The organism is Helicobacter turcicus (assembly GCF_019711685.1).
In the GTDB taxonomy this organism is placed as follows: Bacteria; Campylobacterota; Campylobacteria; order Campylobacterales; family Helicobacteraceae; genus Helicobacter_D; species Helicobacter_D turcicus.
Genome location: NZ_JAIGYQ010000004.1, coordinates 1 through 55,666 on the forward strand (window position 1 = coordinate 1; position 55,666 = coordinate 55,666).

The 55,666-nt window shown below is 36.4% G+C and carries 62 protein-coding genes, 2 tRNA genes and 1 pseudogene (1 of these 65 cut by a window edge); 37 read left to right on the forward strand and 28 right to left on the reverse strand.

Annotation, left to right across the window (positions count from 1 at the left end; genetic code table 11):
• A pseudogene (locus K4G57_RS03520) lies at positions 1-883 on the reverse strand (hypothetical protein); the annotation flags it as partial.
• 159 nt (positions 884-1,042) lie between these two features.
• Positions 1,043-1,837 (reverse strand): pyridoxine 5'-phosphate synthase, encoded by a 795-nt coding sequence (locus K4G57_RS03525; protein WP_221531948.1) that lies wholly within the window; start codon positions 1,835-1,837, stop codon positions 1,043-1,045.
• 86 nt (positions 1,838-1,923) lie between these two features.
• On the opposite strand from K4G57_RS03525, the gene K4G57_RS03530 reads away from it, so the two are divergent.
• From K4G57_RS03530 to K4G57_RS03615, 18 genes are all read left to right on the forward strand, one after another.
• Positions 1,924-2,751, forward strand: a complete 828-nt coding sequence (locus tag K4G57_RS03530; protein ID WP_221531947.1) for a 3'-5' exonuclease — start codon at positions 1,924-1,926, stop codon at positions 2,749-2,751.
• An 8-nt stretch (positions 2,752-2,759) separates the two neighbouring features.
• Complete coding sequence (locus tag K4G57_RS03535; RefSeq protein ID WP_221531946.1) at positions 2,760-3,665, forward strand: PDC sensor domain-containing protein; 906 nt, start codon at positions 2,760-2,762, stop codon at positions 3,663-3,665.
• On the forward strand, positions 3,666-4,268 hold the full coding sequence (gene hisH / locus K4G57_RS03540) for an imidazole glycerol phosphate synthase subunit HisH (protein ID WP_221531945.1): 603 nt from the start codon (positions 3,666-3,668) through the stop codon (positions 4,266-4,268). It abuts the gene before it with no gap.
• An 8-nt stretch (positions 4,269-4,276) separates the two neighbouring features.
• A complete protein-coding gene (hisA, locus tag K4G57_RS03545) occupies positions 4,277-4,996 on the forward strand; it encodes a 1-(5-phosphoribosyl)-5-[(5-phosphoribosylamino)methylideneamino]imidazole-4-carboxamide isomerase (protein WP_221531944.1) in 720 nt (239 codons plus the stop codon).
• 104 nt (positions 4,997-5,100) lie between these two features.
• Positions 5,101-5,475 carry a chemotaxis response regulator CheY gene (locus K4G57_RS03550; protein ID WP_006802114.1) on the forward strand — a complete coding sequence of 125 codons (375 nt, stop codon included), beginning with the start codon at positions 5,101-5,103 and terminating at the stop codon, positions 5,473-5,475.
• A 2-nt stretch (positions 5,476-5,477) separates the two neighbouring features.
• Complete coding sequence (gene prmA / locus K4G57_RS03555; protein WP_221531943.1) at positions 5,478-6,314, forward strand: 50S ribosomal protein L11 methyltransferase; 837 nt, start codon at positions 5,478-5,480, stop codon at positions 6,312-6,314.
• Positions 6,315-6,325: 11 nt separating this feature from the next.
• Positions 6,326-8,254, forward strand: coding sequence for an ATP-dependent zinc metalloprotease FtsH (gene ftsH / locus K4G57_RS03560; RefSeq protein ID WP_221531942.1), 1,929 nt, complete (start codon positions 6,326-6,328; stop codon positions 8,252-8,254).
• A gap of 9 nt (positions 8,255-8,263) precedes the next feature.
• On the forward strand, positions 8,264-8,890 hold the full coding sequence (locus tag K4G57_RS03565; protein WP_221531941.1) for a phosphatidylserine decarboxylase: 627 nt from the start codon (positions 8,264-8,266) through the stop codon (positions 8,888-8,890).
• A 2-nt stretch (positions 8,891-8,892) separates the two neighbouring features.
• On the forward strand, positions 8,893-9,621 hold the full coding sequence (pssA, locus tag K4G57_RS03570) for a CDP-diacylglycerol--serine O-phosphatidyltransferase (protein WP_221531940.1): 729 nt from the start codon (positions 8,893-8,895) through the stop codon (positions 9,619-9,621).
• 118 nt (positions 9,622-9,739) lie between these two features.
• Positions 9,740-11,269 carry a 2-isopropylmalate synthase gene (locus tag K4G57_RS03575; RefSeq protein ID WP_221531939.1) on the forward strand — a complete coding sequence of 510 codons (1,530 nt, stop codon included), beginning with the start codon at positions 9,740-9,742 and terminating at the stop codon, positions 11,267-11,269.
• 27 nt (positions 11,270-11,296) lie between these two features.
• Positions 11,297-12,241, forward strand: coding sequence for a protein-methionine-sulfoxide reductase catalytic subunit MsrP (msrP, locus tag K4G57_RS03580; RefSeq protein WP_221531938.1), 945 nt, complete (start codon positions 11,297-11,299; stop codon positions 12,239-12,241).
• On the forward strand, positions 12,241-12,768 hold the full coding sequence (locus tag K4G57_RS03585; RefSeq protein WP_221531937.1) for a hypothetical protein: 528 nt from the start codon (positions 12,241-12,243) through the stop codon (positions 12,766-12,768). Before msrP ends, K4G57_RS03585 begins: the two co-directional genes overlap by 1 nt.
• A 289-nt stretch (positions 12,769-13,057) precedes the next feature.
• Positions 13,058-13,417 (forward strand): preprotein translocase subunit SecG, encoded by a 360-nt coding sequence (gene secG, locus K4G57_RS03590; RefSeq protein ID WP_221531936.1) that lies wholly within the window; start codon positions 13,058-13,060, stop codon positions 13,415-13,417.
• Between the two features lie 9 nt (positions 13,418-13,426).
• Positions 13,427-13,987, forward strand: a complete 561-nt coding sequence (frr, locus tag K4G57_RS03595; RefSeq protein ID WP_221531935.1) for a ribosome recycling factor — start codon at positions 13,427-13,429, stop codon at positions 13,985-13,987.
• Between the two features lie 27 nt (positions 13,988-14,014).
• Positions 14,015-14,626 (forward strand): orotate phosphoribosyltransferase, encoded by a 612-nt coding sequence (gene pyrE / locus K4G57_RS03600; protein WP_221531934.1) that lies wholly within the window; start codon positions 14,015-14,017, stop codon positions 14,624-14,626.
• An 8-nt stretch (positions 14,627-14,634) separates the two neighbouring features.
• Positions 14,635-15,180, forward strand: coding sequence for an RDD family protein (locus K4G57_RS03605; protein WP_346727932.1), 546 nt, complete (start codon positions 14,635-14,637; stop codon positions 15,178-15,180).
• 66 nt (positions 15,181-15,246) lie between these two features.
• A complete protein-coding gene (locus K4G57_RS03610; protein WP_221531933.1) occupies positions 15,247-15,930 on the forward strand; it encodes a F0F1 ATP synthase subunit A in 684 nt (227 codons plus the stop codon).
• Positions 15,914-16,480 (forward strand): thiamine phosphate synthase, encoded by a 567-nt coding sequence (locus K4G57_RS03615; protein ID WP_221531932.1) that lies wholly within the window; start codon positions 15,914-15,916, stop codon positions 16,478-16,480. Before K4G57_RS03610 ends, K4G57_RS03615 begins: the two co-directional genes overlap by 17 nt.
• A 294-nt stretch (positions 16,481-16,774) precedes the next feature.
• Here K4G57_RS03615 and K4G57_RS03620 read toward each other — a convergent pair whose 3' ends face one another.
• The 4 genes from K4G57_RS03620 to K4G57_RS03635 all read right to left on the reverse strand — a co-directional run bounded on the left by K4G57_RS03620 (position 16,775) and on the right by K4G57_RS03635 (position 20,621).
• Positions 16,775-16,981, reverse strand: coding sequence for a hypothetical protein (locus K4G57_RS03620; protein WP_221531931.1), 207 nt, complete (start codon positions 16,979-16,981; stop codon positions 16,775-16,777).
• 4 nt (positions 16,982-16,985) lie between these two features.
• Entirely contained in the window at positions 16,986-18,218 is a 1,233-nt protein-coding gene (locus K4G57_RS03625; protein WP_221531930.1) for a malic enzyme-like NAD(P)-binding protein, read from the reverse strand.
• 99 nt (positions 18,219-18,317) lie between these two features.
• On the reverse strand, positions 18,318-20,231 hold the full coding sequence (locus K4G57_RS03630) for a translocation/assembly module TamB domain-containing protein (protein WP_221531929.1): 1,914 nt from the start codon (positions 20,229-20,231) through the stop codon (positions 18,318-18,320).
• 90 nt (positions 20,232-20,321) lie between these two features.
• A complete protein-coding gene (locus K4G57_RS03635) occupies positions 20,322-20,621 on the reverse strand; it encodes a hypothetical protein (protein ID WP_221531928.1) in 300 nt (99 codons plus the stop codon).
• 110 nt (positions 20,622-20,731) lie between these two features.
• Between K4G57_RS03635 and ileS the strand changes: the two genes are divergently transcribed.
• From ileS to K4G57_RS03650, 4 genes are all read left to right on the forward strand, one after another.
• Positions 20,732-23,521 (forward strand): isoleucine--tRNA ligase, encoded by a 2,790-nt coding sequence (ileS, locus tag K4G57_RS03640; RefSeq protein WP_221531927.1) that lies wholly within the window; start codon positions 20,732-20,734, stop codon positions 23,519-23,521.
• Complete coding sequence (locus K4G57_RS09225) at positions 23,522-23,650, forward strand: hypothetical protein (RefSeq protein ID WP_283249672.1); 129 nt, start codon at positions 23,522-23,524, stop codon at positions 23,648-23,650.
• A 1-nt stretch (position 23,651) separates the two neighbouring features.
• A complete protein-coding gene (locus tag K4G57_RS03645; protein ID WP_221561801.1) occupies positions 23,652-24,104 on the forward strand; it encodes an FkbM family methyltransferase in 453 nt (150 codons plus the stop codon).
• A gap of 128 nt (positions 24,105-24,232) precedes the next feature.
• Positions 24,233-24,517, forward strand: a complete 285-nt coding sequence (locus tag K4G57_RS03650) for a hypothetical protein (RefSeq protein WP_221531925.1) — start codon at positions 24,233-24,235, stop codon at positions 24,515-24,517.
• Between the two features lie 92 nt (positions 24,518-24,609).
• Here K4G57_RS03650 and metK read toward each other — a convergent pair whose 3' ends face one another.
• Positions 24,610-25,770, reverse strand: a complete 1,161-nt coding sequence (gene metK / locus K4G57_RS03655) for a methionine adenosyltransferase (protein ID WP_221531924.1) — start codon at positions 25,768-25,770, stop codon at positions 24,610-24,612.
• Positions 25,771-25,911: 141 nt separating this feature from the next.
• Between metK and K4G57_RS03660 the strand changes: the two genes are divergently transcribed.
• Positions 25,912-26,508, forward strand: a complete 597-nt coding sequence (locus K4G57_RS03660) for a peroxiredoxin (protein ID WP_221531923.1) — start codon at positions 25,912-25,914, stop codon at positions 26,506-26,508.
• A gap of 128 nt (positions 26,509-26,636) precedes the next feature.
• The gene (locus K4G57_RS03665; protein ID WP_221531922.1) at positions 26,637-27,770 is read left to right on the forward strand and encodes a sugar transporter; all 1,134 of its coding nucleotides are present in this window, start codon (positions 26,637-26,639) and stop codon (positions 27,768-27,770) included.
• A gap of 4 nt (positions 27,771-27,774) precedes the next feature.
• Here K4G57_RS03665 and cheP read toward each other — a convergent pair whose 3' ends face one another.
• Positions 27,775-28,626, reverse strand: coding sequence for a cheVAW transcriptional regulator CheP (cheP, locus tag K4G57_RS03670; RefSeq protein WP_221531921.1), 852 nt, complete (start codon positions 28,624-28,626; stop codon positions 27,775-27,777).
• A gap of 145 nt (positions 28,627-28,771) precedes the next feature.
• Here cheP and K4G57_RS03675 point away from each other — a divergent pair, with 145 nt between their 5' ends.
• The 6 genes from K4G57_RS03675 to K4G57_RS03700 all read left to right on the forward strand — a co-directional run bounded on the left by K4G57_RS03675 (position 28,772) and on the right by K4G57_RS03700 (position 32,577).
• Positions 28,772-29,488 carry an MqnA/MqnD/SBP family protein gene (locus K4G57_RS03675; RefSeq protein ID WP_221531920.1) on the forward strand — a complete coding sequence of 239 codons (717 nt, stop codon included), beginning with the start codon at positions 28,772-28,774 and terminating at the stop codon, positions 29,486-29,488.
• A 106-nt stretch (positions 29,489-29,594) separates the two neighbouring features.
• Positions 29,595-30,008: a nucleoside-diphosphate kinase gene (gene ndk / locus K4G57_RS03680; protein ID WP_221531919.1), complete on the forward strand. Its 414-nt coding sequence runs from the start codon at positions 29,595-29,597 to the stop codon at positions 30,006-30,008.
• 3 nt (positions 30,009-30,011) lie between these two features.
• On the forward strand, positions 30,012-30,383 hold the full coding sequence (locus K4G57_RS03685; RefSeq protein WP_221531918.1) for a DUF177 domain-containing protein: 372 nt from the start codon (positions 30,012-30,014) through the stop codon (positions 30,381-30,383).
• An 18-nt stretch (positions 30,384-30,401) separates the two neighbouring features.
• Positions 30,402-30,557 carry a 50S ribosomal protein L32 gene (rpmF, locus tag K4G57_RS03690; protein ID WP_221531917.1) on the forward strand — a complete coding sequence of 52 codons (156 nt, stop codon included), beginning with the start codon at positions 30,402-30,404 and terminating at the stop codon, positions 30,555-30,557.
• 12 nt (positions 30,558-30,569) lie between these two features.
• Positions 30,570-31,559, forward strand: a complete 990-nt coding sequence (gene plsX, locus K4G57_RS03695; protein ID WP_236033211.1) for a phosphate acyltransferase PlsX — start codon at positions 30,570-30,572, stop codon at positions 31,557-31,559.
• Between the two features lie 13 nt (positions 31,560-31,572).
• Positions 31,573-32,577, forward strand: coding sequence for a beta-ketoacyl-ACP synthase III (locus tag K4G57_RS03700; RefSeq protein ID WP_221531915.1), 1,005 nt, complete (start codon positions 31,573-31,575; stop codon positions 32,575-32,577).
• Between the two features lies 1 nt (position 32,578).
• Here K4G57_RS03700 and K4G57_RS03705 read toward each other — a convergent pair whose 3' ends face one another.
• The 16 genes from K4G57_RS03705 to K4G57_RS03780 form a co-directional block, all read right to left on the reverse strand.
• Entirely contained in the window at positions 32,579-34,270 is a 1,692-nt protein-coding gene (locus K4G57_RS03705) for a lytic transglycosylase domain-containing protein (RefSeq protein ID WP_221531914.1), read from the reverse strand.
• Between the two features lie 10 nt (positions 34,271-34,280).
• Positions 34,281-34,574: a YggT family protein gene (locus K4G57_RS03710; protein WP_221531913.1), complete on the reverse strand. Its 294-nt coding sequence runs from the start codon at positions 34,572-34,574 to the stop codon at positions 34,281-34,283.
• Between the two features lie 2 nt (positions 34,575-34,576).
• Entirely contained in the window at positions 34,577-35,938 is a 1,362-nt protein-coding gene (gltX, locus tag K4G57_RS03715; RefSeq protein ID WP_221531912.1) for a glutamate--tRNA ligase, read from the reverse strand.
• A gap of 65 nt (positions 35,939-36,003) precedes the next feature.
• Positions 36,004-36,681, reverse strand: a complete 678-nt coding sequence (locus tag K4G57_RS03720) for a di-trans,poly-cis-decaprenylcistransferase (protein WP_221531911.1) — start codon at positions 36,679-36,681, stop codon at positions 36,004-36,006.
• Positions 36,682-37,440 carry a hypothetical protein gene (locus tag K4G57_RS03725; protein WP_221531910.1) on the reverse strand — a complete coding sequence of 253 codons (759 nt, stop codon included), beginning with the start codon at positions 37,438-37,440 and terminating at the stop codon, positions 36,682-36,684.
• Positions 37,437-38,696, reverse strand: a complete 1,260-nt coding sequence (gene coaBC, locus K4G57_RS03730) for a bifunctional phosphopantothenoylcysteine decarboxylase/phosphopantothenate--cysteine ligase CoaBC (RefSeq protein WP_221531909.1) — start codon at positions 38,694-38,696, stop codon at positions 37,437-37,439. Before coaBC ends, K4G57_RS03725 begins: the two co-directional genes overlap by 4 nt.
• A 24-nt stretch (positions 38,697-38,720) precedes the next feature.
• Entirely contained in the window at positions 38,721-40,580 is a 1,860-nt protein-coding gene (gene mrdA / locus K4G57_RS03735) for a penicillin-binding protein 2 (RefSeq protein ID WP_221531908.1), read from the reverse strand.
• A gap of 1 nt (position 40,581) precedes the next feature.
• Positions 40,582-41,046, reverse strand: coding sequence for a hypothetical protein (locus tag K4G57_RS03740; RefSeq protein ID WP_236033210.1), 465 nt, complete (start codon positions 41,044-41,046; stop codon positions 40,582-40,584).
• A complete protein-coding gene (locus K4G57_RS03745; protein ID WP_221531906.1) occupies positions 41,013-41,537 on the reverse strand; it encodes a GNAT family N-acetyltransferase in 525 nt (174 codons plus the stop codon). The genes K4G57_RS03740 and K4G57_RS03745 overlap by 34 nt, the downstream gene beginning before the upstream one ends.
• Positions 41,534-42,202 carry a GTP-binding protein gene (locus K4G57_RS03750; RefSeq protein ID WP_221531905.1) on the reverse strand — a complete coding sequence of 223 codons (669 nt, stop codon included), beginning with the start codon at positions 42,200-42,202 and terminating at the stop codon, positions 41,534-41,536. Before K4G57_RS03750 ends, K4G57_RS03745 begins: the two co-directional genes overlap by 4 nt.
• Positions 42,202-42,663 (reverse strand): LptA/OstA family protein, encoded by a 462-nt coding sequence (locus K4G57_RS03755; protein ID WP_221531904.1) that lies wholly within the window; start codon positions 42,661-42,663, stop codon positions 42,202-42,204. The genes K4G57_RS03750 and K4G57_RS03755 overlap by 1 nt, the downstream gene beginning before the upstream one ends.
• Positions 42,660-43,208 (reverse strand): hypothetical protein, encoded by a 549-nt coding sequence (locus K4G57_RS03760; protein ID WP_221531903.1) that lies wholly within the window; start codon positions 43,206-43,208, stop codon positions 42,660-42,662. Before K4G57_RS03760 ends, K4G57_RS03755 begins: the two co-directional genes overlap by 4 nt.
• Positions 43,192-43,686, reverse strand: a complete 495-nt coding sequence (locus K4G57_RS03765) for a KdsC family phosphatase (protein ID WP_221531902.1) — start codon at positions 43,684-43,686, stop codon at positions 43,192-43,194. Before K4G57_RS03765 ends, K4G57_RS03760 begins: the two co-directional genes overlap by 17 nt.
• Positions 43,683-44,255, reverse strand: coding sequence for an imidazoleglycerol-phosphate dehydratase HisB (hisB, locus tag K4G57_RS03770; protein WP_221531901.1), 573 nt, complete (start codon positions 44,253-44,255; stop codon positions 43,683-43,685). The genes K4G57_RS03765 and hisB overlap by 4 nt, the downstream gene beginning before the upstream one ends.
• Before the next feature lie 9 nt (positions 44,256-44,264).
• Positions 44,265-45,086 (reverse strand): septal ring lytic transglycosylase RlpA family protein, encoded by an 822-nt coding sequence (locus K4G57_RS03775; RefSeq protein WP_221531900.1) that lies wholly within the window; start codon positions 45,084-45,086, stop codon positions 44,265-44,267.
• 1 nt (position 45,087) lies between these two features.
• The gene (locus K4G57_RS03780) at positions 45,088-46,161 is read right to left on the reverse strand and encodes a lytic transglycosylase domain-containing protein (RefSeq protein ID WP_221531899.1); all 1,074 of its coding nucleotides are present in this window, start codon (positions 46,159-46,161) and stop codon (positions 45,088-45,090) included.
• A gap of 168 nt (positions 46,162-46,329) precedes the next feature.
• Here K4G57_RS03780 and K4G57_RS03785 point away from each other — a divergent pair, with 168 nt between their 5' ends.
• The 4 genes from K4G57_RS03785 to K4G57_RS03800 all read left to right on the forward strand — a co-directional run bounded on the left by K4G57_RS03785 (position 46,330) and on the right by K4G57_RS03800 (position 51,105).
• The gene (locus K4G57_RS03785) at positions 46,330-47,409 is read left to right on the forward strand and encodes a glycosyltransferase family 4 protein (protein WP_221561802.1); all 1,080 of its coding nucleotides are present in this window, start codon (positions 46,330-46,332) and stop codon (positions 47,407-47,409) included.
• A gap of 393 nt (positions 47,410-47,802) precedes the next feature.
• Positions 47,803-48,978, forward strand: a complete 1,176-nt coding sequence (locus K4G57_RS03790; protein WP_221531897.1) for a ferritin-like domain-containing protein — start codon at positions 47,803-47,805, stop codon at positions 48,976-48,978.
• A 90-nt stretch (positions 48,979-49,068) separates the two neighbouring features.
• Positions 49,069-50,193, forward strand: a complete 1,125-nt coding sequence (locus tag K4G57_RS03795; protein ID WP_221531896.1) for an acyl-CoA dehydrogenase family protein — start codon at positions 49,069-49,071, stop codon at positions 50,191-50,193.
• Between the two features lie 9 nt (positions 50,194-50,202).
• Positions 50,203-51,105, forward strand: a complete 903-nt coding sequence (locus K4G57_RS03800; RefSeq protein WP_221531895.1) for a phosphate/phosphite/phosphonate ABC transporter substrate-binding protein — start codon at positions 50,203-50,205, stop codon at positions 51,103-51,105.
• A gap of 548 nt (positions 51,106-51,653) precedes the next feature.
• Here K4G57_RS03800 and K4G57_RS03805 read toward each other — a convergent pair.
• The 3 genes from K4G57_RS03805 to rpsT all read right to left on the reverse strand — a co-directional run bounded on the left by K4G57_RS03805 (position 51,654) and on the right by rpsT (position 53,181).
• Positions 51,654-51,744 (reverse strand) — tRNA-Ser (locus K4G57_RS03805).
• Positions 51,745-51,803: 59 nt separating this feature from the next.
• Complete coding sequence (gene prfA / locus K4G57_RS03810; protein WP_221531894.1) at positions 51,804-52,874, reverse strand: peptide chain release factor 1; 1,071 nt, start codon at positions 52,872-52,874, stop codon at positions 51,804-51,806.
• 31 nt (positions 52,875-52,905) lie between these two features.
• Positions 52,906-53,181 (reverse strand): 30S ribosomal protein S20, encoded by a 276-nt coding sequence (gene rpsT / locus K4G57_RS03815; RefSeq protein ID WP_221531893.1) that lies wholly within the window; start codon positions 53,179-53,181, stop codon positions 52,906-52,908.
• Positions 53,182-53,261: 80 nt separating this feature from the next.
• Here rpsT and glmM point away from each other — a divergent pair, with 80 nt between their 5' ends.
• The 3 genes from glmM to K4G57_RS03830 all read left to right on the forward strand — a co-directional run bounded on the left by glmM (position 53,262) and on the right by K4G57_RS03830 (position 55,191).
• Positions 53,262-54,599, forward strand: a complete 1,338-nt coding sequence (glmM, locus tag K4G57_RS03820) for a phosphoglucosamine mutase (RefSeq protein ID WP_221531892.1) — start codon at positions 53,262-53,264, stop codon at positions 54,597-54,599.
• On the forward strand, positions 54,593-55,081 hold the full coding sequence (gene lspA / locus K4G57_RS03825) for a signal peptidase II (protein WP_236033209.1): 489 nt from the start codon (positions 54,593-54,595) through the stop codon (positions 55,079-55,081). Before glmM ends, lspA begins: the two co-directional genes overlap by 7 nt.
• A 34-nt stretch (positions 55,082-55,115) precedes the next feature.
• A tRNA-Val gene (locus tag K4G57_RS03830) sits at positions 55,116-55,191 on the forward strand.
• 15 nt (positions 55,192-55,206) lie between these two features.
• Here K4G57_RS03830 and K4G57_RS09080 read toward each other — a convergent pair.
• Positions 55,207-55,666 carry the 3' portion of a hypothetical protein gene (locus K4G57_RS09080; protein WP_236035815.1) on the reverse strand. 119 nt of this gene lie beyond the right edge of the window, so only the last 460 of its 579 coding nucleotides appear in the window; its start codon lies off the right edge, out of view — the gene reads right to left on this strand; the stop codon is at positions 55,207-55,209.

A 55,666-nucleotide genomic window follows, 5' to 3' on the forward strand; every position in this document is an offset into this window, starting at 1 on the left:
GTTGTGCATAAGCTTTTTGTTCTTTTTTATGTAGCTCTGTAATATAACTTAAAACAAAAGGCATTCTAATATAACCTTTAAGACTTTTAGAGTTTTCTATCAAAGCAACTCCTAGTTTGTAGGAGAGTTGGGATTTAAGGCGGGTTTTAGCAGTAGGTTCTTCCTTATTGATTTTGGATTCTAACTCTTCAAGCTTACACCAAACACAATTTGTTTTCCAAGGACCTAATTCTCTTTGTAAAGAAAAATCTCTATACAATACATAATCAACCAACACTTGATGATTGTCCTTAACTTGATGAGGAGAAACTTCTTTAAATAAAAAATTTGCAAAATGTAACAAATCCCCTTCGCAGATATAACGCATATCAATGATTTTAGAACGGACAAAAGAATTATGCGCCACGAAAGTTACATTTTTAGGCTCTTTATTACTATATTTATTCATCCAATTAAATTCACCAAAATAAGCATCAAGCACAAAAGGATTTTTGAAAAATAAATCCACTCTTGTTGTTAAGTAATAATCATATTTAAAGCCTTTTTCTTGCTCATAAGCATTTATAAGTTCGCATGCTTTAGCCTTGCTTACTGCCTGTCCGTGAGAATCTCCAAGTGTCTCTATCATAAATTTCTTAGGGGAGTAAATTTTGAGGATTTTGTCAATATCTTCTTGAGTTACCTTTTTATTATTTAAGCTAGGAAAAGAATTGCGATGCCAAGCATAGCCACTTTTTTCAAACACATCCCAAGTATGGATAAAAATATCCACTTCATAGCCTTGTTTTTCATTAGCTTTGACTATGTTTTTAAAAAAAGATTTATAAGTCATCGTATAAGTTCTCATACAACCATAAAGCATAATAGCGAGTTTTTTAGACATTTTTCTCCTTTATATTGTAGCTTGTGATTATACAAAAAAAAAAAAAACGATTTAACATAAATTTTTTTAATTTTTTTATACTTTTGTGAGAGTTAAGTTATCCCAATAGCTTTGATTGCTATGTTTATGAGAGATGTAAAACTATGCTGTAAATGCGACCTAAGCCTTAATTTTTGGTTTTATTAAGGCAACCATTTCTTTAATCGCGGATTCTAATCCTGTGAAAATAGAGCGGGCAATAATACTTTGTCCAATGTTTAATTCTGTAATTTCGGGGATTGCTAAAATGGGTGTTAGATTATTGTAGTTTAGTCCATGCCCTGCTGCGACTTCAAGTCCTAGCCATTTTGCTTCCTTTGCCCCATCATGTAAGCTAACAATAGAATCTTGCAGACGAGTTTTTAGTTCAGAGGCTGGAATCTTAAGTTCTTCTATGACGTTGTGTGTGTAGGGGAGATTAGAATTTAGCATTAAATGTAAGTTTGCATAGGTGCCTGTGTGGAGTTCAACCCTTTGCGCTCCAACCTCCTTAGAAGCACAAATCTGGTCAATTTGCGTATCAATAAAAAGGGAAACTTCTATGTAACGTTGTTGAAATGTACGTGTGATTTCAGCGATTTTGTCAAAGTTTTGCACGACATCAAGTCCGCCTTCTGTTGTAATTTCTTGGCGATTTTCTGGCACGAGCGTAATGCGGTGGGGAGAGGCTTTTAGGATAAAGTCAATCACACTAGGATTAATAGAGCATTCAATATTTAAAGGTAGAGCAGAGGAATCACGTATTCTTAATACATCTTTATCGTGGATGTGGCGACGGTCTTCGCGCAAATGGAGAGTGATTTGGTCTGCACCTGCTCTTTTAGCGATAAATACGGCTTCTAGGGGGTCAGGGTCGTTGATTTTTCTTGCTTCGCGCAAAGTTGCGATATGGTCAATATTTACTCCAAGTAGCATTACTTAAACCTTATATTTTAATGCATTTGGATTCTAGCTAAAATTACTTTAAAATATGCAGATGAAATCAAATTTAGGAGTGCGTTTTGGTTATGGTGTTTGATTGTGAGACAATTTTAGATGTGGAGTTGCTTAAAAAAGGCTTTAAAGAGGCATTTTTGGAACGTGGAGTTAGCATAGAGCAGTGTAGTTCGCTAGAACTTAGTCAAACAGCAATGGAGATTCAAAAAGAGCAGAGTGGGAGCGCGTTTTTGCCCATTTGCTACCATCAAGTGGTGAGTATCGCAGCAGTGTTTTGCGATGAGTTTGGGAATTTTATTAAAGTTGGAAATTTTAAAGGCGTTGGTGATTCTGTTTTTGATAGAGAAAAGAGCCTTATTCAAACGTTTTTGGAATATCTAAATAAACACCAACCAAAGCTTGTAAGCTATAATGGGAGGGGGTTTGATATGCCAATGTTGCTTTTGCGTGCAATGAAATACCATTTAAGCGCAAACGCGTATTTTGAAGAGAATAATCCGCAATTTAATAAAAATAAATGGGAGAATTATCGTCAGCGTTATTGTGAGCGATTTCATGTAGATTTGTTGGAGGTTTTAGGGAATTATGGAGCAGTGCGGAATCTAAAATTAGATGTGCTTGCAAATTTAGTAGGATTTCCGGGTAAATACGATACAAGTGGTGATATGGTGTTAGAGATGTATTATGCTAGAAAACTAGAGCAGATTGATACCTATTGTCAAAGTGATGTGCTAAATACCTATGGGTTGTATCTAAATTATGAACTTTTAAAAGGGAATTTGAGTAAAGAGGATTATCTAACAATTTTAGAAGGTTGGCGCGAGAAATTACCGCAGGATAGGGAATATTATCGCGTGTTTTTTGATACAATTAGCGCACAATTAAAGACTTAAGGATAACAATGCTTTCAAAAGAGATTCTACAATTTAGTGATATGCGCTATGAAATCCGTGCATATTTATGTTTTTTGCTTCAACGCAATATCAAAAATAATCTCCCTCATATTGAGCTTAATAAAATTATTGATGGATTACATAAGATTGAACATGAAGTTGGAATCTTTGAGCTTTTATATGTATTAGATACAAGCGGAAGCTTAGCTATTGATGGGATTTCAAGGGATTCTACTTTAGAGTGTAAAAAGGGTGAAAATCACAATGAGCGTGCGTATTTTTATCGTGCAGTCAAAGAAAAAAAATGTATTTTAACGGACCCTTATCCTTCACTTGCTAGTGGGAATCTTGTCGTTACTGTGTCTTATCCTCTTTATAATAATAAGGGCAAGCTTATTTACATTGTGTGTATGGATATCCCTTTGGAGAAAACTTCTCTCCTTGTGCGCTCTGCTCCACTTTTTGGATTCTTTTCTAGTTTTGGCAAGGTTGTATATTTTACAATCTCTTTGGCGCTATTTTTGGTTAGCACTCTGCTTTTTGTAAAGGGTGGCATTAGTATGTGGGATGGGCTTTCACGTTTTGATAGTTTAGATATTAAAGATGTGTTTGAGGCTACCATTCTTATTACGTTATCTTTGGCGATTTTTGATTTAGTACGTGCGATTTTTGAAGAAGAAGTGCTTGGACGACAAAAGTCGCAGGACTCTAAAATGGTGCATAAGACAATGACACGTTTTTTAGGTTCTATTGTGATAGCACTTGCTATTGAAGCACTAATGCTTGTCTTTAAATTTACAATTATTGAGCCAGAAAAGCTTATTTATGCAGTGTATTTAATTGGAGCTGTAACTTGTTTGCTTATTGGGCTTGCTGTGTATATGCGCTTTACGGTAAAGTTTAAGAGAGATTAAATGTTAGGCATTGTGAATTATAATATTGGTAATCTTGCAAGTGTGCAAAATGCAATTTTGAAGCTTGGGAGTAAGGTTGCTATTGAAAAAAATCCACAGAATCTTAAAAATTATGACCGCTTGATTTTGCCAGGTGTAGGTGCATTTGGTGATGCGATGGAACATTTGCGCATTTCTGGAATGCAAGAGGCTGTGCTAGAGTTTGCAAAAAGCGGAAAGCCATTACTTGGAATTTGTCTTGGGATGCAGCTTCTCTTTGGTAAAAGTTACGAATTTGGCGAACATTTGGGGCTTGGATTGCTTAAGGGTGAGGTAGTGAAGTTTGATTCTAGTAAGGGTGTAAGGAAGATTCCGCATATGGGTTGGAATTGTGTGTATAAAAAGACAGAATCGCTTTTGACTAGGGGTTTAGAGGATAGCTTTTATCTTTATTTTGTGCATAGTTTTTATGTGAAAAATTTAGAAAATGCAGTCGGGGTTAGCAATTATGGAGCGGATTTTGCTTCTATTGTGCAAAAGGATAATGTCTTTGGAATCCAACCTCACCCAGAAAAGTCGCATAATGTTGGGCTTAGGATTCTTAAAAATTTCATTGAGTGTTAAGGGGAGATATGCAGATTATTCCAGCAATTGATTTGAAAGAGGGTTGCGCAGTGCGACTTAGTCAGGGTTTAATGGAGAGCGCAAAGGTTTATGCAAAAAATCCTTTGGAGCTTGCAAAACATTTTGAAGAGCTTGGAGCGGAGTATTTACACATTGTAGATTTAGATGGTGCATTTGCAGGAGAGCCAAAAAATCGCAAAGTGATTGAGGGAATCTGTAAGGATTCTAAGTTAAAAATTGAAGTAGGCGGTGGAATCCGAAATGAAGAGACTATTAAATGTTACCACGACTTGGGTGTTAAGCGTGTGATTTTAGGTTCTGCGGCACTTAAAAATCCTGAATTTGCGTTAAAAATGGCAGAAAAATATGCTGTGGTTATTGGTATTGACGCAAAAGAAGGCAAAGTTGCTACAGAGGGTTGGGCAGAAAGTGGAAGCACTTTAGCATGGGAGTTTGCAGAGCTTTTTAAAGGGAGCAAAGTGGAGGCAATTATTTGCACAGATATTGCCCGTGATGGAATGCTAAATGGCTTGAATATTGATTTTACAAAAACAATTCAAGAAAAAAGTAGTCTTTTTACAATTGCAAGTGGTGGATTATCAAACATAGGGGACTTTGATAAATTAGAGGTTGCTGGTATTGATGGCGTAATTGTGGGTAAGGCATTTTATGAAGGTAGGATTGATTTGGTTGAAGTTTTTGGGAAATTTGGAGATAGACAAACATAAATCTACAAGAATTTTATTTTTTCTTATAAGAATTTATGCTAGAATGCTCTGTTATTTTCTCTATAAAAGAATTTAGAAGTTTTTAATCTTTAAAGGAGTTAGCTTTGAAAATGGTTGTTGTTGATGATAGTTCTACAATGCGTAGAATTATCAAAAATACCTTGGCAAGACTTGGTTATAATGATATTTTAGAAGGTGAGAATGGTGTCGAGGGTTGGGAGAAAATGAATGCTAACCCTGATGTCAAAGTTTTAATTACAGATTGGAATATGCCCGAAATGAATGGTTTAGATTTGGTTAAAAAAGTGCGTGCAGATGAGCGTTTTAAAGATATTCCTATCATTATGGTTACAACAGAGGGCGGAAAAGCTGAAGTTATCACAGCACTAAAAGCCGGAGTGAATAATTATATTGTTAAGCCTTTTACTCCCCAAGTTTTAAAAGAAAAATTAGAAGTTGTTTTAGGCGTAAATGACTAGAAATGAAGTCTTATTATCATTGCCTAAGCATCAAAGCAAACAATTATATATGGTTATTACAAGATAAAGCTCTTGAAATAACTGGTGAGGCAATTGAAGAGATTGAAAATGGATTCCTTATCCGCACAGAAAAATCCGAAAAATATGTAGAGTCTTTAAAGGCACAATTGAATGCCTATGCAAAAGAGATAGAGGCAATCGTTGAGGAAGAAATCAAGTTAGAGTTAAATGTGAGTGTTTGTGCAAATGAAGATTGGATTGCTAAATATCGTAATTCTATAACCCCTATTGAGTGTGGAGATTATTATATTCACCCCTCTTGGCACACAGAAAAAGTTGATAAAATTAATATTATTATAGATCCAGCACTTGCTTTTGGTAGTGGGCATCACGCAAGCACTCTTGGTTGTTTAAAAGCTCTAAGTGCATTAGAGCTTAAGGGTAAAAAAGTTTTAGATGTGGGTTGTGGAAGTGGAATCTTAAGTATCTGCGCTAAAAAAAGTGGTGCTAATGTGTGGGCATGTGATACTGATGAGGTGGCAGTGGATTCTACAAAAGAGAATATGCGAAAAAATGGCGTTGTGTTGGATAAAGTATTTTTAGGTTCTTTAAATAGGATTCCACAAGAAAGAGAATCTTTTGATATTGTGGTGGCAAATATTTTAGCCGATATTATTGTAGTTCTTCCCTTACATGATTTTGTAAAAGTGCAAGGTTATTTGATTTTATCAGGGATTTTAGATAAATATGTCTCAAAAGTTCTTGCTAAGTTCAAAGATTTTAAAGTTATTTCACAAAAAATTAATACAGAGTGGGCGACTTTAGTGTTACAAAAATAAAAAGGATATGTATGCAAAAACCAAATAATAATCCAAATTCGCAAGATAGAAAACCTAATGGGTTTTTTAATCAAAATCCCCTTATAGTCTTTGTAATTTTTGCAATTATCGCCATTATAGCATTTAAGATAATGTCTCCAAATGGTGAAGTAAGTAAGCTAAGCGGAGCAAGCACAACAAGGACGATTAATTATTATGAACTGAAAAAACTCATTGAAAATAAACAAGTGGATTTTGTCGCAATCGGACAGACAAATATTAAGGCGACATCAGAGAGTAGTGGAAGCAAGATTGTCTATAATGCACAACGTGTAAATCCGGATAATACATTAATCCCCCTGCTTGATGAAAAAGGTGTGGAGTACACAGGTTATAGTGAGAATAATTGGCTTAGCGATATGCTTTTTGGTTGGGTGTTGCCCGTGTTTATCTTCTTTGCAATTTGGATGTTTCTAGCAAACAGAATGCAAAAAAATATGGGAAATGGAATTTTAGGAATTGGAAGCTCTAAAAAGCTTGTAAATGCCGAGAAACCAAATGTGAAATTTGAGGATATGGCAGGGAATGCTGAGGCTAAAGATGAGGTGGTGGAAGTGGTGGATTTTCTTAAAAATCCTGAACGCTATGCGACTTTGGGGGCAAAGATTCCAAAAGGTGTGCTTCTAGTTGGACCTCCAGGGACTGGAAAAACACTTTTAGCAAAGGCAGTTGCGGGTGAAGCAAATGTTCCGTTTTTTTCAGTGAGCGGAAGTAGTTTTATTGAAATGTTTGTGGGTGTGGGTGCTAGTCGTGTGCGTGATTTGTTTGAGAATGCAAAAAAGGAAGCTCCTAGTATTATTTTTATTGATGAAATTGATGCAATTGGAAAAAGTCGTGCTGCTGGCGGAATGATAAGCGGAAATGATGAGAGAGAGCAAACGCTTAATCAGCTTTTAGCAGAAATGGATGGATTTAGCTCTGATGCCTCACCTGTTATCGTGCTTGCAGCGACAAATCGCCCAGAAGTGCTTGATCCCGCACTTTTGAGACCGGGTAGATTTGATAGGCAAGTGCTTGTGGATAAGCCAGATTTTGAAGGGCGTGTGGAGATTTTAAAAGTGCATATTAAAAATATTAAATTAGCACGCAATGTGGATTTATTTGAAGTGGCAAAGCTAACAGCTGGACTTGCAGGGGCAGATTTAGCAAATATCGTTAATGAGGCGGCACTCCTTGCAGGACGCAATAACAAAAAAGAAGTGGAGCAAGGAGACTTCTTGGAGGCTGTGGAGAGAGGAATTGCGGGATTGGAGAAAAAATCACGTAGAATCTCGCCAAAAGAGAAAAAAATCGTTGCATACCATGAGAGCGGACACGCACTGATTGCAGAGATTACAAAGGGTGCGAAAAAAGTTACTAAAGTCTCCATTATCCCGCGTGGTCTTGCAGCTTTAGGTTATACGTTAAATACACCTGAAGAGAATAAGTATTTAATGCAAAAGCATGAACTTTTAGCAGAGGTAGATGTATTGCTTGGTGGTAGAGCTGCTGAAGCAGTGTTTATAGGAGAGATTTCGACGGGTGCTAGCAACGATTTAGAGCGTGCAACAGATATTATTAAGGCAATGGTGAGTTATTATGGAATGACGGAAGTTGCGGGGTTGATGGTGCTTGAGAAGCAACGCAATGCGTTTTTAAATGGTGGCTTAAGTAGCACGCGAGAATATAGTGAAGAGATGGCACAAAAAATGGATGCGCACATTAAGGCAGCATTAAACGAACGCTTTGAAGCAGTAAAAGAGTCTTTGGAAACCTATAGAGACGCGATTGAAAGCATTGTTAAAGAATTGTTTGAAAGAGAAAATATTGATGGTGAGAAAGTGCGTGATATTATTAGAGAATATGAAAAGTCGCATAATATGGAATCGCGCCTTGTAGTTGAGGAAAAAGAAGAAGTGTAAGGGGGGAGTATGAGAACGACTACAGAACTCATTGCAAGAGAGGGTTGGAAACCGCTAATTATTGTTTTATTTGGGTTTTTGTTTGCTGTATTATTGAATTGGAATTTTCTAGCTTTTGTGCTTTTAGTATTTGCCTTGTGTATTGCGTATTTTTATCGCAATTTAGAACGTGTTCCAGAAGATGTTGCTGATGATTGTGTGTTAGCACCTTTAGATGGTGTGATTAAAAATATCCAAAACAAAGAAGATGGAATTTATTTAAATATTAAAAAACCCATTTGTTTTTGTGGAATGCTTAGAATGCCTCTAGCAAGGTTTGGTAAAGTTGGGGAAGCTGTGGAGTTAGAGCGTATTTGTGGTTTGAAAAATGGTAAGAGTGCCAATGGGGAACGTGTGAAAATCGCTTTTAAACGTGATAGGAATAGTGAAGCAATTTTATATTTAACCTTGTATCCGAGAAATTTTTCTCAACTTGTCTTGTATTTTTGGGATTTAGATTTTAAATTAGGTGAGCGTTTAGGATTCTTTTTGGTTGGAAATGCAGTGCTTAAAATGCCTTTGGAATCGGAGTTGAAAGTAAATATTGGTGATAGTATTTATGCTGGACAAACGTTGCTTGCAAGCCTTAAAGGGTAGCAATGCGTATTGACCCCTTATACATTCTCCCAAATCTTTTTACAGGTGCTAGCATTTACCTTGGAATCTTGGCAATTTCCTATGCGTTTATGGGGCGTTTTAGTATTGCGTGTTGGCTTGTGATGATTAGTTTAATCTTTGATGGCTTAGATGGACGTGTTGCAAGGCTAACAGGAACAACAAGTAAGTTTGGTGTAGAATTTGATTCTTTAGCAGATGTGGTGGCTTTTGGGGTTGCTCCTGCAATGATTTTATTTTTTTACACAGGATTTTATTATGGAAAATTTGGTGTTGTTGTTGCTGGATTATATGTGGTGTTTGGGGCAATTCGTCTAGCACGTTTTAATGTTACGACAAGCAGCAATGAGCCTAATGTCTTTATAGGGCTTCCAATTCCCGCTGCTGCAGTATTTATTATCGGTTGGTTGCTTTTTGAGATGTATTTAAGTGGAATCTATACAGAATATTCCTCAGGGATTTTATTGTTTTTGATGATTGCAAGTCTTGTTGTGTCGCTCTTAATGGTGAGCAATATCCGTTACCCTAGCTTTAAAAAGATGAATTTGGAGAAGTTTAGTTTTGGCAAAATTATCGTGCTTTTGATGTTGGTTTTGGCGATTTTGTTTATCTATCCGATTTTCACGATTGTAACACTAATCACACTTTATGTGTGCTTTGGTCCGATTCGTGCGACATACTATTTGTTTATAAGACGTTTTAGTAGGGATTAAAATGCGGATGCGATTTAATTTTTCTTGCCTTGCATTTAAAAATCTTCTAACATGTTCTTTGCTTTCGCCACTGGGTTTGTAAGATTTTCAATAAAATACAAACTTTTAAGGATTTAACATGGAAATAATTAAGATTTTTGATACAACTTTAAGGGATGGTGAGCAAAGTCCGGGAGCCTCTATGAATACTGAGGAAAAGATTAAGCTTGCCTTGCAGTTGGAGCGTTTAGGTGTTGATGTAATGGAGGCTGGTTTTGCAGCGGCAAGTCCGGGTGATTTTGAGGCAATAAGTAGAATTTCAGAAGTTGTGCAAAATAGTGCAATTTGTTCCTTAGCACGCGCAATTCCAAAGGATATTGAGCGTGCTGCAAAGGCACTAGAGAAGGCAAAGCAAAAGCGTATTCATACATTTATTGCCACAAGCCCTATTCATATGGAATTTAAGTTAAAAATGCAACCTAGTGAGGTGATTAAACGCGCAGTAGAGGCAGTGAGTCTTGCTAGAAGTTTGTGTGAGGATGTAGAATTTAGCTGTGAAGATGCTTGTAGAAGTGATATAGGGTTTTTAAAAGAAGTTGCGCTTGCTGTTATTGAGGCAGGTGCTAAGACGCTGAATTTGCCTGATACAGTTGGCTATCGTTTGCCACAAGAGTTAGGGAATATTATTAAGGAGCTTAAATCCTGTGTTGGGGATTTAGCAGTTTTATCTGTGCATTGCCATAATGATTTAGGGTTAGCAGTGGCAAACTCACTTGCTGGAATCCAAAATGGAGCAAGACAGCTTGAATGTACGATTAATGGGCTTGGTGAGCGTGCAGGAAACACAGCGTTAGAAGAAGTGGTGATGATTTTAAAAACACGCAAGGACATTTTTGGAAATTTAGATACACGCATTAACACCAAAGAAATTTATGCTTCTAGTAAGCTAGTTGCTGATATTACTGGGATTCGTCCGCAGCCTAATAAGGCAATTGTGGGTAAAAATGCCTTTGCGCATGAGAGTGGGATTCATCAAGATGGAATGCTTAAAAACCGCGAAACTTATGAAATTATGTCTGCAAGTGATGTTGGGATTCCGCAAGATAATGGCTTGGTGCTTGGAAAACATAGTGGGAGGGCAGCATTTAAGGATAAGCTCGCAAGTTTGGGATTTATTGAATTAACACAAGATGCACTAGATAGTGCCTTTGAAAAATTTAAAGTGTTGTGTGATAAGAAAAAGGAAGTCTATGATGAGGATATTCGTGCGCTTCTAACAGAAGAAGTGACAAAGATTCCGCAAGTCTTTGAGTTGCTTGCTTTGCAGATTAGTAGTGATTCTAATGGAGTGCCTTATGCAGCAATTTCAATCCAAAAAGATGGTATCAGTCGCATTGATGCAGCAATTGGCAATGGAAGTGTGGATGCAATTTTAAAAACCATTGATAGAATTAGTGGTTATAATGGAGTCTTAAAGGATTATAAGGTTGAAGCGGTGAGTGAAGGCAAAGATGCATTAGCTAAAGTTGTAGTAAAAGCAGAATTTGAGCAAAATAAGCCCGCTTTTATTGGTCATGGTTTGCATTTAGATACTTTGCAAGCAACGGCTAAAGCATACATTGGTGCGCTAAATAGCTATCTATCAATGCGCTCTTTAATCATAAAATAAGATTAACATTTAAGAAAAGGAAACATTTTGAAGCAAGATTTAGAGATTACTCCAGAAAAGTTTTTTAAAGTTAGAAGAAGATTTTTAAAGCTAGGAGCAGGCACGTTAGTAAGTGCTTTAATGGCAGATAATCTTTTAGCAGCAGTCTTAAAGGAGCAAGAATTAGAGTTTAAGGAGATGAATGCGCAAGAAGCATTTGCATTAAATGGTGAGCTTTTAGAGGCGACTAAAGAAGAGATTGCAACAAGTTATAATAATTTTTATGAATTTGGCTTTTTTAAAACAGATCCTAAGAATAAAGCACATTCGCTAAAGACTTCACCTTGGGATATTCGCATAGAAGGAGAGATTGAAGAGCCATTTAGTATTTCTTATACAGATTTACTTTCTAAAGTGCACTTAGTGGAGAGAGTGTATAGATTTCGTTGCGTAGAGGCTTGGAGTATGGTGATTCCTTGGGTTGGATTTGAACTTAGGGAGTTAATAGAGCTTGCTAGACCTAATGCAAATGCAAAATATGTGCGTTTCACAACACTTTATGATCCCAAGCAGTTTCCTATGCAAGGAATTATGCAGTTGCTTGATTTTCCTTATAAGGAAGTCTTGCGATTAGATGAAGCAATGCATCCTTTAACGCTTTTAGCGGTTGGAATGTATAAAAAGCCTCTACCTCCGCAAAATGGAGCTCCTTTGCGTTTAGTTGTGCCTTGGAAATATGGCTATAAGTCTATAAAAAGTATTAATAAAATTGAGTTTTTGAAAGATAAACCAATATCTACTTGGGAAGCTGAAAATCCTAAGGAATACGGATTTTATGGAAATGTTGATCCTGAAGTGTCTCACCCAAGATGGTCGCAAAAAAGTGAACGTGTCATCGGCAAGAGAGGGCAGATTGCAACTTTGTATTTAAATGGCTACGCGAGTGAAGTAGAACATTTTTATCAAGGGTTAGATAGGACGAAACTCTATTGATGCAAGGTATCATTGAAGCTTGTATGCTTTTGATTTTATTAGGGTTTGGATATTATGGAATCTTAAATGTGGAAAATCAGATTCTTTATGGAATCTATTTTTCCTTTGAGGCTTTATATTTCTACACGGGTTATCTTGCATTTGCGCTACTTTTTGTAGGGCTATGGTTACCAAAGCCTTATGGCAGGATCATTGGAATATTAGCATTAGGTGCGACATGTTTGCATTTTTTAATTTTTATGCATTTAGATTTTGGGCTAGATTTGAAATTAATGACACAAAAGATTCTTTCTGAAAAGCCCTTGGTGGCAGGAAGCCTTAGTTTCTTAGTAATGGTATTAGTGTTTTTTGTATCTTTATTACAAGCTTTTAGACGTTTTAAAATGTTTCTTTTAGTGTATTTATCGCTATTTCTTGCACTCTTGCATATTCTTATGCTACAAAAGATTTTAGATGCATTTTACTATCTACTACTTGGGATAACTCTATGCGCATTGGCTTTTAAAGTTTGGCGCATTGTGAAGTAGTTTTTGTGCAAAGATACAAAAGTTTTAGAGGTTGTGCTGGGATATAAAACACAAAATTAACAATAAATCACTTTGCTTGATTCTTTAAAATTGAAAAGATAGAATCACATATAGCTTTTGCTTTAAGATATTTGCAAAATTTTGAAGTGTTAAACTTACATTAATATACCCTTATATTGCTTGGCTATTTTAATGGGATTTCGCAAGATTTAGAGCATAAGTTTATGTTTTCATTTAAGTATGTTTTGGATAAAATAGGCACAATTTTTTTATAATCAAAAGGTAAAGTATGAGTGGAATTTTGTTAGTTTTGCAGTTTGTGTTTGCGATCTTGATTACAATTGTTGTGATGATGCAAAAAAGCTCAAGTATGGGGCTTGGGGCTTATAGTGGTAGCAATGAGAGCTTATTTGGCGCAAAAGGACCAGCTGGGTTTTTAGCAAAGCTTACCTTTGGACTTGGCTTACTCTTTGTGTTAAATACAATTGCTCTAGGCTATTTTTATATGCAAGATACAAAGCGTTCAATTGTAGATAATGTGAATATTCCAGTAACTTCTGTCCCTGCTGTGCCTACTGCACCAGCGACAACTCCTACGGCTCCAGTTGTTCCAACTCCAATTGCACCGACAAATACAGAATCTAAATAAAGGAATCCTATGGAATTACAAGCAGTCTATGCTCATACAAAAGAGATGATGGATAAAAGTATTGAAGCAATGAAGAAGGAATTTGGAACTTTACGTAGTGGTAAGGTTTCTATCTCTATTCTTGACTCCATTCGCGTTGATTATTACGATACACCAACGCCACTTAATCAAGTAGGTTCCGTTATTGCTCAAGATGCAAGCACAATCGTGATAACACCTTGGGAGAAAAATTTACTAAAAGACATTGAAAGGGCAATTCAAGAGGCAAATATCGGCGTCAATCCAAATAATGATGGAGAGACAATTAAGCTATTTTTTCCTCCAATGACGAGTGAGCAAAGAAAAGAGACTGCAAAAGAAGCTAAAAATATTGGCGAGAAGGCAAAAATAGCAATTCGCAACATTAGAAAAGATGCTAATGATAAGATTAAAAAGCTAGAAAAAGATAAAACAATTAGTGAAGATGCGTCTAAAAAAGGACAAGATGAAATCCAAAAATTTACTGACAATGCCACAAAAAAGATTGACGATTTAGTCAAGCATAAAGAAGAGGATTTATTAAAAATCTAGTTGGAATCTAAATTTTAAGGAATCACAATGGATATTGCACAAATTTACAAGGACTCGGGCGCACTTTTAAAAGGGCACTTTTTGCTAAGTAGTGGTAAGCACTCTCCTTTTTATCTACAATCAGCAAAGGTGCTAGAAAATCCAAAAGTTGCTAATGCCTTAGCGTATGAGCTTGCTCTACAAATTCATAATGCAGGGGTTGCAGTGGATTGTGTCTGCTCACCAGCACTTGGTGGAATCTTGGCGGGCTATGAGTTAGCGCGTTCGCTTAGTGTGCGCTTTATTTTTACAGAGCGCGTAGAAGGTGTGATGACACTAAGAAGAGGCTTTGAAGTTAAACCTAAAGAGAAGATTCTAATTTGCGAGGACATTATCACTACGGGTGGTTCTGCAATGGAGTCTGCGAAAATTATGAAAGCTTTAGGTGCAGAAATTGTGGGCTTTGCAGCATTAGCAAATCGTGGAATCTGTAACCGCTTCAATGTGTTAAGAAATGTAGAAACTCCAGATTGTAGGCTAGATGAGAGTCTGCCTTTATTCGCGTTGGAGGATTTTGTTTTTGAAACATATGAGGCAAGAAACTGTCCATTATGTAAGCAAGGTTCAAAAGCTATCAAGCCCGGAAGTCGTGGAAATTAGGAAAGGTAGTGCGCTGGAGAAAAGTCAAACAAGGTAGAGAATCAACTTCTAAAAATAGTGGTTTTAAAAAGGATTTTAAAGCCACACAATTAGAATCTAAAAACCAAAATCTCCCTTTAAAATTGTGTGAAGAGTTAGAGAAAAATAACTCTAGGTTATTTTATGCTGGGTTTTTAGAGCGCGGAAAAGCACAAGTGATTGATACTTTTATGATTTATATGCCTCTTTTATTTATTTTAACCTATGGTGTAATTGGTAGTGCGCAAGGATTCCGTGATTCTAGCTGGGCGCCTTCTGCTGGAGTTTTGATTTATGGAAGTATTGTGGCATTGCTTTTGGTATTCAAAGGGCAAACTCCCGGAAAAAAGGCATATGATTTATGGGTTGTGCGTGAAAATGGAAAAAAAGTAACATTCTTTTTTGCCTTTCTACGCTTTTTTGGTTTCTTGCTTTCTGGAACAACAATTATAGGAATTTTACTGCCTTTGTGGCGTAAAGATAAAAAAGCATTGCATGATATTTTGTTTAAAACTGCCGTGCTAAGAAAAGGTTAATTTTTTATTAAATTTAGTTTTGGCATAATTAACAACATTTTAAATTATTAAAAGGGGGTCTTTGAGATGGACGGAAGATTATTTACCTTTTTTGGAATGATTAGCCATGATCATGACTTTATTATTGCAATTCACACTGTTTTGGTTGCAATCATTGCAGTTGTTTTGGCAAAACTTGCAACTTCTAAGCTTAAAGTGGTTCCGGGGACTATGCAAAACATTTTTGAAGCATTTTTAGGTGGTGTGATTTTTATGGCAAAAGATGTCATCGGAGAAGAGAAAGCGCGCAAATACCTACCCTTAACCGCGACAATTGCCATTTTTGTATTCTTGGCAAATGTGATTGGAATTATTCCCGGATTTGAAGCACCCTCTTCAAGCTTAAGTTTTACATTGACACTCGCACTAGTTGTATTTGTATTCTATAACTTTGAGGGGATTCGCACTTTTGGTTTTGCAAAATATTTTGCTCATTTTGCAGGTCCAATTAAACCCCTAGCACCTTTGATGTTCCCAATTGAGATTATTTCGCATTGCTCAAGACTTGTTTCGCTTTCTTTTCGTCTTTTTGGAAATATTAAGGGCGATGATATGTTTTTGCTTGTAATGCTAATGCTTGCTCCTTGGGTAGCGCCACTTCCGGCATTCTTATTATTAACATTTATGGCATTTTTACAAGCGTTCATTTTTATGATTCTCACTTATGTATTCTTAGCTGGAGCAGTTTTAGAGAGTGAGGAAGCCCATTAAGGCTTACCTCATAACCGACCCCCTTCTTTATCCAAAATCCCCTTTAGAATTTCGCAAGTTTTACCAAAATATTTTAGAAAAGCACCATCCCCAATTCGCCTCTTATCGTGATAAAACAATGTGTTTTAACCTTGAATTGCTAGAGGTTTTTTTAGAGCTAAACTATGCATTTAATGTGGTGAGTTTGTTAAATTCTAATGTAAATTTAGCTCTAAAATTAGGCTTTGATGGTGTGCATTGCAATAGCACACAGCTAGATGGAATCCAAAATAGTAAAAAATCATTTAAGTATGTTTTTTATAGTGCGCATAATATAAATGGCATTCAAGAAGCAGATAAACAAGGTGCAGATGGAATCACAATTAGCCCAATTTTTAAAACTCCCAATAAAGGAACACCGCTAGGAATTCAGTTTTTAAAACATATTAGTCCAAAAGCCTATAAAGCAGAGATTTTCGCATTAGGAGGGATTGTTACAGGGGTAGAGATTAACGCATTAAAACAAACACAAATTCAAAATTTTGCTTCAATCCGCTATTTTTTAAATTAGATTCCATAGCGTATGTTCTTGTCCTTTATTTTGAGCATTAATAAATCTAATTAAAGAATCCGCAATCAAACCTTCAATTTGGTAGTCCATTAGATAGGCTTACTAGTTTTTCTCTGTAATTTTCAATCGCATTAACATCGCGCTCTTTAAATTGACTTTTATCAAGTCTTTTAAATTCGCTAATGTGGTAAAGTGATTTGGTTTGCGGTTTTGGCTCTTGTAAATCTACTCTTTTTTAATGGCATAGGTTCGCTATGTTTTCACAAAAAAGATTGTTTAAGTTAGAATCGTCTTTTAAATCCCATCAATAACAAAGCGATTATCTTTTAAAATAATGGGATAAATTTCACGCGTATTGAGATCTACTAAAAAGCATTCATCGCCATTTTCAAGATTGTAACGCCCAGTAGGGTAAATACTTAAGCGACGTTTGACTTCCTCTAAATCCTCGCAAAGCGCACTAAAGCCAAACATTATAAGTTTATAGGCAAAATTTTCCATAGCTTTATAGGCTCTCAATACGTGCTACACCGCTATCAATAGCAGCTTGTGCTACGGCATTTGAGACAAATTCCTTTAAACGTGTGTCAAATGGGCTTGGAATGATATATTCTTTACCAAATGTAAAAGTTCTGCCATGGATTTTCTCTAGCTCTTGCTTTAAATCCTTTGGAATTTCAGCTTGTGCAATGTCTGCTAAAGCTTTAGCGGCTGCGAGTTTCATTGCTTCATTGATGCATCTTGCGCGTGCTTTTAGTGCGCCTTTAAAGATATAAGGAAAACCTAAAACATTATTGATTTGGTTGGGGTAATCACTACGTCCTGTGGCGATAATCGCGTCTGGACGCACTTGGCGCACAGTTTTTGGATCAATTTCAGGCAGTGGGTTGCTCATCACAAAAATCATAGGATTGGGATTCATTCCTTCAATATCTTTTGCTTCCAAAATCTCTGCTCTAGAGAGTCCTAGCACTACATCTGCGCCATTTAGGGCATCTTTATAAGAGTTGATTTCACGATTAACAACAAAGTCTTTTTTAAAGGGGCTTAGATTATCTTTGCGGTGTGTTGTGATAGCACCCTTGCTATCAAACATTACAATATCTTTCACACCTAGACTTTGTGCAATTTTTGCACATGCAATAGCAGCACCACCAGCACCTAGAACAACAACTCTTAAATCTGTAATGTTTTTATTAGCTACTTTTGCACCATTGATGATTCCAGAAGCAGAGATAATCGCTGTGCCATGTTGGTCATCATGCATAATAGGAATGTCTAGAATCTCTTTTAGACGCGATTCAATATAGAAGCATTCTGGAGCTTTAATATCTTCAAGATTGATTCCGCCAAATGTTGGAGCAATGGCACGTACAACATCAATAAACTTATCTGGATTACTCTCATCTACTTCAATATCAAAAGCATTAATATCAGCAAACTTTTTAAAAAGCACGGCTTTACCCTCCATAACGGGCTTTCCAGCAAGTGCACCAATATTACCTAGTCCTAAAACTGCCGTCCCATTAGAGATAACAGCAACAAGATTATTTTTTGTAGTGTATTCATACGCAGCATTTGGGTCGTGCTGAATCTCTTTGCAAGGGACAGCAACACCCGGTGAATAGGCAAGAGACAAATCATGCTCATTATCAAGCTTAGTGCGTGCAATGACTTCTATTTTGCCTCCTTGATGGTAGGGTAGAGAGTCAGGGTAAGTTTGCCTTAAATCTTCCATTTTCTAAAGCCTTAGGGGGTAAAATTTTTCACGCATTTAAGCGAAATTAATATAAAGGTAAAATGAATTAAGCTTTAAATTGTATTAAATTTTGCAGATTTATCTCGCTTTTGCGAATTTTGGATTCTGTATTGTGCCGCTTAGGTTAGTTTCTTGCGTGATTTTGTCGCATTTAAAGGTGAGATTGCCACTTAGTGCTTGAGTGTTTAGATTAGTAATAATCTTAGAAGCGTTAATAAGTGGAGATTTGGAATCTTTTTTGTGTGTTGCAATTTTTTGTAGTGTGATGGCACTTAAGAGTGTGCCATTAGTATGCAGTTGGTTATAAATATGTCCGCTAAAGGTAGCTTTGTTTAGGTTTTTGCAACTTATCTTGTTTAGGTTTTTTAAAAGTGTGCTATTGTGGAATCGTAAAGTTAAAAAATCAAAGTTTATGTGTTCTACTTGCTTTATGAAATCTTGTTGTAGGTGCAAATTAGCGCGCCCTTCAAGAGAATTTAAAGAGGGTGGAATTTTAGGAAGAATCGTGCGGATTTGTTCGCTATTTAGTTGGCTTAGATAAAAACTCAAACGTTTTGGGTTTAGTGCGAAGCTTGTTTTGGATTCTATTTTTTCTTGTGTGATTGTGCCGTTTAAATCAATGGAATTTTGCGTTGCGACTCCGCTAAGATTTAGTTCCCCATTAAACAAACTCTTATTACGATAAGAGAGATTTTGTAGCTTACTCACACTAATCTTTTGGGGGAGATTTAGGCTAAAGGGATTTAGAGTGATATTTCCGCCTTGACTTTGGAGGTTTGCGATATTGGAATACAAAAGATAATCCACAACGCCTTTGCCTTGTGCGAGTTCAATTTTGGAATCTAAACGAAACGCGGTGGAGGGGAAGCCAATTTTTGTATGGGTTTCAAGCAATGGGCTATTAATAAAAAGATTCTCTCCTTGTATTTGTGCGATACCTGAAATTCCATGTGTGAAGTCACGCAAAAGCACTTTAAGTGTTAAGATTCCATTGAGATATGTTGGTTGATTTAGAAGCTTTAAAAGAGACATTGCTTGGAGACTTTTACTATTTAGTTCAAAAGTGTGGGGCTTAAACTTCTGTAAGCTTAGGCGAAAATCAAGGGGTGAATTCTCGAGTGTGATTTCTCCTTGAATAAGCATATTTTTCATATCTCCTCGTGTTGTGCCTTTGGCTAGAAAGCTTCCATTTAATGGAATCTTAAAGAATGGAGAGAAGGGTGAGAGGCTTTGGAGTTTGATGTTAAAATCCATATTGGTAGCAAGGGATTGGATATTTGTTGTTCCAGCAAGGAGCATATCACCGATGTTAGAGTAGAGATTGAGAGTATATTCTAGTGTATTTTGGGAGATTGTGCCTTGAAGTTGGGTGATGAAATGCGTGGGAGCAATGTTTAATCCAAAGGATTTTAAAAAGGCTTCTGTATCCAAATCTCCACCATCAACATTTAACGTAATGTTGCCATCAAAAGTGTTTTGCGCTAAGTGGCGGTTTAGTTGTAAGTTAAGATTTAAGACTCCATCACTATATGGGATAACATTAAGCATTTCAAGAGTTTCCGTAAGACTCGCGTCTTTCATGTCTAGACTAATGCTTTGGAGAGTAAGATAAGAGAATGCCATACTTAAATCACTACGTGCTTGTAAAATATTGCTACTAGCTTGAATGAAGTAGTTTGCAAACTTTCCAGCAAATAACCCTTCAATCCATACATCTTTAGCAATGTTTAAGGGTTTTTGACTTGTCTTGAGTGGCAAGGTAGAACCTTTGGAGTTTAATAAGAAATCTCCTTGAATATTTTGTGTTAAAAGTGAGTAATTTCCTTTTGCAAAAAGCTCTAAATTCTCATTTTGTGCGCTAAAATCTAGACTAAAAGAATTTGGGTAGAGCTTAAAACTACGCACTTCCCATGCAATGCCTGTTTTAGATTCTAAATTTTTGGTGAGAAAGTTTGCAATAAAGCTATTTCCAATGGGTGAAAAAAGAAACACAAAAGCTCCACTAATAGTAAATAAGAATCCAAAAACACAAAATATGATTTTGGATTTTAGCAGAGTTTTCATTGTGGCTTTAGGTTAGTATTATAAACCTTGACAGCGTTTTTTGCACTGTTCAGCAGATGGTGTGTTTTTTCCATGTCGTGTGTTGCAATCTTGTAAGCAACCTTTTGTTTTTACCGCTTCGCACATTCCACGCACCTTTTCACACTCTTCAAGGCACCGAGTTTGTCCCTTTCCGTTTTTGCGGCATTCAATTAAACAATCACGTTTGGCATCATTACAATTCGAGCTTTTATAGAGAAAAGATTCATTTCCTCCGCCACAAGCACCTAGAAATCCAACAACAAAAATAAGACTAAGTAAGAGTAAGTATTTTTTCATAAAATGAAGTTTATTTAAAAAACAGTTCAAAAGAACTTAAAATAATGCAACTTTAAATTAAATTAAAGTAGAATCCAACTTCAGACTTTTCAAAAAATATAAGGAATTTTATGGATTACAAAGACACTCTTGTCTTGCCTGTGACAAGTTTTCCAATGCGTGGAAATCTGCCTCAAAATGAGTCAAAAACCTACCTTGCGTGGAAAGAAAGTAATTTGTATGCAAAAATGCTAAAAAATCGCCAAAATGCCACTGATAGCTTTAATTTGCACGATGGTCCCCCTTATGCAAACGGACACATTCATATCGGACATGCATTAAATAAAATTCTAAAAGATATGATTGTCAAATATCACTATTTTCAAGGTAAAAAGGTCTTTTACACACCCGGTTGGGATTGCCATGGATTGCCCATTGAACAGCAAGTGGAGAAAAAAATCAGTAAGGAAAAAAAAGATATATTGCCAAAAACTAAGATTAGAGAGCTTTGTCGCAAACACGCACAAGAGTTTGTAGCAATACAAAAAGACGAGTTTTTAAGGCTTGGTGTTTGGGGGGATTTTGAAAACCCTTATAAAACAATGGATTTTGCTTTTGAAGCTGACATTTACAAAGTGCTTTGTGAAGTGGCAAAAAAAGGTTTATTAAAAGAGCGTAGTAAGCCTGTATATTGGAGTTGGGCTTGTCAAACAGCACTTGCAGAAGCAGAAGTAGAGTATGCAGAAAAAGAAAGTGATTCTATCTTTGTAGCTTTCAAGCTACAAGAAGATGCATTAAGTGCTATTGGTGCAAAAGAATATGGAATCCAAAAAGCACAATGTGTCATTTGGACAACAACTCCTTGGACGCTTCCAGCAAATAGCGGAATTGCATTAAATCCAAATGAAACTTATGCACTCACTAAAGATGGTAAGGTTGTGTTAGCTTCACAAGTGGAGAAGCTTGCAGAAATTGGAATTGTAGAGAATGGAATTTTAAAAACATTTAGTGCAAAAATTTTAGAAAACAAACACGCCATTAATCCGCTAAATGGCAAAGATTCTAAAATTATTTTAGGAGAGCATGTTGCAGTAGGCGAGGGAAGCGGATGTGTGCATACAGCACCAGGACATGGTGAGGACGATTATTTTGTGGGGCTAAAATACAATTTACCTGTGCATATGCCAGTAGATGATAAGGGCTGTTTTGATGAAACTTTGGTGCGTGAGCAGCTGTTTTTTAACCCCCATGAATTTGTGGGAAAATTTGTTTTTGATACACATGCAAGAATTTTTGAGTTATTGGGTGAAAACCTTTTAAAACACACAAAGATTAAGCACTCTTATCCGCATTGTTGGCGCTCACATGAGCCAATTATCTTTAGAGCCACAGCGCAGTGGTTTATTGTAATGGACGAGCCTTTTAGTAAAGAAGGCAAGACTTTACGTCAAATTGCACTAGAGCAAATCGACGCTACGCAGTTTTATCCAGAGCATGGGCGTCGCAGGATTCGTTCTATGATTGAGGAACGTCCTGATTGGTGCATTTCAAGGCAGAGAGATTGGGGAGTTCCTATTGCGTTTTTTAGAGATAGACGTAGTGGTGAAGTGTTGCTAAATAGTGAGATTTTGGACTTTGTCGCAGATATTTTTAGCAAAGAAGGTTGTGATGCATGGTGGAGTAAGAGCGTTGAAGAGCTTTTGCCGCCGAGTTTTAAGGGAGAGAGTGCGCATTTAGAAAAAATTCATCATATCTTAGATGTTTGGTTTGATAGTGGAAGCACTTGGAGGGCTGTATTAAATAGTGCAAAATACGCAAGTGGAGAGTATCCCGCGGATATGTATTTAGAAGGAAGTGACCAGCATAGAGGGTGGTTTCACAGCTCCTTGCTTGTGAGCTGCGCACTTAATGAGTGTGCACCATATAAAAGCATTTTAACACATGGCTTTACAATGGATGAAAATGGCGAGAAAATGAGTAAGTCTAAGGGCAATGTGATTCCACCAGAGAAAGTTTTAAAGGATTTTGGAAGTGAGATTTTGCGCCTTTGGGTTGCACAAAGTGATTATCAAAATGATCAAAGGATTTCAGAAAATATCCTAAAACAAGTAGGCGATAACTACCGCAAGATTCGTAACACAATCCGTTTTTTACTTGCTAATGTAGAATCCTTAGAATCCCTAGAAGTGAGACATTTTTCCCAGATTGATTTGTGGATTTTAAGGTGTGCAAAAGAGTGTTTTGATAGTGTTAATCGACTCTTTGGAGAATATGAGTTTTCAAAAGGTTTGCAAGAGTTAAACTACTTCTTAAATGTTGAGTTAAGCGGAATCTATTTGGATTTGTGCAAGGATAATTTGTATTGTAATGCGCGTGATTCTTATGAACGCAAAGCAGCACAAAGTGTAATGGCACTCATTTGTAGTAGGCTTTTTGGTTTGCTTGCACCAATGCTAACCTATACGATTAATGAGGCACTTAGTCATACACAGAGCAAGGCTCTTTTGGAATGTTGTGGAATTGTGAATGTGGAATCTAATGTTGATGTGTTAGACATTTTGTATCAACCACTGCCTTCTTTTGAAGCACCAAGTATGGATTTTGATATGCTCTTGGCATTGCGTTCAAGTTTCTTAGAGCAGATTGATAACCTAAAAAAGAAATCTAAAATCAAATCCACGTTAGAAGTGGATTTAGGGATTCCAACTTCTATGGAATCTTTTAGAGAGTTAAACCTTTGGTTAATGGTAAGCGCGTTAGGAAGCAATGGTGGAGCAAATGCACTTGCGACTTTCACATTTAATGGCGAGAATTATAGCATATATCCTGCAAGTGGGTATAAATGTCCGCGTTGTTGGCAGTTTATAAGTGCAGATGAAGACCGTCCCTGCTCACGTTGTGCGAAGGTTTTAGAGACTTAAATGTTTAAAGGATTTTTTGATTTTACCCAACCTGTGGGATTAGATGAAACGTGGTTTAGTATTGCCATTGTGCTTCTTGCAATGTGGCTTGGGTTTGTGGCATTAAAATATTTAAAAAATAAGGAGTAGTATGCAAAAAGATGTTGTAACATTAGATTTAAAAGAAGAGGGTGTAAAGTATAAGGTGTATGTTCCTTATAAAGAAACAGATTGCATTCAAAGAGATATTTATAAAAATAATGTCCCTTATGAATATGAATTGCTCCAAGAAATACTAACTAGGATTCCAAAAGATTCTGTGGTGCTTGATGTGGGAATGAATATTGGTAATCACGCATTGTCTTTTGCGGCAAATGGGTATAAAGTCATTGCTTTTGAAGCAAATCCAAAGATGAGTGCCATTGCAAAAGAGAGTATTAAACTTAATGGATTCCAAAAGGCTATCAAGGTGTATGAAATAGGTGTGTCTAATCGCGAGGAAGTGATGCATTTTGAAAAAGAGATTCCAGAAAATTTTGGTGCAATGTCCCTAACACTTGGAGAATCTATGGGGGGGGGGGATTATTTGCAAACCCTTAGATAGTCTTAATTTAGAAGAAAAAATTGGAATAATGAAAATTGATGTGGAAGGAATGGAGGATAAGGTATTAGATGGTGTGCGCAAATGCATTGCAAAAAATCGTCCTCTAAATTTATGTAGAGGCACTAAGATTGAAAAATTTTTTAAAAATAGAGCGGATTTTGGAGAAAATGGGCTATGTGTATTGGGATGCTTTTGTAAGAGACGCTCCTTCGCTTTTATTTGTGCCATTAGAATCTGTAAGTGAGAAGCAAATTGCAGCAAAGAGTGCGGCAAAAGCGAAAGAACTGACCTATCCTGAATCGTCTGATGTTCGGAAACGTCTTCGTCTTTTAAAGAGACTCCATGCTGTTGAAATTTGTCTTTTAGTATGTCTTGTTGTGTTAATTGGTTTGATACTTTTTAGAGGTTTATAGAAGATTGTCCTTTAGTTGTTTTTTGGCACTATTTAAATAGGAAGTTAGCTTAGGCAGAATCTAATTAGATTCTGCTTGTAAAAGTTGGTTGTTTATTTTAAGTGAAAGTAATCTTTGATTGCCTCCACTTTGTCTGTTTTTTCCCAAGTAAAGTCTGGCAACTCTCTTCCAAAGTGTCCATAACTCGCTGTTTTTTGGTAGATTGGACGGAGTAAGTCTAAAGATTCAATGATACCACGTGGTGTTAAACGGAAGATTTGTTTCACGCATTCTTCAATTTTAGAATCCTCTACTTTTCCTGTTCCATGCGTATTAACAAGGATAGAAACAGGCTCTACAACACCGATTGCATAGGCAATCTGAATGGTTGCTTTATCGCAAATCCCACTTGCAACAAGATTTTTTGCTACATAGCGCATTGCATATGCACCACTTCTATCTACTTTGCTTGGGTCTTTACCACTAAATGCACCTCCTCCATGCGGACAACTTCCACCATAAGTATCTACGATGATTTTGCGTCCTGTAAGTCCTGCATCTCCTTGTGGTCCGCCGATTACAAATTTTCCTGTTGGATTAACAAAATAGCGGATATTATCATTTATAAATTCTTTTGGTAATGCTTTTTTAACCACCTCTTCAATGACAGCATTTCTTAGCATATCTTGGGAGGTCTCTGGGCTATGCTGTGTGGAGACAACAATCGTATCAATGCTAACTGGCTTACCATCTATATATTTAATCGTAACTTGTGATTTAGCATCAGGACGTAAGAAAGGTAATGTGCCATCTTTTCTAGCACGCGCTAGTCCTTCTGTGATTCTGTGTGAGAGATAGATAGGAAGTGGCATTAGTACATCAGTTTCACGGCAAGCATAACCAAACATAAGTCCTTGGTCACCTGCACCAATTTCTCCATCTTCTCTATCAACACCTTGATTAATATCTGGGCTTTGCTCACCAATACCATTTAGAACACCCGCGCTTCTGTAATCAAAGCCATATCTTGCGTCAATATAGCCAATCTCGCGTATAACGCGTCTTGCAATGTCTTGCATTGGCGCGTAAGCATGTGTTTTTAGCTCACCAGCAATTACGCAGTATCCATTAGAAAGCAGTGTTTCGCATGCAACTCTAGCCTTTGGGTCTCTTTCTATGATATAGTCTAAAATTGCATCACTAATTTGATCTGCCATTTTGTCAGGATGCCCTTCTGTAACAGATTCTGAAGTAAAAAGAAACTCTTTTTTCATAAATTCACCTTGTATTTTGAAATATTTTGCAATTTTATCCTAAAGAAACTTAAAAGTTTTAATTTTGTATTTATCTTACATTAGCTACAATTTAGCAATTGATATTTTTTATCAATAAATTATTTTTACAAGGATTTAGTGATGTTAGTAACAAAAAAAGCTCCCGATTTTAAAGCATCTGCAGTTTTAGCGGATAACCAAATCGTAAAGGATTTTGAACTTTCAAGAAATCTTGGCAGAAACGGCGCAGTTTTATTCTTTTGGCCTCTTGACTTTACATTTGTTTGCCCATCTGAAATCATTGCAATGGATCACAGAGTAAAAGATTTTAAAGCAAAAGGATTTAATGTAATTGGTGTCTCCATTGATTCTGATGTTGTGCATTTTGCTTGGAAAAGTACTCCTGTAAATCAAGGTGGAATCGGAAATGTTCAGTTCCCTATGGTTGCGGATTTAAACAAACAGATTTCAAGAGACTATGATGTGTTATTTGATGAGTCTGTTGCACTTAGAGGTTCTTTTTTGATTGATAAAAATCAAGTCATTCGCCACGCAGTCATTAATGACCTACCGCTTGGTAGAAATATGGATGAAATGCTAAGAATGTGTGATGCATTAACATTCTTTGAAGAGCATGGAGAAGTATGTCCTGCTGGTTGGAATAAAGGTGATAAAGGAATGAAAGCAACAACGGAAGGTGTTGCAGAATACTTGGCACAAAACGCAGATAAGCTTTAATTTTTTAAAACAAAATTCCTTTTTGGAATTTTGTTCCTCTCTTAAATCCCCGTTCCCTTTTTATTAAATTTTCTTTAGATGGAATCGCAGTATAATGCTCGCCTTAATTTTAATTTTCAAGGAGAGTAATGCAAGCAGTCATTGCCATTAGTTTTGCGGCGTTTATTTTTAATACTTCTGAATTTATTCCTATTGGACTTTTGACACTTATCGCCACGGATTTTGGAATCACAGAAGCTAAGTCTGGATTTTTGATGAGTGTGTATGCGTGGGTAGTCGCCCTTGCTTCCTTGCCACTTATGCTTACGTGTTCGCGCTTTGATTTGCGGAGACTACTGCTTTTTGTTGTGGGGCTTTTTATTGTTAGTCATATATTTTCTGCGCTTGCGGATAACTATTGGGTATTGATGGCTTCAAGGATAGGAGTGGCTTGTGCGCATTCTTTATTTTGGTCTATTGCTACTCCTATGGCGGTGCGTGCAGCACCAAAGGGCAAGGAAAGTATGGCAATTAGCTTTGTGATTGTAGGCACTAGTGTGGCGTTGCTTGCTGGGCTTCCTTTAGGACGTGTAATTGGGCTGTATTTTGGTTGGAGAGTAAGCTTTTTAATCATAGGAATTGTGGCATTTTTAGTCTTTTTAGCACTTTTAAAAACATTGCCACAAATGCCAAGTGGAGGAGCAATTTCTTTGCGTTCCTTACCACAACTACTCAAAACACCAAAACTCTTAAGTGTATATGGAATCACAATGTGTCTAATAACTGCGCATTTTATTGCATATAGTTATATAGAACCATTTTTAGCGCAAAATGCACATTTTAGTCGTAATGCAATTACTGCGACGCTTGTTATTTTTGGAGTAATGGGCATTGTTGGAGGATATTTGTTCTCTAAATACCATGATAAATATAAGGAGACTTTTTTGACTTTTGCCATTTTTGGGGTATTTGTCGCGCTCTTACTTCTAAAAATTCTAAGTTTTAGCTCCTTTAGTGTGGTTATTGTTTGTATGCTTTGGGGTTTATCTATTACGATGTTTGGGCTTGCCTTTCAAGCGAAAGTGTTGCATTTAGTGCCTGTTGGGACTTCTGTTGCGATGTCAATTTTCTCTGGAATCTATAATGTTGGAATCGGAAGCGGTGCATATTTTGGCGGGTTAATTACAGAATATTTAAATGTGGGGTACATCAGTTACTTTGGGGCATTTGTGGCATTTTGCGTATGTGTATATTATATGCTACAAAAAAGATTCCAATCTTAGAATCTTAATCGTCTTTGATAAGGTTTTCTTTTGCCTCATCTGGAAGTTTTGCTAAGAAGTTTGCCATATTAAAATTTACTCCTTGTCCGATGGCTTCATTGACTAAAGCAATAGCTTTTTTAGAATTAAATTGACTAAGCGGGTGATATGGTTCAAAGAGGCAGTTTATTACCGAGAGCGCATAAGCATTCTTTTTAATCTCTTGGGTAGCTGCATGGGGATTATTAATATGCACAATACTTTGGATAAGATCTTCGTCAAATTCCCAGTGATTAAAAAGAAATCCTAAAAACGAAATACTATCCACACCGCAGTATTGATTCTCTAATTCATGGACATCTTGGAAATTATTCGCACGATTCTGTTCTAAAAACTCTTTGTCTTTACCTGATTTAATTAGCATATCTGAGAGTAAAATCATTCCTAAACGTAGTAACATTGCACAAGGAATTAACTCATTAGCAAGGTGTTTATCCTCCTCTCTTAGCCATGTTGAGATAAAATCTACTTCTCTAGAGCAGTTGGCTAGAAATGTATTATTATCTAGTCCATAGGGCGAAACATTTATAGAAAAGTTAGAGTGAATTGCATTTGCCATTACGGTGTTTTTAATCGTTCCAGCTCCTAGCAAAGAAACAACTTGCTGAATGGTTGAAATCTTACGTGAGAGTCCATAAAATGGAGAGTTTGCAAGGCGCAACAACTCTCCTACAATTAAGGGGTCTTTTGACAAAATTGCTGCAACTTTAGAGACTTCTAAATCTGCCCCACTAGAATCCACATATTCACGCAACTCCATAACGGTTTGCGGTAGTGGCGGTAGCTCTTTAATGGTCTCTACAAGTAAAGGATTCATAATTTTCCTTTTAGTGTGATTAATGTAAAGCGTTGATTCTATATTATATTTATTAAAACTATGCTTTAATATAATAAGGTTGTCTAGTAAATGTGGTGATTTAGAGTAAGTTGTGTTAAAATGGTGCAAATTTTAAGGACATTTGATGCGTTTTGGAAAAATTGATTACTTAAATCTTTTACCCTTTGAAGTGTTTGTACGTGCTTACCCGAAACCTTCACAATTTCAGCTCTTTTACAATAGGAAAAAATCCTATCCTGCACATTTGAATAAAGAGTTTTTGTTTGGGCGCATTGATGCAGGATTTGTCTCTTCTATCACAGCTTTAAGGGCGCAAAAGGAGAAATTTAAAGCAACAAATGTTGGAATCATAGCGCGTAAAAGAGTGATTAGCGTCATTTGCTTGCCTAAAGAGCAAGGTGAAGATTATCAGTCTGCAACTTCAAATGCGCTTTTAAAAGTATTGGGCTTAAAGGGACGTGTACTAATTGGAGATAGGGCGTTAGTAGAGGTGTTAAGACAAGAGCAAAAACATAAAGAAAGCGGGAATGTGTTTGCATATTTGGATATGGGGGAGAAGTGGGTGCAAAAGGAGCATTTACCCTTCGTTTTTGGGCGCTTGTGTGTGAAAGAAAACAGAGTATTTTATGCAAAATTAATGCATGCATTTACTAAGAAGAAAGTTAAGATTCCATACTTTATGCTTAAAAATGCGGAATCCAAAAGCGGAGTGAAGGCTAAAGAGATTTTGAATTATCTTAAAGTTTTGTCTTATAAAATGGATAAAAAAGCACAATTTGGGGTGGAGCGATTTTATCGCAAATTGCGTATTTTAGGAATTAAGCCACCTAGTCGTTTTTAAAAGATTTTTAGCAATTTATTGTTTTAAACTAAAATGTAGGTTTAATTTAATATAATATCGCCCTTAAATTTTAGAATCCCTCAAGAATGTGGGTTTAGGAGTAGCAATGGAGCAAACATTATCCATTATCAAGCCTGATGCAGTGCAAAAAAATGTGATTGGGAAAATTATTGATAGATTTGAAAGTAACGGCTTAAGAATTGTGGCGATGAAAAGAATTAGACTAAGCAGAAATGACGCAAAGGAATTTTATGCAGTGCATAAAGAGCGCCCTTTCTTTAATGATTTGGTAGATTTTATGGTAAGCGGACCTGTTGTTGTAATGGTTCTTGAAGGGCTTAATGCAGTGGCTAAGAATCGCGAACTAATGGGGGCTACAAACCCAAAAGAAGCAGTGGCTGGGACAATTCGTGCAGATTTTGCAGATAGTATTGATGCAAATGCGGTTCATGGAAGTGATAGTTTAGAGAATGCACAAAGAGAAATTGCATTTTTCTTTGCAACAAGAGAAATTTGCTAATTAATGCAGTTAGCTTTTCAAAAGGCATTCCAAGTTTGCAAAAATGGAGAAAAAATTCCATTTTTCGTTGAAAGCGATGATAAGAGAGTGCAACTAGAGGGTGTGCTTTCTTATGATAAGAGTCATTTTGATTTGCTAAAACTAAGCGGAATGCTAAAGGGAAGCATTATTTTAATTTGCGATATTAGCGGAGAAGAGTATGAAAAAGCACTTAATGAACCTTTAGAGTTTTATCTAAGTGATGGCATTGTAAATTTAGATAATGAACATTTTGAAGATGTAATTGAGTGTGGAAACGGTAATATTGATTTAAGTGAAATCTTAGAGGGTGAGCTAGAAATGATTCGCTGTGATTATCACACAAAAGATGATTAATTTTTTAAGGAGTAACAAATGGCAGTACCAAAAAGACGCGTAAGCAAAACAAGAGCAGCAAAAAGAAGAACACACTACAAACTGACTTTGGCAGTTCCCGTAAAAGATAAAGATGGAACTTGGAAAATGCCACATCGTGTGAATAAATTTACTGGAAATTATAAAAGCAGCTAGAACTAGGGCGTAATGATGAAAATTGCCATAGACGCAATGGGTGGAGACTTCGGGTCTGCACCGCTTGTGCAGGGTTCCTTACAGGCACTCAAAGAGCGTGATTTCACGCTTGTGCTTGTGGGTGATGAGCAAGTGATTAAACCTTTGATTCCTGTAAATTTGCAGGGTAGAGTAGAGATTGTGCATTGCAACGATTTTATCGCAATGGAAGATGGTGCTACTTCTGCACTAAAGCGCAAGGAAAGCTCTATTTATATTGCGATGGAGATGTTGAAAAATAAAGTCGTAGATGGGGTTGTTTCCGCTGGACATAGTGGAGCCACAATGAGTTTAGCCACGCTTAAAATTGGGCGATTAAATAATGTTTTGCGTCCTGCAATTTGCACGTTAATGCCACGCATTGACGGAAATAAAAGTTTAGTTTTAGACGCTGGAGCAAATGTCGATTGTAAGCCAGAGAATTTATTTGAGTTCGGAATTATGGGGTATGAATATGCAAAAGCGATTCTAAACTATCCTAAAGTGCGTATTGGATTACTTGCAAATGGAGAAGAGGAATGCAAAGGCAATGAGATGACAAAAACTGCTTTTGAGCTTCTTAAAAAACATCCAAGTTTTGTGGGTAATGTGGAAGGGAATAATATTTTTGATGGCAATGTAGAAGTGGTTGTCTGTGATGGTTTTGTGGGAAATGCTGTGCTAAAGGCAAGTGAGGGTGTTGCAAACTCCATCTCCTTTTTGCTTAAAAAACACATTAAAGCCTCTCCAATTGGAATCTTTGGGGCTTTGTTTATGAAAAATGTGTTTAAAAAACTTAAAAAGCAAATTGACTATGCAGAATACGGCGGAGCACCACTTTTAGGTGTAAATGGGAATGTGATTATTTGTCATGGCAAGAGCAACGCAAAGGCAATGAAAAATGCTGTGTTTCAGGCAATTTTAGCCTATGAAAATGCCGTAAATCATAATATTGAAGTCGCACTAGAGCGGTTTAAGAATTAATAAGGAGAAATCAATGGAGAAGTCTATTTATGCAAGTCTAAGCTCCATTGGTGCTTACATTCCAAGCAAAGTTATTACAAATGATGATCTTGCTAAGATTGTTGATACAAGTGATGATTGGATTATTAAACGCACAGGAATTAAAGAGCGCAGGTTTGCTGATGCAAGTGAAGCTACAAGTGATCTTGCTACAAAGGCAGCAAAGTTAGCTCTTGCACGTGCGGGTTTGGAGCCTAGTGATATTGACGCGGTAATTGTTGCAACGATTTCTCCAGATTATTTTTGTATGCCATCCACAGCTTGTGTGGTGGCGCATAATTTAGGAATCGTTGGTAAGCCTGCATTTGATATTGCAGCGGCGTGTAGTGGGTTTATCTATTTACTTTTCTTAGCAAAATCTCTTATTGAATCAAGAGCGCATAAAAACATTTTAATTATCGGTGCAGAAAAGCTATCAAGCATTATTGATATGCAAGATAGAAGCACCTGTGTGCTTTTTGGCGATGGGGCAGGAGCGGCTGTGATTAGCCAAACAAATGATAAAAATCTAAGTATTTTAGATGTCAATTGTGCTTCAAATGGAGAATATCAAGATTTTTTAATGACACCAGGTTGTGGTGTTAGAAATCCTGTAAGCACAGAGGTTTTAAAGGAGCGTTTGCAGTTTATTAAAATGAAAGGCAACGAAACCTTTAAACTTGCTGTTAAAACGCTCACGCAAGATGTTATAGAGATTTTAGAAAAAAATAATATAGATAAAGATTCCATTGATTTTTTTGTCCCCCATCAAGCAAATTTTCGCATTATTTCTGCAGTGGGTGATGCGCTAAGATTCCCAAAAGAAAAAATTGCACTGACAGTGCAAAAATATGGTAACACTTCCGCAGCTTCCATTCCTATGGCAATTAATGCGCTTTATGAAGAAGGCAGAATTAAGCAGGGTTCAAAACTGCTCTTAGATGCCTTTGGGGGCGGTTTGACTTGGGGTTCGGCGATTCTAACCTTTAATGGCAGGTAGTCTAATATATGAGCGTTTTATGTAAGATATCCAAAATATTCACCTCTTTGCCAAGTTTTCTTTGGTAAATCACATAATTTGCAAGCACTTTCTTTCCATAAGCGCGTGATTCTTCATAAGGAATCATCTCCATACTATACCATGGATCTAGCGGATTACTTTTTTTAAAGAGATAGTTTTTAGCTAATAGACGTCGCGTAAAGCCAGGTCCGCCATTGTAAGCATAAGAGATAAAAAGCGGATGGTTAAATTCTCTAATTAAAGGACGCGTAAAATATTCTGCATAAGGGACATTTATTGCAGGGTCAAACATATCTAGATAGCTAATTTCTTGTTCTTGATTTAGCTCTTTAGCGATTGCCTTAACATTAAAAGGCATTAATTGCATAAGTCCTAACGCATAGGAAGTGGAAATTGCTGTTGGGATAAATAAACTTTCTTGTCTAGCAAGAGCGTAAAGTAATGCTTGTTTGTCATTTGAGAAGTTAGAAAACACTTCTTTATAAGGCATTAAAAAATACTCTTTGTTAAAATCGCGTGAGAGCCATACATAATGTGCCTTAGTTTCTGCGCTATTGGTTTTTAGCAAGAGTTTTTTAGCTGAATCTTGATTAGAAGTTTTTAGGCTTTTAAAGGAATCGCGGATTCTCTCCCACTCAAAAGGATTCTTAAAGTCCCATTCTGCACTCTTTGTCTTTGTGGGAATGTCATAGACAATGTTGTAGTTTGGACGCTCTTTAAGCATCTCAAGGCTTGCAAGACTATAAACATCTACCGCTTTAGACCGCGTAATTTCCTGTAAATATAGCGCATCATTGCTAGCTAGAAATGCCCAAAAAGTTGCCCGATTTTTGTTAAAGGAGTATTTAGAGAGCTTTTGGGAGTGCAGAAAATAAGAAAGTGCTTGGTCTTTTTTGTCATGGTGCATTGCATTTAAGCCTAGATAAAAAGAGGTTTCTGCATCTAGTGCATTGATAATACTTTGGGGTTTAACTTCCGTGAGTGAAGCATTAAAAGTTTTAAGATTTGGGGAGAGAATCATATGTCTTAGTGCGCGGCTAAAGTTGCTATTGCGTTCATTTATTAACCTTATTATTGCATCTTGTGGAATCTTAAAATTTAAATGGTTGCGGTAGCCTTGTGAGATAGCGAAATAAAAACTAGCAAAAGTTTTAGAATCTTGTGTGATTAGGGTTTTGAAAGGATTTTTAGATGCTAGAATTTGCAAATTTTTGGAGAGCTTTGAATTGTGAGATTTCACATTATTTGAGATTTTTTTTAGTGTTGTCTTATCTAGTGATTCCGCTTTTTTTGTGGTTAGTGCAAGCGCAATACATTTTGCATCCTCTTTTAAGAGTTTATCAAGGCTCATTCTTTGGCAAATCGTTTTGCGTGAGAGTGTTTTATTATCACCTTTTTTGAAGTAAAGTCCAAAGAGTTTTGTGTTTTTTCGTGTGGCAAGATTGTAGGCTTCTTTGGCTTCTTTTGGGCTAATGTCTTGTTGTAAAAATAACCAAATGTAAAAATCTCTAGAGATTCCAGCAGGTTGTTTTTTGAGATAATCTAAAGTGATATTTTGGTTAATAGTAGGCTTTTTTGGCTTAGATTGCACAGATTGTTTTGTGGTTTGGGGCTGAGAGGGTGCGCTAAAAGCAAAATTTAAAGCACATAAAAGTAGGAGAAAAAATCGCATTATTTTTCCTTTAGAGGCTGTGAGCTAACTGAAAAAGCAACTGCACAACAAATAAGTCAATGAATTTTAGCACTAAAATCACAAGAATAGGCGTCAAATCCACACCTCCAATTAGTGTTGGGATAATGCGTCGAATCTTTGTGTAGAGTGGTTCAGTTAGGCGATAGAGAATTTGGACAATGGGGTTGTAAGGGTCAGGGCGCACCCAAGAAATGAGGGCTGCAATGATAATTACCCAAATGTAAATATTAATCACCATACTTAAAATTTGCGCAAATGCTTGAATGAAAGTGTTTAAAACCATTTTTAATTCCTTATAACATCATTAAGATACAAACGCAAAATTGGAAAGAGGTCGCTAAGCTCTGGTCCGTGCGTGTGCCCTGTGAGTAAGAATCGTAGTGCTTTAAAGAAATTTTTGCCCTTTAAACCACTTTTTTGCATAGCTTCAGATTTAAAAGTGTTAAAGTCTGCTTTGCTAAAATCTTGTTCTTTTAGTAGGGATAAAAGCGTGTTTTGAAGCGTTTTAATCGCATCTTGAAACTCTAAAATTTCTAGTGCTTCTGTAGAGTTTTGGGATTCTGTATTTTTATCTAATTGTTCTAAGAGTAGAGTTTTTTTAGCAAAAATGTAATCCACTTTCTCTCGGATTTCATTAAGGGTACTTGCTTCTTGTAAATACAGCTTTGCTAAAGCACCAATTGCAGAATCCTTATAGCCCAAAAGCACACTTAAATCTTGCTCACGCATTGCTTTGAAATGCTCCCTATTTAAAAATTTTAATTTATCAAGATCAAAACGTGCAGGGGCTTTTGCAACTTTTGTAATATCAAACCAAGCAAAAGCATCACGTAAGGTAAAGACTTCACAAGGTGTTTTGTTTCCTAGTAATATAAGATAATTCACAATTGCCTGTGGCAAAAATCCAGAATCTAATAACCATTGCACACTAGAAGCATTATCGCGCTTGCTCATTTTTTTGCCCTCTCCATTAAGGATAATTGGCAAATGCGCAAATTTAATGGATTTTTCATAATTTAAATATTTGTGGATTAGCATTTGTTTGGGCGTGTTGCTTACATGGTCTTCCCCACGTACAATAAAATCAATATCATAGAGCATATCATCAACTGCACAAGCAAAATTATAAGTTGGGATTCCATCTTCTTTTAAGATAATAAAGCTATCAATTTCATTTGGGGTAAAGGTAATATTACCTTTGATTTCATCGTGGAATCCAACTTGCTCTTTTGGAGCTTTTAGGCGCACAACAGGGTGTGGATTTTTATCTTTTTCTAACTCCGCCCATGCATCGTCATAACGAAATGCTTGGTGATTAGCCTTTGCAAGTTCGCGCTTTTGGTCTAAAAATTCTTTTGTGCAATAGCAATAGAATGCATTGCCTTTTTGGATTAAATATTCTGCTAGTTGGCGATGGTGCTTAAAATTGTTGCTTTGATACACAAGATTATCCCAAGTGATTCCAAAGAGATTTAGCAAAAACATAATATCCTTGTCTTTGCCTTCAATGTTACGTGCAGTATCGGTATCTTCAATGCGGAGCAAAAGCTGTGCATTGCGTTGTTTAGCTAAAATATAATTAAACACGGCAACACGCAAATTTCCTGTGTGCATATCGCCTGTTGGGCTAGGTGCAAATCGTAGCATTTCCGAAACCTTTTGTTAAATTCTGTGGATTTTAGCATAAGCAAAATTATAATTGGCAAAAACTTTCACAATCCACCAAATCGGCGATTGCGGTTTTTAAACTCTAGAAGCATTGTTTCTAATTCTTCTTTGCTAAAATCTGGCCATAAAGTTTTGGTAAAAAATAGCTCTGCATAGGCACTTTGCCATAAAAGAAAGTTTGAGAGGCGCATTTCACCTCCTGTGCGCACTAGCATATCCACAGGTGGAATTCCAGCAGTATCAAGTGCATTTTCAATTGCATCAATATTAAAAGTTTGTTCTTGTGCTAAGGTGAGCTTCAAAAACGCACGGCACAACTCATCTTTGGAACCATAATTTAAAGCAAGTATTTGTGTAAGTCCTGTGCATTTCTCTTTGGTTGTAAGTTCTAAAGCGTGAATTTTTTGTTGTAAGTTTGGGCTAAAAATACTTAAGTCCCCGATGGTTTTAAAGATGATATTGTTGTCTAAATAAGTAGAAAATTTGGAATCCAAGTATTCTTCTAGCAAACGCATTAGAAAATGCACTTCTGTTTTTGGACGTTTCCAATTTTCAGTAGAAAAGGCATAAAGGCTAAGGTATGCGATTCCGTATTTTGCGCAAAATTCCGTGATTTGCTGGATTTTTTGTGCCCCTGCTTCATGTCCAAAAGTGCGCATTTGTAAGTGACGTTTTGCCCAACGTCCATTGCCGTCCATAATAATTGCTAGATGTTTTGGCATTTAACCCTCTAAATCAAGCAAGGAATCGCTAAACTCGTAAAGTGGCACAATATCGCTATTAATATTAATATGTGTCTCTTTGATAAAAGCTAAGGAATCCAAGTTTCTGCGCAGAAGGTTTGCTACGCTTTCATACATCACGCTAATATCTAAGCGCACACCTTCTTTAAAATCCCAAAGTAAGCCCCAAGTCGCCCCTAGATTTGAAAATACAGAGTAAAACTCTAAACATTCCTGCTCTTGCAAACGTTTTTTTCTTAATTGCATAAAGCCATCTTTGCTTGCATCATCATAATGCAGTGGAATTGTTAAAACCTTGTGCTTTATAGACATTAGCATGTGGCTAAGGAAGGCAAACTCCCATTTGGATTCTGCATTTGCTAAGCGGTCAGTTAGAAAGCCTTTCATTACATCAAAGGGATTTTCACTATTTTGCAAAAATTGTTCTAAGGTTTTTTCATTAAGCTTTAAAGGAATGTTGGAATCTTTTAGCAAATTTGGTTGTTTAATGAGGTTTGAAAGCGTGATAGAACCTGTGCTGCCACGCCCCATCATTGCCCAGTATTTACTGCCAACTTGAAGTTCTTTTAGGCTTTTTGTCTCCATTGCAGCATTGCCAACTTTCAACATATAGCGAATGCCTTGTAATTTTTCCATGACTTCAAGCTTAATGGGCAATGTGGCGTTAAATTGCGTTGTTTTGGAGGAATTTTGTAGAGCATTTTGCACTTGGGCTAATTGATGTAATTGCTTTATCATAAATAGCGTGCCTGTTCTAAGATTTTAAATGCTAAACTTAGTTTATCACACAATCCTAAATCTTTGATAGATGCATCTGTTATCCATAGAAGTTGGTTGTCCTCTGCATTTAGAGGATTATGGTTTGGCGTAATGGTGTTTAGGCATATTGCGTCTAATCCTTTTTGTTTTAAGGCTTTTTTTGCATGACTGGTCCCATTTTGGGATTCTAATTTAAAGCCAATAGTTTTTTGGCGTTTAACAATGGTGGCTAAAATATCTTGATTTTCAATTAACAAAAGATTCCATTTCTCTCCGATTTCTTGCTTTTTTAGCTTTTGTGTTGCCCTATTTTTTGGGATATAATCGCTAATTGCAGCACTCATAAATAAGAAAGATTTCGTATCTTTAGAGTCTAAATTTTGCATTTTGGATTCTGTATTTTGCCATTTTTGAATTGCTTGGAGATAATCTTGTGTGGATTCTACTTTTTTGACTTTTACTTTTAAAGGCAGGATAAATGGGAATTGTGAGCTTATAAACTCTACTTTTGCGCCTAGAAAATAGGCAGCAAGGGCAATACTAGCTCCCATTTTTCCACTAGAATAATTAGAAAGAAAGCGCACAGCATCAATGTTTTCTCTGCTACTTCCTCCACTTATGCACACGCAACATTGTTTCCAAAAAGGATTTTTATAAAATGCGCGCACAATGGCAAAACTCATTTCTAAGGGTTCAGCTAATGCACCATTCCCGATAGTTTGGCAAGCTAACTCTTTGCATTGTGGTGTAATTAATACAATTTCTCTTGTTTGTAAAATTTTTAAAGATTCCGTAGTAGCCGGGTTTTCTAGCATTTTTGTATTTGCTGCTGGGGCGATTAACTTTAATTTGTCAAAGGCTAGAAAACTCTCCAATAAGATATTATCAGCTATTCCATAGGCGATTTTATTGATTGTATTAGCGGTGCAAGGGGCAATGATAAACAAATCTGCCCAAGTGGCAAGTTCAATATGATTACAAGGAGTTTCTCCCCAGCTTTGCGTATTTTGCGTTAGCACATTATGATGTGAGAGTGTTTCAAAGAGCAAGGGTTGCACAAAATCACATGCGCCTTTGCTCATCACCACACGCACAGTTGCCCCTAATTTTTGTAGGATTCTTATAAGCTCTAAGCTTTTGTAAATTGCTACGCTACCGCAGACTCCCAAAGCAATTTTTTTGTCTTCTAAGAGTTTGCCTAGTGCTTGAATCGTCCTATCTAGCGTTTGTTCCATTGTTTGCTTCCTTTTGGATTCTATTTATTGTGCTTCTAGTTCAAAGCTTATGTCATTTGGGCTTAGGGTTTTAGAATCTTTTTTGTAGGGTTTAACATAGCCTAAATCTACAAGCGCATTAGAGAGTTTTGCAAGCACAGGACCGCCTGCCCCGCTTCCACTTCCGCCATGTTCTACCATTACGGTAATAACATAGTGTGGATTATCTGCTGGTAAAAATCCTGTAATCCAAGCTTGAGAGCGGTGAAAATAGTCCATATCAGCTTCTTTTATTCTTGTTTTATCTTCTTGGGAGATTCCGACTACTTGTGCTGTCCCTGTTTTGCATGCTAGATAGGCTTTAGAATCTCTTGTTGCATAATTTGCAGTTCCTCCACTTTGACTACACACTTGTCGCATTCCTTCACGCAAGACTGGAAGCTTACTTTTTTCAAAATGATTTAAGACATCTTTTGGCGTTTTATCAATGGGATTTCCCCCCATATTTTTCACAAAATGTGGAATAGGAAGCTTCCCTTTTGCAATGAGTGCTGTGTAGTTTGCAATCTGCAAGGGGGTAGTTAAAAATAAGCCTTGTCCAATAGAGCTAACAATAGTATCGCCTGTATACCAATCTTGTTTGTAACGTTCTTTTTTAAAAGAGGGGCTAGGCACAATTCCAATAAACTCATTAGGCAAATCTACACCCGTTTTTGCACCTAAACCCATTTTTCTTAGCACATTAGCAATATTTTCAAAATCCGTACGTTGGGCTAGGATATAAAAATACACATCTACACTACGTTTTAAGGCTTTGTATAGGTCTGCACTTCCATGTCCTTCCTTTTTCCAATCGCGAAATTTACGCCCACCAAGTTCAATGAAAGGTGGAGTTTTAATTTCCGTGTTTTCATTAATTTCTGTGTATTCTAAAAGTGCTAGTCCCATTCCCATTTTTATAACAGAACCGGGTGGATATAAGCCATTTATAAATTTGTTAATTAGTGGTTTATAAGGGTTATCGCGCAAGGAATTCCAATTCTCATAAGAGATTCCACCAACAAAATGGTTTAAGTCATATTCTGGGTAACTTCCTGCCGCTAAAATCTCACCATTATTTGCATCCATAATAATTGCCGCTCCATTTTTATCTGCAAATATGGAATCCATTATGCGTTGGAGATTAATATCAAGTGTGGTGGTAAGATTACGATTTTCAACAGCTTCTTTGTGGGAGAGGACACCGACTTCTTGATTGAGTGCAGTAACTTTGACTACGCGTTCTCCTAGTTCTCCTTGTAAAAAGGTATCATACTGGCGTTCTAGCCCTTCTTTGCCGATATTTCCTGTGTATTTTGCGATGGGTTGGCGCTCAATATCTTGAGTATTTGCACGACTAACATAGCCAATAATATGTGAGGCAGTGGCATTATTAGGATAGAAACGACGCGCTAGTGGGATTATGCGCAGTGTATCACTTTGGCTAAGTTTGGGATAAAGCCTCAAAATTTCATCATGTTCAACAAAGTCAATCACAGAGATAAACTCGTGATTATAGGGAGAGTCTTTTTGGCGATATTTTTTGATGAGTTCTTCTTTAGAGTATTCTGGAAAAAAGGCTAGAAGTTTTTGTATTTCTTGTTCTAAAAGAGGTAAGTTCGTGCGCAAAGATAGGCGTGGGGGTAGAGAAATGCTAAAACCTATGGTGTTTGTAGCAAGAGGCAGTCCGTTGCGATCTAGAATCTGCCCACGGATTGGCACAATGGGTTCTTCACGTAGCATATTTTTTTTTGCTTGTTCTTCAAAGTTGTTATGCTCTAAAATACTAATATCAAAGATTCTAATAAGCAGTAAAAGCCAAAATAAAATAAAAATGCTAAAAACTAAAATAATGCGTGTATTCATTTTATAAAATCCATAAAAAAATCCAAATCAAAAACACTTCAATCCCCGCATAGAGTGCTAAAAGCAATGAAAATTGCGGAACTGGAGTATCAAAAAGCCAACCAAAAAAGTAAAGGAAAGCAAAATAACCAAAATACGCATAAAAAATAAATAGGGGAATGAAAATTTTGCTATATCCAAAGAATTTGCGGAATTTTGGAAGGAGAATCTTAAAAGAAAAAAGAATAAACAATAAGGTGCTTAGTAGTGGTAAGCCTTTGCTTGCTTCAAAATAGAGAAAAAATGGCACAAAAAAATAAAATGTTCCAAAGGATTGTTCCTCATATTTTTCTTGTGCAATAACATAAACAACCCCAAAAAGTGGTGGTAAAAAATAATAAATATCGGTAATTGCGATATAAACAATAGAAAAAATGACTAAGAAAAAGATTCTTAGATTTCTTTTATCAGTGCTATTTCTTCGCATAGTGGAAAATGTTTGCATAAAATACAATCCGCCCAGATTTTTTGATTAGGAATTTTGTCTTTGCTAATTTCTATAAAATCTAGCTTCTCAAAGAGTTCGCGTTTATAGGTTAGCACCAAAATCTCCTTAACTCCTAGTATCTTGCCCTCTCTTTGACAATCCAAAATCATTGCCGTAGCAACACTCAAACGTTGCGCAAAGGGGGCGACAATTAAACTTCTGATTTCAGCAAGGGATACAGAATGCAAATGCAGAGCGCAAAAACCTAGCATTACAGGATTTTTAAGCGCACTTAGGGGATTCTTTTCTAAAATGAGTTTTTTGGGTTTAGAATCTAAAATGGCTTTCTCCTCCCAAGCTATGCGGTAAGAGCGAATCATATTTGCCATTGTATCTACACTACGTTCTAAAATTACGCCACGTTCTACTTCTGGGCGGACGATTTCACGCATTGTTGGAATATCACTTAATTTTGGCGGAGTTATAATCATAGGGTATATCCTAATGTGTTTGCTACAATAAAATCTGCAATTTTTGAAGTATTTTGCTTCTTTAGAGAGCTTGAAAATAAGGCATTTGGAAATATAGTTTTAAGCTTATTTTGTTCGCTAACATTGAGTTTGTCAAATTTTGTAAAAATTTGCACAAACCTTTGGTCTCCTCTTAAAAATTGTCCGATAAAGGTGATGAGATTTGCATCAATTTCTAAATTAGGGTGTCTGCTATCTACTAAATGCACAAATAATCTAATGCAATCTCTTTTGCGTAAAAATTCTACTAAATTGCGATTCCACAATTCCTTTTGACTTTTAGCAACCTTAGCATAACCAAAGCCCGGCAAATCCACAAGTATCAGCTTAAAAACTTCTAAGGTAGAATCTAAATTTTTGGATTCTAAAAATACAGAATCTTGTGCGGAATCTTTAGGGACATTTTTTTTCCATTGTGTTAAGAAGAAGTTAATTAGCTGTGTTTTGCCCGGAGTAGAGGAGCTTTTAGCAAGTTTTTTTTGGTTACATAAAAGATTAATTAACGTGCTTTTGCCCACATTGCTACGTCCCAAAAATGCTACTTCTGAAAGTGTTGGTGGGGGACATTGTGAAAGATTTTGTGCCGAAGTTAGGAAGCTTGCACTCTTTAGGGTAAAGGTTTGCATCATTGTTCTTTGTCTAGCTTAAAAATTAGACGTGCAGGTTTTTTTGCATTACCTACAACATTGATATAGCCATCTTTGTAGCGGACTATGATTTTATCGCCACGTACGATATTTTTCTTACCCACTTCACGCACAACTGCATTGCCTAAAATTTGGTATTCTTGTGTATTAGGAAAATAAAGGGCTTGATTAGATTCCCCCTCAATCTTGCGCCCATCTTTTAAATTAAACCAAAAACGTACATTTCCAACAGCTTGCATCTTGTTAGGGCGATTATTGGAATCTAAACTCACAAAGGCTTCATTTGCAATCAAGCGATCGCCTGCACGTTTAATTTCTACATTGCCCTTTAGATGTGTGAGTCTCTTTTTCTCATCACCAATAAATTCTTGCGCACTCACTTCAATTTCATTTGCAATTGCAAAAAGTCCTAAAAATAGGATTCCAATTAAGAATTTCATGGATTTGTCCTTAAGGTTCCATGGATATGTGTTGCATAGATTTTTTCGTCTTTATAAACAATATTTTTTCCACGGATTGTTGCATTTTTGTCTAAAATCACAAATTCACCAATACCTTCTAGGTTTTTGGAATCTGGATAATAACGTGCTTGTTGGCTCCAAAACTTCGTATTATCGCGTGTGTAACGCACTCCTTGTGGAAAGAAAATATCGCGGTTATTATAGAGAGCAAAATCTGCTTGTAAATGTTCTTGTGTCGTATTATTAAGATTTTTTATATTTAAGGATTCTAATTCACTTTCTTTCTTTGTGTTTTCTTTTGCTTTTTTGCCTCTGGCTATGGTATTTACTCCACTTTCTGTAATTTTAAAATATTCAAAATCAAGCACTTCAAAACGTGTGATGTCTTGTTGGGTCTGCGTAATGCGTGTGTGTTTGGTACTTAGGACTAGCACCATTGTGATACTAAATCCACACAGCGCAATAAAAAAAAGAGTTACAAGTTGTCCGCTTTGGGTTTTTGGGGAATTAAACAAAAAGCCCATAGAGTTTCGCCTCTAAATTTTCTTTTTTAATAAGCACATCAATCATTGCGCGCACAGCACCTTTGCCGCCTTTTTGCTTTAAAACTTTGCGTACATTTTGTTTGACGATTTTAGCGGCATCTTTTGGTGCGTAGGAGTGTTTTACAAGTCTAAGCATACTTAAATCATTTAAATCATCACCGATAATTGCTACTTCGCTTAATGCAATATTTGCCTCTGTTAGAATTTCCTTTAAGGCTTGTGCTTTATCTTTAATACCTTGCTTAATGTAGGTAATGTTTAACTCTCTAGCACGATTTTCTACAAGCTTAGATTTTCTACCTGTAATGATTGCAACTTGTCGTCCTAATTTAATCCACGTAGCAATTCCTAAGCCATCTTTGACATTAAATGCCTTAATCTCTGCCCCATTATCACTATAAATAATGTTTCCATCACTGAGTGTTCCATCCACATCTAGCACAATGAGTTTAATCATAATACGCCCTTTGTGCTAGGGATTCCAAGTGCTTCGTTTTTTGTGCATGCTCTGCGCAAAGCAACAGCAAAAGCTTTGAATGTCGCTTCTAGTAAGTGGTGATGATTTTTACCTCTTTTTGTAACGATGTGCGCAGAGATTCCAGCATTAACTACAACAGCGCGAAAAAACTCTTCGGCTAACTCGCAGTCAAATTCTCCAACTTTTCCGCTTAATGGCACTTCATAGACTAAAAATGGGCGGTTACTTAAATCTAAATCACATTCTACGCATGCCTCATCCATAACAACACTTGCGTTTCCAAAACGTTCTACTTGACTAATGGGAAAAATAGAGCTTTTTAAAAGTGAGCCAATTACGATTCCACAATCCTCTATGCTATGATGAAAATCTACTTCCAAATCCCCATTGCAAGTGAGATTTAAATTCCAATTTGCATGCTTACAAAGGGCTTGGAGCATATGATCAAAAAATCCGATTCCACTTTTTATATTGCTATCTCCACTACCATAAACTTCCAAAGAAGCCGTGATTTGTGTCTCTTTTGTGTTACGTGTTAATGTTTGCATTTTTAAACCTTATTCTGTGGTGATAAATGCCCCTGTGATTTTTTGGGAAGCGATGAAGTCTCTTGCTTCTGCTTCGCTTTTAAAACCACTTAGCATTACACGATAAATGGGGGCATTATCAAGGATATATTCTTTAATGATGGCTTGATAGCCATGAATATCTGTGTGGCTTTTTTGGTAGCTTTGCGCACCTTCTTTGCGCCTAAATGCACCAATTTGAACGAGGAATTGTGAAAGCTGCATTGTTTTTTGTGTTGTAGCAACCTTGTATTCACTACGTGCAATAGTTTCTTGATTAAGTGGCAAGGAGTTAGAAATCGCACCATTAAAGCCAATGACTTCCACGCGTACACGCGCTGTGCCTTTTGTTAGCATATCAATATCTTGTGCGGCACTTTTGGATAGGTCAATAATTCTTCCTGCAACAAAAGGACCTCTATCGTTAATGCGCACAATCGTAGAGCGCCCATTTTCCTTGCTTGTAACACGTACGATTGTATTCATAGGTAAAGTTTTGTGTGCCGCAGTGTGCGCATACATGCTGTAAGTCTCACCATTAGAAGTTTTTTTGCCATGGAATTTAGGACCATACCAACTTGCGATTCCATCATAGCTTTCCCCTAGTGTAACGGTTGTGGGATAATACCATTTGCCATTAATCTGATAAGGTCGCATTGTGGCTTTTTGTGCTTGAGTGCTGTTGTGCATTGTGCCATAATTTGGCGCACTGCTATTATAAGGAATATTTGTTCCTTTAGAACCACAACCACTAAGCAACAAAAGTATTAAAAAAGTTGCGAAAGCCTCTAAAAAACTCCTAAAAGTTTGCATACTACCCCCTATTAAGTGGAATCACAATTTCTTGATTAATGGAGAGTGCATTGGAGTTTGTGATTCCATTTTGTTGTGCGATTTGCTTACTTGGCACACCATAACGTTTGGCAATAGAATGCATAGTCTCTCCCTTGCCTACACGATGCACAAGGTAAGGTTTAATTTTAATGGATTCTTGATTTTGCGTGTTTTCTTTGTATTGTGCTAGAAATTGATAGGGGATATGCACGTTGTAAGTTCTAGCAAATGTTGGTGTGATTGTGCGTTTAAATTGCGGATTGTAGTGTTTTAACGCGTTTAAAGAGATTCCAGCTTTGGAGGCAATTTGGTTAAGCGGTGTGGCTGGGGCTACTTCAATAGTCGCAAGAAGCGAATTTGCACCACGATTTAAGAAGTAGTCGTAGTTGTTGGTTTTTAGCATGTCAATGTTGTGAAAAAGCAAGGAGACAGAGAGGATTTTACGGATATACATTCGACTCTCTAGTGGAATATATTTTTCTTCTGGGTCTAATAGCACACTTAATGAGTCGCTGCCTGCTTTCTCGATTGCTTTTCTTAAGCGTCCATCGCCGCAATTATAAGCAATTGCCGCAAGATACCATTTGCCAAAAGAAGCTTTTAGGGATTTTAAATACATAATAGCAGCTTGTGTGGATTTGATAGGGTCTTTGCGCTCATCAATTTGTGCATTAATAGAGAGTCCTAAAGATTGCGCAGTTTTTGGTATAAACTGCCACATTCCAATGGCACGTTTGCTAGATTTTGCAGTGAGGGAAAAGCCTGATTCTATCATTGCAAGATACAAAAACTCTTGAGGGATTCCTTCTTTTAGGAACATTTCTTTTAAGGTTGGGATAAATTCTTGTCCATTTTTGAACTTTGAGAGTAAATAATTTTGATTAGCATCGCCCAAAAAGGTATTTTTTACATCAATAAAATAAGTATTGTTTAAAAATTCTGGTTCAACATCAAAGGTTTTTAGCACCTCTTCGCTACGCATATCGTAGCTTAAACCATCAAATTGCGCATAACTTAATGAAAACAGACAAAGCAAGATATAAAAAATTTTCATTTTGAGATGACCTTATTAAATAAAATTGAACTTAAAAAATTAGTTATTTTATCTAAAAAATTCTAATTTTTCAATAAATTTAAGTTTAGCTTAGAAAAGCAAAGGTAGGATTTTAAGCAAAATTATGTAAATTGGCTTTCTTGATAAAGCTTTGAAATAAGGAGTGTAATGAAAATTCTATTAACTGCAAACGATATTACAATAGGCGGAGGTTTAGAAAGGGTTGTTTGTAATTTAGCAAATGCCTTTAATGAACTTGGGTTTAATGTGGAAATTCTTAGTTTTTATAATTCTGGTGGGGGGGGGGGGTGTAAGTTTGATTTAGATTCTAATATCAAGCTTACATTTTATGAAGCAAAGTTTAATGTCCATAGCAAAAACTTTATTTTAAAAGCCTTTACAAAGACTATTTATAGGCTTTTTGTGGCGGCAAGATTAAAAGCTTTATATAAAGATAAAGATTTTATTATCCACAATTGTTATTTTTATCCCTTATTTAAAAATAAAAAGACAAAATACATTAAAATCAAGCATTCGGATTTTAAAAATACCTACACTTATAAAGATAAAATTTTTGATGCTTTGGTCGTGATTTCTTTAAAAGAAATGCAACTTTGGCAAAAGAAATTTAATAATGTTTATTATATTCCTAATTTTATGCCTACTTTAGCAAAACAAGAAACAAATACGCGCACCAAAACACTATTAAGTATAGGCAGAATGAGTGAAGATGATATAAAAGGTTTTGCGCGTTTGATAGAAATTTGGTCTTTGTTGAGTGGGGAGAAGGATTTTAAAGAATGGAAGCTTGTTATAGTAGGCGAGGGTGAATTTAAACCAAAGCTAGAAGCTCTCATTAAACAAAAAGGCTTATCAAACTGCATTTTGAAGCCTTTTACAAAAAACATCAAAGAAGAATATTTAAATGCTAGCATTTACTGCTTAAGCTCTTATAAAGAAGGCTTACCCACTGTTTTACTTGAGGCTTGTAGTTTTGCCCTGCCTTGCGTTGCCTTTGACATTCTTACAGGACCTAGTGATATTATAGTTGATGGAAAAAGTGGTTTTTTAATCTTAGATGGGGATTTAAAAACTTACGCGAATAAACTTAAACTTTTGATGAGTGATGAGAGTTTAAGAAAAAATTTTGGGCAAAATGCACGGCAAATTGTTAGTGAAAAATTTTCTAAACTTAAGATTTTAGAAAAGTGGCTTGAGCTTTTTAAACTTTTACAAAATAAAGCTTGAATTTTTTTGTAGATTTGTATTGCGTTATAGTTTCAAAGTTAGCTTGAGTTAGGAAACTTGCATTTTTATTCAAATGAGAGGATTTACAAAAACTCTTAAGGCTTTTTAATGTTAGTCTTATTGTGATAAGGTAATGCTTGATGTGCCTTTTGTTCTAAAGGCTTAAGGCAAGGAGTTGGTATTTTTATTTTGCAATTTTTCTTATCTTTACAAATGGCACAAGCCTAGATTGCAGATAAAGTTTAGGTAAAAGAGATAAAATTTAAAGAGTAGGAGTTAAACACATTTGTTTTGTGCTATAATCCTCGCCTTATTCACTGCATTTGTTGCTGTGTTGTTTTCCGTGTGAAAAGCCCATAGCTAGCGCTACAATTCACTTTTAAAAAGTTCAAAATGCCTACAAATACAATTTTTATGGGAGAGATTCCATTAGGAAAGCTCTTTTTTATGCGTCTTGAAAATGCATTTTTGCTCGCTTCAAGTAATGCTACTATTGAAGTGGTGAGCGATTTTGATAACCTAGAATCCGAGCTTAGCGCATGGTGCCGTTTAAAAGGGGAGAAGTTTATTCAAAAAACTCCTTTAAAGCATTGTTTTGCTTATATATTCCAAAAACAATCCTTAAGTGCATTTCCATCTTTAAAAACCGACTCCATATTGTCCCTTGCGCCTAAGGCTTTTGGACTTACTGCAAGGGATTCTCTACCACAGATAGCAAGCCCAGAATATGACTTTATGTTAAACCATAAAGAAAGTATTTGGAGTGAGAATCTTAAACGTCTTTATGAAGACTCCAAGTCTGCGCAGTGGAATGCGACAAGTGAAATTGAGTGGAATGCGATTCCAGCTTATGAAAAGGCGTTAGAATTTGCTATTGCTCAAGTTATGACTTACCTTGTAGAAAATGAGTTTTCAGCCCTTTATGTGCCTTCAAAATTCCTGCCAAAAATCTCACCTTATTACACAGAAGTGCCTTTGTTGCTTTCAAGCATTATTGGTGATGAGGCAAGGCATATTGAAGTTTTTATCAAACGTGCAAAAGCCACAGGTTTGGGATTACAATATTCTACGCTAACTACACAACAAAGCCTTTGGACGCTATTTCGTGAGGAAAATTATTTTGTATCTAGTTTTTTATTGCACATTATGGGTGAGGGGACTTTTGTAGATTTACTCCATTTTCTAGAAGACCATATTTTAGATGCGCCAACAAAAAAACTTTTGCGCCTTGCAAGAAAAGATGAAATGCGTCATGTCGCTTATGGAATGGCGCATATCAAGCAGGGCTTAAGTAGCAATCCTAGTAAAATTGCTCTTTTAAAACGTTCTGTGTTAGAGCGTAGAAGCTATTTAGATGAATTAAGTGGGGAATCTACACTGCTACTAGAATCCTTAGCAGTAATTGCTGGGGGTGGCAATGCTCCAAATGCTTTAAAAAGAGGCTTTGAAGCCCTAGAGGAACTTAAGTATAAAATGGAGAAAAACCGCACAAAACGTTTGATTGAATGTGGAATTGATGAGGAACTTGCAAGGGAACTTAGCAAGGCGCACACACCAAATTTTATGTAGAATCTTTTGTGGTAACGTAAATTACGTTATCCCAAAGGGTTTATATCCTTTAAAATCCGTGTGATTATTTAACACAAAAAAGGAGCTTAAATGCTAAAAAAAGAAACAATTTTGGAATCCACGCTTGCTTTTGGTAAGAAATATGTCGCCCCCCTAACGCAAGAAGCAGACAAGGAGGGAAAATTTCCCAAATCCGCTTATGATGCACTACGTAAAGAGGGTTATATGGGACTTTTAGTTCCAAAAGAATATGGAGGCTTAGGTGGTGGAAACTATGAACATACGCAAGTTTGCTATGCTCTAGCGCAATACTGCGCAACAACGGCACTTTGCTATATGATGCACAACACTTCTGTGGCTGGACTTTGTGCAACAGGCTCTGAAGCACTAAAGCAAGAGTTTTTGCCAAAAGTTGCTAAAGGTGAGATTGCTTTCGCGCTTGCTTTTAGTGAAAGTGGTTCTGGGACACACTTTGGAGAACCTGATATTACAGAAGAGGTCAATGGAAAAGACAGAATTCTAAAAGGGCGCAAAAGTTTCGTAACTTCCGCTAAACATGCTGATTATTATTTGACTTATACAAATTCTTGTCAAAACAAAGGGACTAAGAACATTTGGCTTGTGCATAAAGATTCTAAAAATCTTTTGCATGAAGAGAATGTATGGAATGGTTTAGGAATGCGAGGAAATGCGTCAGTGCCGGTGCAGTATAATGGTGTGAGTGTAAGCGAGGCTTTAAGAATTGGCGATGAAGGACAAGGAGAGAGTGCTGCAGGAGCAGTTTTAATGCACTTTGTAACAGGGCTTGCAGCGGTGTATAGTGGGCTTGCAAAAGCTGCGTATGATTGCGCACTAAATCACACAAAAACAAGACAATATACAAACAAAACTTCCCTTAGCGATGTGGAGCTTGTGAGAATCCATTTAGCAGATATGTATGCTAAGACACAAAGTGGAATCGCATTAGCTCTTGATGCGGCAAATAGCTTTGATAGAGGGGCTGAAGATGCAGTTCCTAAAATCTTTGCTTCACGTATTAATGCAACACATAATGTTATGGAGGTTTGCACACTTGCAATGCGTCTAGGTGGAGGAAAGGCTTATAGCAAACTCTTACCACTAGAGCGTTATATGCGTGATGCGCTTGCTTCACAAGTTATGGCACCAAGTCTTGATGTGCTAAAAGTTTGGTTAGGCGATGCAATTACAAAATAAAGGAATATAATGAAAACATTATTACTAGGAGCTGTTGCGTATGACCCTAAGGTTGTGCCAATTTGGGATATTATTAGGGATTATGCTAATGCAAATGCAGAGATTTTTGGGTGTAAATTAGACTATGTGCTTTTTAGTAATTATGAGAGGCAAGTGGATGCGTTGCTTAATGGGCATATTGATGTTGCTTGGAATACAAATGTGGCTTGGATTCGAACATTGCACGCAACACAAGGGAAAGCAAGAGCGTTAGTAATGCGTGATACAGATGTGGATTTTACTACAAAATTTGTTTGTAAAAAGGGAAGTGGAATCCAAAATATTGCAGATTTAAAGAATAAACGTTTTGGGCTAGGTTCAATGGATTCTGCACAAGCGGCAATTATGGGGTTGTATTATTTGCAAAAAGAATGCGCACAAGATGTTATTTTGCAAGAATTTGATTCTCCAGATGCGTGTGGTAGAGGAAAGAGCGATACGTTAAAGACTTCTAGCCTCTCTGTTGTGCGCCACAATAGTGATGTGGGTAAGCATGGAGATACAGGGAGAAGCGAATTTGAGATTTTAGAAGCAATCAAGGCTGGAGAGCTTGATGCAGGGAGTATTGGTTCAAGCACTTGGATTAGAATCTTACAAGAGGGTAGTTATCCAGATATTGAGAGTTTTTGGACGAGTCCGGGATATTGTCATTGTAATTTTTCTGTCATGCCAAAATTTGATTCTAAGCTTGCAGAATCCTTTACTCAAATGTTGCTTAGTCAAAATGCCAAAAAAGATAATCCTGTGATTGCAAAAATGATGCAAATGGAGGGCTTGAATGCGTGGATTAGAGTTGGTGAGAGTGAGCTTAGGGCTTATGATATAATTTATAAGGCAATGGAAGAACAAAATCTTTTGAAAAACACCCTTTAGTTACGCGTAATTCTTATATTAGATAAGGTTAAGATTTCTTAGGTGCAAATTTTGCTTACTCTTAGAGTTCATCAAGGAGTGAGCAATAAGCACTTCTGATTCTACCAAATTAACAAATTTTTTGCTAGGCAATAGGCATTTTGTTGGTCTTAAAGTAATTTCACTCTCAATTCTGTAAAAACTTCTTTGGAATCTTTCAGGCTTGTTATCTACAAAGCCTGAAGAAAATATTTCTTGATTAAAAATTTATATTAAGGATAAAGCATTGTAATGGTAAGGGTAAAAAGATTTTGAAATTTGCAAACAAAGTTTAATAAGTGTCAATGTGCTTTAAGATAATCAATTTAAAAGGTTAAGATAGTCTTTATTTAATAGAAATGGATACATTTTCTTTCTTTTTCTATAAACGGCAAAGATACTCCAAAGAAAAAGGTTGTGAATCCATCTATAAAGAGTATTTTGTGTTTAAGAACCACTTTTACAAAGTCTTGATTGTGAGAGGATTTTTAGGTAATTAAAATTTAGATTCTAATTTTTCAAAGTAGTAGTGGCGGACAGAGAGAGATTCGAACTCTCGGTAATCTTGCGACTACGCATCCTTAGCAGGGATGTGGTTTCAGCCAACTCACCCATCTGTCCAAAAGAGTAAAAATAATGAGGCGTAATTATAGCAATTTTAAGTAAAAGAGAGCTTAAAATTATGTGATTCCGCTATTTTGTAAGGCTTCTGCTTGGAAGTATGCCACGATTGGATCAATTACGGAATCTAAATTTCCACTTAGCATAATTTCTTCTAAGCTATATAGTGTAAGCCCAACGCGATGGTCTGTTAGTCGGTTTTGTGGGTAATTATAAGTGCGGATTCTCTCGCTCCTATCTCCGCTTCCTACTTGAGATTTTCTAGTTTCTGCATTTTGCTCCATTTGTGCTTCAAGCTCTGCCTCATAGATTCTAGCTTTTAAGATTTTCATTGCTTTGTCTTTGTTTTTATGTTGAGATTTCTCATCTTGCATAGAAACACTAATGCCCGTTGGAATATGTGTGATTCTAACAGCGGAATCTGTGGTATTTACGCACTGCCCACCATGTCCTCCTGCGCGAAAGACTTCAATACGCAAGTCATTTGGGTTAATCACCACTTCTACATCATCTACTTCAGGCATTATTGCAACCGTGATTGCTGAAGTATGCACACGCCCTTGTGATTCTGTGGCTGGAACGCGCTGCACACGATGTGTTCCGCCTTCATATTTTAGTCTTGAATATGCACCTTTGCCTTTTACAAGCGCAATGATTTCCTTATAGCCCCCCACGCTATTTTCACTAGAGCTAATGATTTCTACTTTCCAACCTTTAAGATCTGCATAGCGCACATAGGAACGAAATAAATCTCCAACAAAGATTCCAGCTTCATCGCCTCCTGTCCCTGCGCGCAATTCTAAGTAAATGTTTTTATCATCATTAGGGTCTTTTGGAAGTAATAAAACCTTGATTTCTGCTTCTAAAGCTATATTTTGTGATTCTGCTTCTTTAATTTCCTCCTTTGCCAAATCGCCTAATTCTTTATCATCTAGCAATGCCTTATTTTCTTCAATGCTTCGGAGGTTATTAAGGTATCTACGCGCTTTTTCTACAAGTTCTTCTAAATCGCTTTGTTCTTTGCTAAGCTCTGTAATGCGCTTAATATCCTCTAAGATATTAGGGTCTATGAGCAATGCGCTAATTTCATCATAGCGTTTGATGAAAGGTTGAAGTTTAGAAGCTAACATATATAGGGTTTTAGGGGAACAAACGCTAATTTTAAGCGTTTGCTAGGGCAAGTTTTTTAACAGAAGCATTCAAGCGACTAACTTTTCTAGCGGCGGTGTTTTTAGTTAGTATTCCTTTGCTAACATAGCTGTGGAAGTTTTGGTTGATTTGTCGCATTGTTTCTTGAGCTTTGCTTAAGTCTTTTGCATCAATTGCTTCTTTTAAAGCTCTTGTCATATTTTTAATTCTTGTTTTGTAGTAGCGATTCCTTTCTGTGCGCTTTTTTGTCTGACGAATGCGTTTCTCTGCCGATTTATGATTTGCCATAGGGTATTAATCCTTTTGTAAAAAATTTAAGCTAAAATTCTATTTAATATTTTATTAAAAGCAAATAAAAAGGCGTAATTATGAAGTTATTTGGGACAGATGGTGTAAGGGGTGAAGCAGGTGTGAAGTTAGACGCATTTTGCGCACTTAAACTTGGGATTGCAACGGGGATTTATTACAGAGAACATGCAAAAACAAATAGAGTCCTAGTGGGCAAAGACACTAGGCGGAGTGGATACATGCTAGAAAATGCCCTTGTTAGCGGACTTACAGCAGTGGGTTATGAAGTGATCCAAATTGGACCTATGCCGACACCAGCAATTGCGTATTTGACAGAGGATATGCGTTGCGATGGAGGGATAATGGTTAGTGCTAGTCATAATCCTTTTATGGATAATGGAATCAAATTTTTTGGACGCAGTGGGTATAAGATTGATGAAAAAGATGAAGAGGCAATTGAGAAGATTTATAATGACTTAGGAATACTTGAATCTGCGCAAAAAAGAGGTAAAGAGATTGGCTCATCTAAGAGAATTGATGATGTTGTGGGACGTTATATTGTGCATATTAAAAACTCTTTCCCAAAAAACTTATCTTTGCATGGAATCCGTGTTGTGCTTGATTGTGCTAATGGGGCTGCATATAAGGTTGCGCCGACAATTTTTAGTGAGCTTGGAGCGGAAGTTTTTGTTATTAATGATTCTCCAAATGGTTTTAATATTAATGAAAATTGTGGAGCAACACAACCTTTAATGCTACAAGAAGAAGTGCGCCGTGTGCGTGCTGATATTGGATTTGCTCTTGATGGTGATGCAGATAGACTTGTAGTTGTTGATGAAAAGGGTGAAGTCGTCCATGGGGATAAACTAATAGGTGTCCTAGCCTTAGCTGCTAAGGAATCTAAAATGCTAAAAAATAATGCCGTTGTTGCAACAATTATGAGTAATTACGCATTAGAGGAATTCTTAAAGTCTCATGGAATTGCGCTTGTGCGCTCTAATGTGGGGGATAAATATGTCCTTGAAGCAATGCTTGAGAAGAATTTAAACTTTGGAGGGGAGCAAAGTGGGCACATTATTTTTAGTGATTTTGCAAAAACAGGCGATGGATTAGTGAGTGCTTTACAGACAATGGCATATATTCTAAAGAGTAAGAAATGCGCTTCTAAAGCCTTAAATTGCTTCAATCTTTATCCGCAGATTTTAGAGAATCTTTCTGTAAAAGCTAAACCAAATTTAGAATCGCTAGAGAATTATGAAGTCTTTTTAAAATCTATTGCATCACAAAATATTCGTCATTTAATTCGTTATAGCGGCACGGAAAATAAATTGCGCATTCTGTTAGAAGGCAAAGATAAAAAGGTGCTAGAAAAAGCAATGCAGAAATGTGAAGAATACTTTAAGGATAAAATTTGCTAGTTAAAAATTCTAAAAGTAGAATTTGGTTTAGCTTTTTCATTGCTTTGTGTGTCGTGCTCGTGATAGATCAAGCAATTAAATGGTGCTTTGTCTTAAATGGTTATAAGCATGGAGATAGGATTTATGCAACAGATGTGATTTCTCTGCTGCTTGTGTATAATAAGGGTGTGGCGTTTTCAATGTTTGCATTTTTGCAAGAGTGGTTGAAATACTTGCAAATTGCTCTTTTGGCTGGAATCTTTTTTTATTTATGGAAGCACGGAGAGATTCTAAGAGCGCATTGTATAGCACTTGGAATGATTTTTGGTGCAGGGATTTCAAATGTTTTAGATAGGTTTGTCCATGGAGGGGTAGTGGATTATATCTTTTGGCATTATAAATTTGAATTTGCGATTTTTAATTTTGCTGATGTGATGATTAATGTCGGCGTGGCATTTATTTTATTTAACGTATTTTTAAGAAAAGATAAAAGCGTGCTGTGATAGAATATGCGACTATTCTTAGATAAAATTAATAGGTCGCGTAGCTCAGTTGGTAGAGCACTACCTTGACATGGTAGTGGTCGCTGGTTCAAGTCCAGTCGTGACCACCAAACTCCTTTAATCCATTAGAACTTAAGAATCTCAATTGTGCTATTAATATTTTCTTGAATATCCTTTGCAATTTCATCATTGTATGCGCCTGCACAAAGGATTACCATAATGTTGTTGCTGTTTTGCAATATTTTTGGAGATTGCACAATGTAATTTGTTCCGTATAATCTTTTTCCTTGTTTATTCGGATTATTATCTAATATATTTTTGATTTTTTCACTTTTTAAACCTTTGTAAAGTAAGTATTGAGAAAATAAATGCGCACCAAAAAGATAAATTTCTTTTTTGCTATTTTGAATACGCGCATTGATTTGTTTTATGGTGTTAAAATAGTAATCTTCCATCTCCAAAAAGAGTTTTTTGTTTGCATCGTAGTTTAGATTTAATGGCATCTTAATTAAGTGATTATCTAGTTTTGCCCTTATAAATATAGAATGCTCACCAAAGTATTTTTTATCAATAATGGAGAAGTTA

Excerpts from the sequence above, each read along its gene's own strand:
- metK (WP_221531924.1), bottom strand. The coding sequence starts at position 25,770 with ATGAAAAAAGAGTTTCTTTTTACTTCAGAATCTGTTACAGAAGGGCAT.
- hisB (WP_221531901.1), bottom strand. The coding sequence starts at position 44,255 with ATGCAAACATTAACACGTAACACAAAAGAGACACAAATCACGGCTTCT.
- frr (WP_221531935.1), top strand. The coding sequence starts at position 13,427 with ATGGAATTACAAGCAGTCTATGCTCATACAAAAGAGATGATGGATAAA.
- K4G57_RS03585 (WP_221531937.1), top strand. The coding sequence starts at position 12,241 with ATGCAAGGTATCATTGAAGCTTGTATGCTTTTGATTTTATTAGGGTTT.
- cheP (WP_221531921.1), bottom strand. The coding sequence starts at position 28,626 with ATGAATCCTTTACTTGTAGAGACCATTAAAGAGCTACCGCCACTACCG.
- rpsT (WP_221531893.1), bottom strand. The coding sequence starts at position 53,181 with ATGGCAAATCATAAATCGGCAGAGAAACGCATTCGTCAGACAAAAAAG.
- K4G57_RS03740 (WP_236033210.1), bottom strand. The coding sequence starts at position 41,046 with ATGCGAAGAAATAGCACTGATAAAAGAAATCTAAGAATCTTTTTCTTA.
- K4G57_RS03795 (WP_221531896.1), top strand. The coding sequence starts at position 49,069 with ATGCTAAAAAAAGAAACAATTTTGGAATCCACGCTTGCTTTTGGTAAG.
- K4G57_RS03535 (WP_221531946.1), top strand. The coding sequence starts at position 2,760 with ATGCTTTCAAAAGAGATTCTACAATTTAGTGATATGCGCTATGAAATC.
- ndk (WP_221531919.1), top strand. The coding sequence starts at position 29,595 with ATGGAGCAAACATTATCCATTATCAAGCCTGATGCAGTGCAAAAAAAT.
- K4G57_RS03785 (WP_221561802.1), top strand. The coding sequence starts at position 46,330 with ATGAAAATTCTATTAACTGCAAACGATATTACAATAGGCGGAGGTTTA.
- hisA (WP_221531944.1), top strand. The coding sequence starts at position 4,277 with ATGCAGATTATTCCAGCAATTGATTTGAAAGAGGGTTGCGCAGTGCGA.
- ileS (WP_221531927.1), top strand. The coding sequence starts at position 20,732 with ATGGATTACAAAGACACTCTTGTCTTGCCTGTGACAAGTTTTCCAATG.
- K4G57_RS03620 (WP_221531931.1), bottom strand. The coding sequence starts at position 16,981 with ATGGAAAATTTTGCCTATAAACTTATAATGTTTGGCTTTAGTGCGCTT.
- K4G57_RS03565 (WP_221531941.1), top strand. The coding sequence starts at position 8,264 with ATGAGAACGACTACAGAACTCATTGCAAGAGAGGGTTGGAAACCGCTA.
- K4G57_RS03710 (WP_221531913.1), bottom strand. The coding sequence starts at position 34,574 with ATGGTTTTAAACACTTTCATTCAAGCATTTGCGCAAATTTTAAGTATG.
- ftsH (WP_221531942.1), top strand. The coding sequence starts at position 6,326 with ATGCAAAAACCAAATAATAATCCAAATTCGCAAGATAGAAAACCTAAT.
- K4G57_RS03610 (WP_221531933.1), top strand. The coding sequence starts at position 15,247 with ATGGACGGAAGATTATTTACCTTTTTTGGAATGATTAGCCATGATCAT.
- K4G57_RS03750 (WP_221531905.1), bottom strand. The coding sequence starts at position 42,202 with ATGCAAACCTTTACCCTAAAGAGTGCAAGCTTCCTAACTTCGGCACAA.
- K4G57_RS03775 (WP_221531900.1), bottom strand. The coding sequence starts at position 45,086 with ATGCAAACTTTTAGGAGTTTTTTAGAGGCTTTCGCAACTTTTTTAATA.
- K4G57_RS09225 (WP_283249672.1), top strand. The coding sequence starts at position 23,522 with ATGTTTAAAGGATTTTTTGATTTTACCCAACCTGTGGGATTAGATGAA.
- K4G57_RS03525 (WP_221531948.1), bottom strand. The coding sequence starts at position 1,837 with ATGCTACTTGGAGTAAATATTGACCATATCGCAACTTTGCGCGAAGCA.
- K4G57_RS03660 (WP_221531923.1), top strand. The coding sequence starts at position 25,912 with ATGTTAGTAACAAAAAAAGCTCCCGATTTTAAAGCATCTGCAGTTTTA.
- K4G57_RS03780 (WP_221531899.1), bottom strand. The coding sequence starts at position 46,161 with ATGAAAATTTTTTATATCTTGCTTTGTCTGTTTTCATTAAGTTATGCG.
- pyrE (WP_221531934.1), top strand. The coding sequence starts at position 14,015 with ATGGATATTGCACAAATTTACAAGGACTCGGGCGCACTTTTAAAAGGG.
- prmA (WP_221531943.1), top strand. The coding sequence starts at position 5,478 with ATGAAGTCTTATTATCATTGCCTAAGCATCAAAGCAAACAATTATATA.
- mrdA (WP_221531908.1), bottom strand. The coding sequence starts at position 40,580 with ATGAATACACGCATTATTTTAGTTTTTAGCATTTTTATTTTATTTTGG.
- K4G57_RS03755 (WP_221531904.1), bottom strand. The coding sequence starts at position 42,663 with ATGAAATTCTTAATTGGAATCCTATTTTTAGGACTTTTTGCAATTGCA.
- plsX (WP_236033211.1), top strand. The coding sequence starts at position 30,570 with ATGATGAAAATTGCCATAGACGCAATGGGTGGAGACTTCGGGTCTGCA.
- K4G57_RS03760 (WP_221531903.1), bottom strand. The coding sequence starts at position 43,208 with ATGGGCTTTTTGTTTAATTCCCCAAAAACCCAAAGCGGACAACTTGTA.
- K4G57_RS03700 (WP_221531915.1), top strand. The coding sequence starts at position 31,573 with ATGGAGAAGTCTATTTATGCAAGTCTAAGCTCCATTGGTGCTTACATT.
- K4G57_RS03635 (WP_221531928.1), bottom strand. The coding sequence starts at position 20,621 with ATGAAAAAATACTTACTCTTACTTAGTCTTATTTTTGTTGTTGGATTT.
- K4G57_RS03800 (WP_221531895.1), top strand. The coding sequence starts at position 50,203 with ATGAAAACATTATTACTAGGAGCTGTTGCGTATGACCCTAAGGTTGTG.
- secG (WP_221531936.1), top strand. The coding sequence starts at position 13,058 with ATGAGTGGAATTTTGTTAGTTTTGCAGTTTGTGTTTGCGATCTTGATT.
- K4G57_RS03685 (WP_221531918.1), top strand. The coding sequence starts at position 30,012 with ATGCAGTTAGCTTTTCAAAAGGCATTCCAAGTTTGCAAAAATGGAGAA.
- K4G57_RS03765 (WP_221531902.1), bottom strand. The coding sequence starts at position 43,686 with ATGATTAAACTCATTGTGCTAGATGTGGATGGAACACTCAGTGATGGA.
- coaBC (WP_221531909.1), bottom strand. The coding sequence starts at position 38,696 with ATGGAACAAACGCTAGATAGGACGATTCAAGCACTAGGCAAACTCTTA.
- K4G57_RS03745 (WP_221531906.1), bottom strand. The coding sequence starts at position 41,537 with ATGATTATAACTCCGCCAAAATTAAGTGATATTCCAACAATGCGTGAA.
- pssA (WP_221531940.1), top strand. The coding sequence starts at position 8,893 with ATGCGTATTGACCCCTTATACATTCTCCCAAATCTTTTTACAGGTGCT.
- K4G57_RS03645 (WP_221561801.1), top strand. The coding sequence starts at position 23,652 with ATGCAAAAAGATGTTGTAACATTAGATTTAAAAGAAGAGGGTGTAAAG.
- gltX (WP_221531912.1), bottom strand. The coding sequence starts at position 35,938 with ATGCTACGATTTGCACCTAGCCCAACAGGCGATATGCACACAGGAAAT.
- prfA (WP_221531894.1), bottom strand. The coding sequence starts at position 52,874 with ATGTTAGCTTCTAAACTTCAACCTTTCATCAAACGCTATGATGAAATT.
- K4G57_RS03720 (WP_221531911.1), bottom strand. The coding sequence starts at position 36,681 with ATGCCAAAACATCTAGCAATTATTATGGACGGCAATGGACGTTGGGCA.
- K4G57_RS03575 (WP_221531939.1), top strand. The coding sequence starts at position 9,740 with ATGGAAATAATTAAGATTTTTGATACAACTTTAAGGGATGGTGAGCAA.
- K4G57_RS03625 (WP_221531930.1), bottom strand. The coding sequence starts at position 18,218 with ATGGAAGATTTAAGGCAAACTTACCCTGACTCTCTACCCTACCATCAA.
- K4G57_RS03705 (WP_221531914.1), bottom strand. The coding sequence starts at position 34,270 with ATGCGATTTTTTCTCCTACTTTTATGTGCTTTAAATTTTGCTTTTAGC.
- rpmF (WP_221531917.1), top strand. The coding sequence starts at position 30,402 with ATGGCAGTACCAAAAAGACGCGTAAGCAAAACAAGAGCAGCAAAAAGA.
- K4G57_RS03790 (WP_221531897.1), top strand. The coding sequence starts at position 47,803 with ATGCCTACAAATACAATTTTTATGGGAGAGATTCCATTAGGAAAGCTC.
- hisH (WP_221531945.1), top strand. The coding sequence starts at position 3,666 with ATGTTAGGCATTGTGAATTATAATATTGGTAATCTTGCAAGTGTGCAA.
- K4G57_RS03675 (WP_221531920.1), top strand. The coding sequence starts at position 28,772 with ATGCGTTTTGGAAAAATTGATTACTTAAATCTTTTACCCTTTGAAGTG.
- glmM (WP_221531892.1), top strand. The coding sequence starts at position 53,262 with ATGAAGTTATTTGGGACAGATGGTGTAAGGGGTGAAGCAGGTGTGAAG.
- K4G57_RS03665 (WP_221531922.1), top strand. The coding sequence starts at position 26,637 with ATGCAAGCAGTCATTGCCATTAGTTTTGCGGCGTTTATTTTTAATACT.
- K4G57_RS03725 (WP_221531910.1), bottom strand. The coding sequence starts at position 37,440 with ATGATAAAGCAATTACATCAATTAGCCCAAGTGCAAAATGCTCTACAA.